The sequence below is a fragment of the Aurantimicrobium sp. MWH-Uga1 genome, assembly GCF_003325955.1.
Taxonomy (GTDB): Bacteria; Actinomycetota; Actinomycetes; order Actinomycetales; family Microbacteriaceae; genus Aurantimicrobium.
In genome coordinates, this window is record NZ_CP030929.1 from 1,482,083 (window position 1) to 1,538,457 (window position 56,375).

Below are 56,375 nucleotides of genomic sequence, written 5' to 3' on the forward strand. Positions count from 1 at the left end.
AACAATCTAAGTTCTTCAGGATTCTCTGGAACCGACATCATGTTTGCCCAGATGATGATTCCTCACCACCAGCAGGCCGTGGACATGTCCACCCTCGCTGAGACTCGCACCACCAACCCTGAAATCTTGGCCCTGGCCAAGCAGATCAAGGAAGCCCAAGCACCTGAGATCAAGCAGATGACGGCATGGATTGAGTCCTCAGGATCAAGCATGGACATGGGCCATGACATGGGAATGGGTGGCATGCTCACCGATGAACAGATGACTGCTCTAGAAAATGCCCAAGGCGCTGCGTTCGACAAGCTCTACCTCGAAGGCATGATTGGTCATCACCAAGGTGCTCTCCAGATGGCCAAGATGATCGAGAACTCTGACAATGCCGAAGCGAAAGAACTCGCAGCCAACATTATTAAGAGCCAAAGCGCTGAAATCGACAGGATGAAGCAGATGTTGGCGGGTATGTAATGGCCACGTCATCTTTCACTGCAACGGGCATGACCTGTCAGCACTGTGTTGCCAGCGTCACCAAAGAAGTGAGTGAGCTCGATCACGTCACTTCAGTTACCGTTGACCTTCCCACAGGAAAAGTCACAGTGGAAAGCGACGCCCCCATCCCCGCGGATGAGGTCATCGCTGCCATCGACAAGGCAGGGTACTCATCAGAAGTGAGTAAATAGCGCCGACTGTTTGCTTAGCGTTTGGTGTCAAGTGGCCACACGTTAATCCTCATCGCGAGGATTAACGTGTGGCCACTGCTGTCTATCGACGATATGTTGCCCTCGGTGACTCACTCACTGAGGGTCTCGGCGATGACCGTTTTGAAAAAGACAGATTATTTGCTGGCTGGGCTGATCGGTTTGCAGTATTGCTCAACGAAGATGCCTTGGCTTCTGGTGAAGACTTTCTCTATGCCAACCTCGCTGTGAGAAGCAGGAACTCCGCTGAAATACTTTCTGACCAAGTCAACAAAGCACTGCTCCTTGAGCCCGACCTAGTCACCATTATGGCTGGCGCGAACGACTTATGGCGTCCTCGAAAAAGCTGGGACTTAGTTCGGGCACAATTCACGGATGCTGTTCAAGTACTCAAAGCAGCTGGCATCACTGTTGTGTTAACCAACTGCATCAATCCAGTGCATCACTGGTCTTTTCGTGGCGGTGCACTGCGGGCTAAAGAACTCACCAAACTCATCGAAGAAGTTGCATCCGAACAGAATGTCTTGGTCGTGGATGTCTATCGCAGCCCAACCTTGCGTCGTTTACGAGTCTGGTCAGACGACTGTGTTCATTTCGGTCCACGTGGACACGCGCATGTTGCAAACAAAGCTGCGAAGCTTTTAGGTTTGCCCTATCGAATCGAAACCCCGGTTCTTGAACCACGCCTCAAAGATGGCATGACATTGCTAGAACATGTCAAATGGATTGCCACTCACGTGACCCCGTTTGTCGGTAGAAGATTGCGCGGTATTGCTGCTGGAGACGGAATTAACCCCAAGCGACCAGTGTTGTCTCGCGTACACGATCACCCCTGGACAGTGCGACGTTCAAAGTCTTCACCACTCGTTCACTCGCCATTTCCCCCCACGTCGGTTCTCACCAAATAAGCCTTTGTAACTTAGGGGCATGAGCATGCGGGTTGCAATCGTGACAGAGTCATTTCTCCCCACACTTAACGGAGTAACCAACTCAGTACTTCGAGTAGTTGACACACTCAAAGAAGCTGGCCATGAGGTCATCATCATTGCCCCCACTGCACCAACTAAGAGGTATTTGGGATTCAACGTAGTCCGAACTTTAGCTTTGCCCTTTATGCAATTCCAAGTGGGTCTTCCACCTTTGGCTCTTCAAGCAACTCTTGAAGAATTCAAGCCAGACGTGATCCACGTTGCTTCCCCGTTCTTCTTGGGAGGTCAAGCAATTGCAATCGCCAACAAGCTCGGCATTCCTACCGTCGCGATTTACCAGACCGACATTGCTGGATATCTGCAGCGCTATGGCATGCAGTTTGCTAAGCCTGTGGTTGATCGATTCGTTGCTGCTATTCACGGCCCCGCCACCATGAACTTGGCACCTACTCCCGAATCTGCCGCCTACCTGCTCAAGCTTGGCGTGCAGCGTGTTGGCGTATGGGGTCGAGGAGTAGATCTGGAACTCTTTCACCCTCGCAACAAAGACGACGCCGCGACTGTCGCATTCCGCTCTCTCCACGCGCGAGGAAAGAAAAACCTCATCGGTTTTGTAGGGCGCCTGGCGCCCGAGAAGCAAGTACACCGCATGCTCGAGTTGGCTGACCTTCCAGACACTGCGCTGGTCATTGTGGGGGACGGCCCTGAACGAAAGAACCTGGAAGCCCTCTTCTCGGGCAAATCAGTGAGCTTTACTGGTGCATTGCAAGGCCAGGAACTCTCATCTGCCTACGCAGCCCTCGATGCTTTTGTTCACTACGGCACAGAAGAAACCTTCGGCCAGACCATTCAAGAAGCTCAGGCTTCTGGAATACCAGTGGTTGCTCCCGCTGTAGGAGGCCCACGTTTCCTCATTTCTGATGGCGAAAATGGTCGTTTGATCGAGCCGGAAAACAAAACCGGCTTCATTGATGCCGTGACCGAAATCTTGTCTGTCCCTCGACTTGCGGCCCGCATGGGGGAAGCAGGTCGGCGTTCGGTCTTGAAGAAGTCATGGAAAGCAAACAATGAAAACCTGCTGAAGACCTACCGCGCAGCGGCGGCCTTCACCGGGACTGAGCTGGAGTCCAGTCCTGAACTGGTTTGATGCCCAAGGAATCATTGAGGCTCTCGGGGCTCTCGCCGTCCTGGGAGTAGCGGCGCTGATTTTTACAGAAACAGCCACGATTCTGGGTTCGTTCCTCCCAGGAGACTCATTGCTCTTTCTGCTCGGGCTGACCCTGTCGACGGTGTTGACCACCATCCCTTTGATTCCCGCAATAGCGCTTGTCCTCTTTGCCGCTGTGGCAGGTTCAGAGGTTGGTTACTGGCTGGGGCACAAGTTGGGTCCACGAGTGTTCAACCGAGATGACACCTGGTTCTTCAACAAGAAAGTCGTGGAGAAAACAAAAGAGTTTTATCACCACTACGGAGCGCGTGCAATTATCTTGGCCCGGTTTATCCCGGTGCTTCGAGCACTGGTGCCACTGACTGTGGGGATGTCTAACTTCGGTTGGCGTCGCTATTTGGTTTACAACATCGCAGGCGCCATCGCGTGGGTGGCTGGTCTGATGACAGCAGGCTATTTCTTAGGAACAATCCCCTGGGTTCGACACAATATCGAATTAGTGGTGATCAGCTTCGTCATTATTTCTTCGTTGCCACTTCCCATTGAAATCATCCGAAACAGACTCAAGAATCGCTCATCGTGATCACGTCAATTACAAAAGCAGTCATTCCTGCAGCGGGTATGGGAACGCGATTCCTCCCCGCTACCAAGGCCATGCCCAAAGAAATGCTCCCCGTCATTGACAAGCCTGCAATTCAATATGTCGTTGAAGAAGCTATCGGAAGCGGACTCAATCACCTTCTCCTCATCACAGGGAGAAACAAACAAGCTCTGGAAAACCACTTTGATCGCAACGTGGAGTTAGAGAACATACTCACTGCTCGAAATGATGTGGCAAAACTAGAACAGATCACCACCATCACCGAGGATGTTGATCTCCACTACGTCAGACAGGGCAACCCTCTAGGTCTGGGTCATGCCGTGCTCAAGGCAGAAACCTTTGTTGCAGGAGAGCCTTTCGCGTTGCTCCTAGGCGATGACATCATCGAACACGGCGATGACCTCCTCTCCGAGATGATGTGGATTGCTCACACAGAACGAGCTTCAGTCATTGCTCTCATGGAAGTTCCACAATCACATCTGTCCCGTTATGGTGTTGCCGATGTGGTCACCACTGAAAGTGAACACATCTTTGGGATCAAAGGGTTCGTTGAAAAACCGGAAGTGGAGTCAGCACCGTCTCGGCTCGTTGCCATCGGCCGGTACGTTTTGCAGCCAGGTGTATTTGATGTCCTCAAGAGACTCAAGCCAGGTTTTGGCGGCGAAATACAACTATCTGATGCGCTAGACCGAATGGCACAGGACACCTCAATAGCCGGGCCAGTGTTTGGACTAGTTCACGAATACCGCCGCTTCGATACCGGTGACAAACTCTCTTATCTCAAAGCCATCGTTCAACTCGCCGGAGAACGTGAAGACCTCGGTCCCGCCTTCAATAAGTGGCTGAGGAAATACGCCAAGGGACTTAAGTAAGCAGAGGCGCCGGTTTCCCGACGCCCCTATTTAATGAATCAGTCTTACTTTCCTGACGCCTTGATCTTGGCCAGGAGAGCCGCCTTGGTCAGCCCGGTGTAACCGGAAATTCCATTCGTGCGGGCGTAGTCACGAAGTGCAACAACGGTCCAGCTAGCTGAAGGCGTTGCTGTGCGTGCAGCTGGCTTTGCAGCAGGCTTTGGTGCCGCCTTTTTAGCCGCTGGCTTAGAAACAGGTTTCTGAACCGCAGGAGTTGAAGCAGCTTTCACCGCTGGCTTCGCTGCAACCTTTGCTGCAGGCTTCGCTGCTGCCTTAGTTGCCTTCTTTGCCTTTTCAACCTTTGCAGTGGCCTTGACGACAACCTTCTTTGCGGACTTGGTTGCCTTCTTGAGGTCCTTCTTGGCGAGGGATTCTGCCTCGTCAGCTGCCTTCTTGATTGACTTCTTTGCCTTGGTCTCGAGCTTCTTTGCGAGGCCGCGAGCTTCAGTCAGTCTTTTTGAGAGCTTCTTTTTGAGCTCTTTCTTGTCTTTAGCATTTGCCATGAGAATTCCTTCAGGGGTTTCGTTTCTCTTGCTTGCGAGAAAAAGCTATGGGGCGAAGGTTAACAAACCGCCTACTTTGTGCCGTGTCGGCAACTTGTTCATTTAGCGTTCACTGGCACACGCAATAATGTGCCCCATGCCCGAAAACCTTTCTCAGAGCCGTGAAGCACAGTCGGTGCTCTCTCGTCTGAGTAGTGCCCCGGCCCCACGGACACTCATCGACATCTTCCGCGAGGTCACCAATTCCAACGCTGACGAAACAGCTTTGGACGACGGTACTACTCGTCTGAGCTATCGAGACTTAACAGAACAGGCTCTGGCCGTGGCCCACCAACTCCATTCCTATGGGGTGCAGCGGGGCAATCGTGTGGGCATTCGAATTGAGTCGGGCAGTGTTGATTTATACATCGCCATCTTGGGAATTCTGCATGCGGGTGCTGCCTACGTTCCTGTCGATGCCGATGATCCTGATGAACGCGCACGAGTTGTGTTTTCAGAAGCAGAAGTCAACGGAGTTATCGCCACCGGCGGTAAGTTCCTGCAGTCAGAGATACCCGGCGGGGAACTCAGACAAGTAGGTCAGATTGATTTTGACTACCGCGAGACCGTCTTTCCTGAAGAGTTTGCTCCCCTCGAGACCGACGACGCATGGATTATTTTTACCTCTGGCTCAACGGGGAAGCCCAAGGGCGTCGCCGTCTCCCACCGCTCTGCAGCTGCCTTTGTCGATGCAGAGTCTCGGATGTTTTTGCAAGCCGAACCAATCAATGCCCAAGACCGAGTGCTTGCAGGCCTCTCCGTTGCGTTTGATGCATCGTGTGAAGAGATGTGGCTTGCCTGGGGCCACGGTGGTTGTCTCGTTCCTGCCCCTCGTTCTTTGGTCAGATCGGGTTCAGACCTAGGACCATGGCTGATGGCCAATGGCATCACCATTGTCTCGACTGTGCCCACCTTGGCAGCGATGTGGCCCGAGGATGCCCTTGAAAACATTCGTCTGTTGATTTTCGGTGGTGAAGCATTCCCACTCGAGCTGGCAGAAAAACTGGCTTCATCCGGCCGTGAGGTCTGGAACACCTATGGCCCCACCGAGGCAACGGTCGTTGCCTGTGGAGCGCAAACCACCGGTAGCGGACCCATGAGAATTGGGCTCCCCCTGGACGGGTGGGACCTCGCTGTGGTCAACTCCGAAGGGCATCGTGTTGCAGAAGGTGAAACCGGCGAGCTGATCATTGGTGGCGTGGGACTTGCGAGATATCTGGATACGGAGAAAGACTCCCAGGTTTATGCCCCCTTCCCCACATTGGGCTGGGATCGTGCTTACCGCAGCGGCGACATGGTTCGCTATGAAGCAGAAGGCCTGATTTTTGTCGGTCGTGTTGATGACCAAGTCAAGGTCGGTGGCCGCCGAATTGAACTGGGTGAAATTGAAAGTGCTCTGAGTGCTCTCCCCGATGTCACCGCAGGGGCTGTGGTTGTGCAAACAACACAGGCAGGCAACAAGGTTCTTGTCGGCTACATCAGTGTCACTGAGGTTGAGACTTTCTCTGTCGCTGATGCACTGGTGACCTTGCGTGATTCCCTCCCCGCGCCTCTCATTCCATTACTGGTTCCTCTTGCTGAGCTTCCGGTTAGAACCTCCGGCAAAGTCGATAAAGCTGCTCTGCCCTGGCCGCTAGCTAACGCTGACCTAGATGAACTCGATTTCACAGAGATCGAACGACGCGTCGCCAGCGAATGGGCTGTAGTTCTCGGTGTTCCCGTGACGGACCTCAACACACACTTCTTTGACACCGGTGGGGGTTCTCTGGCAGCTGCCCAACTAGTTGGAAGGCTCCGTGCCCTGTACCCCAGCATGACGGTGGCAGATATCTATGCCCACCCTCGGTTGGGATCCATGTCTGACTTCATCGATGTCAGCACAGCAGGAGAACTTATTCCCTCCGGGTCCTTCCACAAATCACCAAAAGTTCCCCAATCCCCGCAGCTCATCCAGGCAGTGCTCTCCATTCCCTTGTTTGCGTTGGCGGGACTGAGATGGTTGTTTTATGCCCTGGCCGCATCCACGTTGCTGGGCTTGCTGGGCGTTGTTGACTTCCTGCCGACTGCTCCGCTTGCCATTTTGATTCCGGGCATCTTGTTATTTGGTTCCCCGTGGGGCCGAATGTTGCTCAGCGTTGCGATTTCCAGAACTGTGCTCGCAGGGTTGCGACCCGGAAACTATCTCCGAGGTGGCTCCACCCATTTGCGTTTGTGGTTTGCAGAACAGGCAGCCTCACATATCGGAGCGGTGACGTTGGCTGGAGCACCCTGGGTCACCGCCTATGCACGGGCACTGGGTGCACGAATTGGTCAGGGTGTCACCATGCACACCCTCCCTCCCATCACCGGGATGTTGTGGGTTGGTGCAGGTGCATCGATTGAACCTGAGGTTGATCTCACCGGTTATTGGATCGACGGCGATGTAGTTCGTGTGGGTGAAATCCGCATTGGTGCTCACGCAACCATCGGTGCACGCAGCACTCTCGCCCCGGGAACTCGTATTGGCAAGTTTGCTGAGATTGCTCCCGGCTCGAGCGTGTTTGGAAAAGTTCCTGCAGGACAGCTGTGGAGTGGTTCCCCAGCCAAACGTGAAGGCAAGGTCAAAGCGTGGTGGCCACAGGAACCCGCCACACAATCTCGCGCGTGGGGGGCGCTCTTCGCTTTCTCTTCGGGAGTCTTTGCACTATTCCCTCTGGTGTCTTTATTGTGTGGTGCTGCAGTTGTGTTAGCCGCATTGCAGCAGACGCAGTCGGTCTCTGACGTGCTGAGCATCGTCGCGGTGGGATTTATCCCTGCGACAGTGCTCGCCGGATTTATCTTTACTGTTCTCGTTCTTGCCTCTGTTCGCATCCTCAGCCTCACTATGCGAGAAGGCATCTTCCCGGTTCACAGCTGGGCTGGGTGGCAAGCATGGAGTGTGGAGCGAATCCTCGATTTGGCTCGCACATTCCTCTTTCCTCTCTACTCAAGCCTGTTCACCCCGATCTGGCTGCGCATGCTGGGAGCCAAGGTCGGACACAACGTGGAAGCGTCAACCGTGTTGATGCTTCCCAAGATGTCCACCATTGGTGACGATGTCTTCTTGGCTGATGACACCATGATTGCTCCCTATGCACTCGGTAACGGGTGGATGTTTATTGGGCCGGTAGAGATTGGTAAGCGTGCCTTCATCGGCAACTCTGGCTTGGCACCTGCCGGACGTAAGGTTCCTAAAGATGCCTTGGTGGCCGTCCTATCGAGTGCTCCTCGCAAGGCCAAAGAAGGATCGTCCTGGTTGGGTTCTCCGCCCATGCGCTTGCGCAGACTCATCGCTGAAGGAGACCGTGAGCGCACCTACAAACCATCTCAATGGCTCCGGATTGCCCGTAGTTTGTGGGAGCTGACCAGGTTTGTTCCCGTGCTGGTTACCGCCCTCATTGGCTTTGCCGTGGTGTGTGGCATTTTGCTTGCGGATTCGTTGTGGGGAATGTGGGCTGCAGTGCTGCTCAGTGGCCCCTTGTTGTGGGCGGCAGGAATCATCGCAGCAGCCGTCAGCACCATTGCGAAGTGGGTTCTTGTGGGCAAAATTAAGCCCCAAGAAAAGCCACTGTGGTCTTCCTTTATTTGGCGCAACGAAGTGGCCGACACCTTTGTCGAGATGGTGGCTGCGCCTTGGTTTGCCAACTACATGAATGGCACCCTCGGTCTTGTCTGGTGGCTGCGCAGCCTGGGCGCCAAGATTGGCGGCGGAGTTTGGTGTGAAACGTATTGGCTTCCTGAAGCGGATCTGGTCACCCTCGGTGACGGCGCCACCGTCAACAGAGGCACTGTTCTGCAAACACATCTGTTCCATGACAGAGTGATGAGTATGGACACGGTAACGGTGGAAGCGGGCGGAACTCTCGGCCCCCACAGTGTGATTCTTCCTGCCGCACGCATCGGTGCCCACAGCACCGTCGGTCCGGCATCTCTAGTCATGCGTGGTGAAGCCGTTCCAGAGGGAAGCCGCTGGAGCGGTAACCCTATTGGCCCATGGCGTGAAGTGACTGTGCGGAAATACTTTTCAGACACAGCGTCAGTGAAGACGGTGTGATTGTGGCGGTAGATTCCTACACCCCAGATTCAGGAAGTGCAGATTTCTTCATTGAGCACTACGCACTCAATCTGCATTACAGAATGTCGTCAGGGCATCTCAAGGCAGTTGCCACTCTCACCGTGAGGTTGCTGAGGGCAGTTCGACTCATCTCTTTAGACATCTCTGGCCTTCACGTGGGTAAGGTCTCCGTTGATGGCAAAGCGAATAAAAACTTCAAACAAAGTCCCACCAAGCTCGCTATCAAACTCGGTGAAGAGTTTCCTGCGGGTTCCACCTTCGAACTAGAAGTTCACTACTCCGGCACCCCACGCCCCCGCAGTTCCCGTTGGGGAACAGTCGGATGGGAAGAATTGAACGATGGGATTGTTGTTGCAGCACAACCAACGGGTGCACCCACGTGGTTCCCGTGTAACGACCTTCCCCGCTACAAATCAACTTTTGAGATTTCTCTCACTACCGAACGCAGCTACTCAGTAGCAGCCACAGGAGAGTTGATGAGCACCTCGGAGAAATCTGGGCTCACCACCTGGAACTTCCGTCAAAACATTCCTACGCCCACCTACCTGGCCTCCGTTCAAATTGGGCGCTACCGACAGCGTGAAGAAGAACTTTCAGGCGTCACAGTTCACACGTTCTTCCCGCCTGCAAACCAAGGGAAGGTCACATCTGATCTCTCCAAACTCGAAGATATGCTTTCGTTCTTTAACGAGACGTTCGGCGAATACCCCTTCCAGAGTTACACCGTAGTTGCTACCGAAGATGAGCTCGAGATTCCTCTCGAAGCCCAGGGCATGGCCATCTTTGGGGCCAACCACCTCAACGGAACCAACCCGGAAGAACGACTCGTGGCTCACGAGCTTGCCCACCAATGGTTTGGGAACAGCGTAGGCATTGCCCAGTGGAGTGACATCTGGCTCAACGAAGGTTTTGCGTGTTATGCCGAGTGGCTCTGGTCCGAAAAAGCCGGTGGAATAACCACGCAAGGAATGGCCGAGTCCCACCATGTGTTGTTGCGCCAGCTCGATCAAGACCTTCTTCTAGCCGATCCTGGTCCCGACCTGATGTTTGACGACCGGGTTTACAAACGAGGTGCTCTCACACTGCACGCATTGCGACGTGTAGTCGGAGACAAGACCTTCTTCGCCATCGTGAAGAAGTGGGTTGCTGAACACGCTCACGCATTGGGCACCACTGAGGATTTCATCGCGTTGTGCCAGAACAGCACTTCAGAGAATCTCGGGCCCCTGTTTGAGCGCTGGCTTTTTCAGACAGCTCTCCCAGCCTTGAACTAGCGGCTCACCGCAACAGCAAGTACAAATCTCTCGTGCTGTGTGGCTTTGTGCACGGTGTACTGGGAAGAGATGACCGTTGGGTCTAACTCATCGATACTGACGGTATTTCCAACACCCATAGCTTTCACCACCGCTTCGTATTCACACCAGGAACCAAGGGTGACTGTCTGGGTTCCTGCTTTGCCCGCAACTTCTCGAGAGTCCCCTAGGTTTCCTTGCTCTATGTCGACACCAATATGTTGACCGCGGATACCTGCTGCAACCACTGCTGAGCCGCTCGAAGACAAGCTGATGTGAACATCAGTGCCCTTAAGGGTGATGGCGCCATGATCCATCCCGCATTCACTGCACTGTGCCACCGGGATTACTGAAGTCCATGCCTGGCCCAGAATGTCCCCGCCCAATTTTCTGGCGAGATACCTACCCGAGAGATAACGCTGTGACAGCACATGCCCTAGGGAAGCAGCACGAGCGCGCTCTGAAGGAGTGAGTAATGGATATAACTCATCAGATTCCTGCTCACTCAGGGATATTGCACCCCAGAGCAAAACAAAGGATTCAGACATGAATAGAAACTAGTTCTGCAACGTCACGAAAGCTTGCCACGGAGCAAGCACCTCTGACTTCTCACCGAGAACGGCATCGCCTGAGACTGCCTCAGGTAGTGACACCGTCTCATCAGACAGGTTCGCAACAACCGTCAACACTCGACCGTTCAGCTCGCGTGTGTAAGCGAAGAGTTGCTCGTGTTCAATCCAGAGCATGTCGAACGACCCATCAACCACTACGTCCATGCCGTGACGCATGGAAATAAGTTTTTGGTAATGGTGGAAGACAGAATCAGCATCATCTACAGCAGCTGCTGCGTTGATCTCGGGGTAGTTGGTGTTGACCGAAATCCAGGGTTCACCCGTGGTGAAACCCGCATTGGCTGAGTCATCCCACTGCATGGGTGTGCGGGCATTGTCGCGGCCCTTGTAACCGACGGCTTTGAGGACATAGTCCTCAGAGATTCCCATGCCGGGTGCCTCAGCTGCCCAGTTGAGGGTTTCCAGGTCACGGTATTGGCTCAATTTGGTGAAGTGAGCACTGGTCATACCGAACTCTTCACCCTGATACACATACGGCGTTCCACGCATCAAGTGCAGCACAGTGCCGAAGGCTTTGGCCGAGTTCACCCGGTGTTCTGCTGAGTCATTGCCCCAGCGCGAGACAATACGTGGCTGGTCGTGGTTGTTCCAATAGAGGGAGTTCCAGCCAACCTGCTCGAGACCCTTCTGCCACTTATTGAGGTTCTCTTTGAGCGCCTTGACCGTGAAGGGAACCAAATCCCACTTGCCAAAGCCACCCTCACGGGTGTCAAGGTCCATGTGTTCGAAGGTGAACACCATGTTGAGTTCGTGGCGTTCAGGTGCGGTGTAGAGCTGAGCGAGCTCAACGGTGCAGCCAGGCATCTCACCGACCGTAATCAGCCCCTTATCGCGGAGAACCTCTCGGTTCATTTCCTGGAGGAATTCGTGAATACGCGGACCGTTCATCCAGGGACCAAATAGATCGTCTGCTTCGGAGAAATCTTGGTGCTTGGAAATGAGGTTGATGACGTCCATGCGGAAGCCATCCACGCCCTGCTCGAGCCACCAGTTCATCATTGAATACACAGCTGCACGGACTTCGGGGTTTTCCCAGTTCAGGTCAGGCTGCTTTTTGGAGAAGATGTGCAGGAAGTATTGCTGAGTGTTTTCATTCCACTGCCACACTGAGCCAGAGAAAGCCGCTTGGTGGTCGGTGGGTTCATGGCCGTCGACGGCGTCACGCCAGATATACCAATCACGCTTGGGGTTATCTATCGAAGATGCGCTTTCCACAAACCACGGGTGCTCATCTGAGGTGTGATTGACCACGAGGTCCATCACGAGCTTCATTCCTCGGGCATGAGTCTCATTGATGAGATGACGCATGTCCTCAAGCGTGCCAAAGAGAGGATCGATGTCTTGGTAGTCCGAGATGTCATAGCCGTTGTCATCTTGAGGGGACTTGTAGACAGGAGAAAGCCAGAGAACATCCACGCCCAAGTCAGCCAGGTAGTCGAGCTTGGAAGTTATGCCGGGGATGTCTCCAATTCCGTCGCCGTTTGAGTCAGCGAATGAGCGAGGGTAGATCTGGTACACAACGGCACCCTTCCACCAGTCGTCTTTGCCCAGGGTGATGCTCATGTGTCTCCTTGTTGTCTCAACTAACAACTGTATTGGTGTGTGGGACTACAGAAACTTTTTTCTCACCAGCACTGACGAAGAAACACCTCTTCTAGCTAGGGTGAATGAGTTCCCACAAGGAGGTAGAACCACATGGGCGTCGAAAACAACACCCGCGATATCGAAGAAACCGTCGTTACTGACTTCACCGACCGCATGAGTTATGGCGGTTATCTCGATCTCGACACTCTTCTCTCAGCACAGAAACCCTTGAGTGATCATCATGATGAACTGCTGTTCATCATTCAGCACCAGACCACGGAACTCTGGATGAAGTTAATGGTGCACGAACTTATCGGTGCAGCGAACTATCTGCGCAACGACGATTTGGGTCAAGCTCTCAAATGCATTGCTCGGCTCAAGCACATCCAAAAGACTCTCACCGAGCAGTGGTCTGTCCTGGCCACGTTGACTCCCAGTGAATATGCACAATTTCGTGACCGTTTAGGTAACTCGAGCGGTTTTCAATCACACCAATATCGCGCCATCGAATTCATGCTGGGCAATAAGAACGAGAAGATGATCAAAGTCTTTGACGCTGATCCTGAAGCTCAAGCTCTTCTCGTAACTGCATTGAATGCCCCCACCATCTATGACGAATTCCTGCGATACCTCTCTCGCCGCGGATATGACATCCCTGATGACGTACTCAACCGCGACGTCACCAAAGCTTGGGTGTTCTCCGAGGATTTACTGTCGGTGTTTATCTCGATCTATAACGAGCACGAAGAACACTGGGAAGCATACGAAACCTGCGAAGAACTTGTGGACTTAGAAGAAAACTTCCAGTTCTGGCGCTTCCGTCACCTGCGCACGGTGCAACGCATCATCGGAATGAAGATGGGTACGGGTGGAAGCTCTGGTGCTCCTTTCTTACAAAAAGCTCTCGAACTGACGTTCTTCCCTGAACTCTTTGCCGTGCGCACTGAGATTGGAAAGTAGTCAGCCAAAGTGTCTTCAGCGCGCTCAGGAGAACACACCAACCCTTACGGGGTTGGTGTTCCAGCGCGCCTATCATCGGGCGAGCGCGGAACCGTGTTCCCTCTTTTTGGCGATTCCCATGTTCACCTTGGCTTGGTAGACCCGACTGGCCTACCTGGGGCAGGTATTGGGCGAGTGCTAGATACGGGCTGGTCGCTTCCTGCCCAACACGAGTGGGCGGCAGGGAGTATTCCTGGTCTGGATGTTGACTTCGCTGGTAACTTCTTGGCTGCCCCCGGAGGTTACCCTTCTGACCGCTCATGGGCTCCTGCTGATGCCACAATCTTTGTCTTTGATCCTGAGCAAGCTGTTGCCAACCAGGTTGCTGCAGGCGCACGTGCAATCAAGATCACGCTCAATGCTGACGCCGGTCCTGTGCACTCTGATGAGGTGCTTGCTCAACTTGTCATCGCCGCACAACAACATGGGCTGGCTCCTGTGATTCACGCTGAAGGAGCAGGAAAAGCACAGCGTGCCATCAGCTCTGGCAGGGTGGTGCTTGCTCACACGCCGTTTACGGAAATTCTCTCTGACGAGCTGATCGGCTTCGCCGCAGAAAACAATATGGGCTGGATGAGCACGCTAGATATTCATGGTTACGGCAGCTATACCGAAACCTTCGATATTGCATGTGCCAATCTGCGTCGTTTTATTGCCGCAGGTGGAACAGTGTTTTATGGCACAGACCTGGGTAATGGGCCTTTGCCTTTAGGCATCAACGTCCGAGAACTCACCGCTTTGGAAGCCTGTGGCATGAAACCCAAACAGATCAGTGAGTCATTGACCTCCTGGTGGGAAACGAAAAACGATCTGACTCCCTCCACACGTGTGAGCTTCATCTCCGATATATCAGACGGCAGCTCCGCAGATTTCTGCACATGGCTTACTTCTGCGCGTATCGTCGAAACCACCGAAGTGGAGTACCTATGACCAGTTTTGAAACACTCGCAGCTCAGCTAGATCAATCCGATCCGCTAGCTGTTCATCGTGCCAAGTTTTATGGAACAGACGAAGCAACCCGCACCTCCACACCCGGGATGCCTCTGGCGTACTTCGATGGCAACTCGTTGGGCCGCCCCATGCAGGCCAGCTTTGACCGCATTGAAGCTTTCTTACGTCACGACTGGGGAACACGCCTCATTCGAAGCTGGGACGAGCAGTGGCTCAACTTGCCGCTCGAACTCGGGAACAAAATTGGTAGTGCAGCTCTTGGTGCTGCACCTGGACAAACTTTCGTTGGGGACTCCACCAGCGTGCTGTTATACAAGATGGCGCGGGCTGCCATTGCCGCTCGACCAGGTCGGACCGAGATTGTTCTCGACACAGACAACTTCCCCACCGACCGCTACCTGCTTGAAGGTATCGCTGACGAACTGAGCATGACGTTGGTGTGGATTGAGGTTGACGCCTCTGCAGGTGTTACGCCTGAACAGGTCGCTGCTGTTGTGAACTCCAACACCGCACTGGTTTTGCTGAGCCACGTTGCCTACCGCTCAGGCTTTATGGCTGATGCTCCTGCAATCACGAAAATCACCCACGACGCTGGCGCATTGATTGTGTGGGACCTCAGTCACTCGGTTGGCTCTGTCGTAGTCGAGTTAGATAATTGGAACGTCGACATTGCCGTGGGATGCTCCTATAAGTACCTCTGCGGTGGCCCCGGTGCTCCTGCCTGGGCGTATGTGCGCAGAGACTTACAGACCCAGATTGAACAACCCATCCAAGGCTGGTGGGGAACTAAGAATATGTTCCTGATGGGTCCTGGCTATGACCCTGAGAATGACCTGCGCCGCTTCATTACTGGCACCACGCCCGTTGTGGGAATGCAGGCCATGATTGACCCTGTTGAGCTCATCGGAGAAGTCAGTATTGAAGCCATCCGTGCCAAGTCCCTGCTGCTGACACAGTTCGTGATCGACTACACAGACGAAGTGTTAGCACCACTGGACGTGACCGTGGCAACGCCACGCGACCCCGCCCAGCGTGGTGGCCATGTCACGTTGAACCACCCTCACATGCGTGAAGTAAATGCGTTGCTGTGGAAAGAAGACATCATTCCCGACTACCGCGATCCCCACGGATTACGCATCGGATTATCGCCACTGACAACTTCTTTCCAGGAAGTCTTTCTTGGCATGGAGAGAGTCAAGGAGACACTGCTCTCCCTCCGATAGGATTGAGGTATTCCCTTACTCGCGAAATCGCTGGAGTCGCCCCCATGCCCACCATCGTTGTCGAGGTAATGCCCAAGGCTGAAATTCTTGACCCACAGGGCAAGGCAGTCGCTGGCGCTCTTACCCGCCTAGGTCATAACCAATTCACCGGTGTTCGCATCGGCAAGCGCTTCGAGCTCACCGTTGACGGCCCTGTCACTGCTGAAACCCTGGAAGCCGTCAAGACCATCGCGGAGGACATCCTCTCGAACTCGGTCATCGAAGATGTCGTCAGCATCTCCGAGGCCAAGTAATGCGCGTCGGAGTCATCACCTTCCCCGGCTCACTTGATGAGCGTGACGCGCAGCGTGCGGTCAAGCTAGCTGGTGGAACTCCCGTTGCCCTCTGGCACGGTGCGCACAATCTCGAAGGCGTGGAAGCAATCATTCTTCCCGGTGGATTTAGCTACGGCGACTACCTGCGTGCAGGCTCTATTGCCAGCCACGCCCCCATCATGGCTGAGGTCATTGACGCAGCTCACAAGGGTATGCCTGTCCTCGGTATTTGTAACGGATTCCAGATGCTGGCAGAGGCACGCCTGGTTCCCGGTGCTCACACTCGCAATGACTGCCAGACTTTTGTTCGTCGCGATCAGAAGCTCGTCGTGGAGAACAACAACACGGCGTGGACGAAAGACTTTGCCCAGGGTGAAGAAATCATTATTCCCCTCAAGAACGCAGATGGCCGCTTCGTCGCTGATGCAGACACCATCAAACGGATTGAAGACAACGGTCAAGTCACCTTCCGCTATGTCGGCGTGAACCCCAACGGTTCACTCGATGACATTGCCGGTGTGTCGAACGAAGCCGGAAACGTGGTTGGTTTGATGCCTCACCCCGAGCACGCAGTGGAGCCAGGCTTTGGCCCCGACACTGCGGTAGCAATGCGCTCAGGTCTTGATGGGCTCAAATTCTTTACTTCCGTCATCCAAAGCACGATCCTGTCCAAGGCATAGGCTTCGTGAACGCAGCAAACACAGCACACGCCCCGGGCTTCACTCCCCGCAAGCTCTATTTTGTTCTCGCCATTGCGGAAGCATGCACCTGGACACTGTTGATCACTGGCTTGATCTTGCGAGCTACCACCGGCATTGACCAAACCTTATTCACCACCATCGGTGGACTACACGGTTTCGTATTTATTGCCTATGGCGCAACCTCCATCCTCATCGCCTTCAACCAGCGCTGGGGATTCTGGATGGGTTTGCTTGCCGTCATCACGGCAATCCTGCCCTATGCCACCATTCCTTTCGAACTTGTTCAAGCCAAGCGCGGAGCACTCGAAGGACCCTGGCGCCGTGAGGCAACGGATGATCCACGTGATGCCCGTCCGTTAGACCGACTTTTCCGCTGGTTCTTGAACCACCCGATTTTGTTGATACTGGTCATTGTTCTGGCGATTGTCGCCGTCTTCACAACTTTGCTCATCCTCGGTCCTCCCGGGGGACGCTAAAGATAATGAGCACTCTCACTTTTCCCACCCACATGAAGGGACTTCACGCGTGAGCAACCACGTCGCCGACACCGTAGAGAACGCCATCGCAACCCCCGACAAGGTTCAGCCCTACGGCGCCCTTGGCCTCAAGGATGACGAGTACGCCAAGATTCGTGAAATCCTCGGTCGCCGCCCCACCTCCGGTGAGCTGGCGATGTATTCGGTGATGTGGAGTGAGCACTGCTCCTACAAGTCTTCGAAGATTTACCTTCGTCAGTTTGGCCAGAAGGTCAGCGAGAAGATGAAAGAAAAGCTGATGGTCGGCATGGGCGAGAATGCCGGTGTTGTCGATGTCGGCGAAGGCTGGGCTGTCACCTTTAAGGTGGAGAGCCACAACCACCCCAGCTACATCGAGCCTTTCCAGGGTGCTGCCACCGGTGTGGGTGGAATCGTCCGTGACATCATCTCGATGGGTGCACGACCCGTAGCTGTGATGGACCAGCTTCGCTTTGGTGCCATTGACCACCCTGACACTCCTCGTGTACTCCACGGTGTTGTCGGCGGTATTAGCTTCTATGGCAACTGCCTGGGGCTACCCAACATTGGTGGCGAGACCTACTTCGACTCTTGCTACCAGGGCAACCCACTCGTGAACGCGCTTTCTGTTGGTGTGCTGCGTCACGAAGACCTTCACCTGGCAAACGCTTCTGGTGTTGGCAACAAGATTGTTCTCTTCGGTGCTCGCACCGGTGGTGATGGTATCGGTGGCGCTTCGATTCTTGCCTCTGACTCGTTCGATTCCACCGGACCCACCAAGCGTCCTGCTGTTCAGGTAGGAGACCCCTTCGCTGAGAAGGTGCTCATCGAGTGCTGCCTGGAGCTCTACCGAGAAGGCCTCGTTGAAGGTATTCAAGACCTTGGTGCTGCAGGTATTTCTTGTGCAACAAGTGAGCTCGCCTCCAACGGTGACGGTGGCATGTTTGTTGAACTCGACAATGTTCTGCTGCGCGACCCCACCCTCACAGCTGAAGAAATTCTCATGTCAGAGAGCCAAGAACGCATGATGGCTGTAGTCAAGCCTGAACTGCTCGATCAGTTCATGGCTGTGGTGAACAAGTGGGATGTGGAAACCAGTGTTCTCGGTGAAGTGACCGACACCGGTCGTCTCGTGATCCACCACGGTGGCGAAGAAATCGTGAACGTGGACCCTCGCACCGTCGCAATCGACGGTCCTGTTTATGAGCGTCCCGTTGCATACCCCACATGGATTGATGCTCTCAACGCAGACTCTGCTGACAAGCTCGCTCGCCCACAGAGTGGTGCAGAGCTCAAGGATCAGTTCTTGAAGCTTGTTGCAAGCCCGAACTTGGCAGACAAGTCCCTGATCACCACCCAGTATGACTACTTCGTGATGGGAAACACCGCGCTCAGTTTCCCTGACGACGCCGGCATGATTCGCGTCGACGAAGAATCCGGTCTCGGCTTTGCTATCGCCACCGATGCCAACGGTCGCTACTGCCAGCTTGACCCCTATAACGGTGCTCGTTTGGCTCTTGCAGAGGCATACCGCAACGTTGCCGTCTCAGGTGCTGTTCCTGCAGCGGTTACTGACTGCCTCAACTTCGGTTCTCCCGAGAACCCCGAAGTAATGTGGCAGTTCAAGCAAGCTGTTGCTGGTTTGGCCGATGGTTGCTTGGAGCTCGAGATTCCCGTCACGGGTGGAAACGTCTCCTTCTATAACCAGACCGGTGATGCACCTATTCACCCCACTCCTGTGGTGGGCGTGCTCGGTGTGATTGATGACGTTGCTCGCCGTATTCCTTCCGCATGGCAGGACGAAGGAAACAACATCTACCTCCTCGGCTACACTCGCACCGAGCTTGATGGTTCGGCATGGGCTGGCACAATCCACAACCACCTCGGTGGTGTTCCACCCGTTGTTGATCTGGCTCAAGAAAAAGAGTTAGCAGATCTTCTCCAGGGCGCTGCTATTGAAAGCTTGATCCTTTCTGCCCATGACCTCAGCGACGGTGGTCTGGGACAGGCGCTTGCTGAGTCCGTCATGCGCTTCGGCGTTGGCGCACGCGTCTGGCTCGATGAAATCATCGAGCGCGATGGTGTGGACGCCGCTACTGCGCTGTTCTCTGAATCAACAGGTCGTGTGATCGTCTCTGTTCCACGCGAAGATGATGTTCGCTTTATCGGTCTGTGTGAAGCACGAAACTATCCCGTCTTACGTATCGGTGTGACCGATCAAGGCGGAGCAGACGCCAAGCTTGATGTTCAGGGCCTGTTCGAGGTTTCTGTCGCTGAGATTCGCCAGCGCAGCAACGAAACGTTGCCCAAGTATTTCGGTTAGTTTCATCTCTGGAGGCATCATGACTTTACCTGTTGGCGGCCCTCGACTAGAGATGAATGACGGATTGGTCATTCCTCAAATTGGCTATGGCGTATACAAGGTCGATGATGAGGTTGCTGAAGAGACCGTAGTGACAGCGCTGGGTTCCGGCTACCGCCACATTGATACTGCGTCTCTCTATGAGAACGAGAGAGGTGTCGGGGCAGCTGTCGCCGCATCAGGTATCCCACGTGAAGAAATCTTCATCACAACCAAACTCTGGAACACTGACCAAGCTCCAGAGGATGCTTGGAAAGCAATCCACAAAAGCCTTGATCTTCTCGGCATGGACTACGTGGATTTGTATTTGATTCATTGGCCGTCTCCCTGGAGAGGCAACTTCCTTTCTGCCTGGGAAACCCTCATTGAGATGCGCGATAAAGGTCTGGTGAAGTCAATCGGTGTCTCCAACTTCGAAGAAGAACACCTCACTGAGATCATTTCGGCAACCGGGGTTGTTCCTGCGGTCAACCAGATTGAACTTCATCCCTATCTCCAACAGGATGCTCTTTCGCAAGTCGACTCACAGCTGGGAATACTCACCGAAGCGTGGTCTCCACTAGGTCGTGGAGCAGCTTTAGAAGATGCTGTTTTGAGCTCTATTGCTCTCAAGCACAACGTCAGCATTGCCCAGGTCATTATTCGCTGGCACATTCAATCCAGACGAGTTGTCATCCCTAAGTCAGTGATGACCTCTCGAATTCAATCCAACTTTGATGTGTTCGGTTTCGAGCTTGATCAGGATGATCTTGCAGCAATCAAGACTCTGAACACAGACAGTCGTATCGGTCCAGATCCCAAGACTGCTGACTTTTAAGTGGCTGGGGGAATTGTGGACTTTGTATTACCAATACTCATTACTGCTTTTTGGGGTGCAATTGCGGTAGGGATGTTGATCCGATTTACGCGAGCAAAGAAGGGTAAACGAATCAGAACTGCCGCAGAACCTCTCGTAGCAGCAGCCGAGTCGTACCAGGAGAATCTCATTGGTAAAACAGGCATGCAAAATCTCAACGAAGCTTCGGATTTGGATCAATCCAAGTAGTAACTGCTCTTACAGAGTTTTGATTGCCAGACTGTTGAGTTCCTGACCAACCTGATATTGCTCACCGAGTACTAGCCGTCCTTCAATGGTGAGGCTGGTGCGATATTCATTGCTGTCGCCGATGCGTTCAAGCTTCACTAACGGCACAAATGTTTCTGGGGTGAGGATTCCCCCTTGCGCGATGAGGAGAGTTCCCGCTCCATTCTGCAGTTCGATGAGTGGGTTCTTGAGCACGATGTTCATCATGCCCCAATGGCCACTAAGCTTGGCAGTTCCTTGGAACTGTAATGTTCCAGTTGCGGTTTCAGCATCAAAGTTCGAGGCAGCGCTGTCTTCACTAAATGTGAATAGATTGCCTTCAAACGCAGCAGGAAAGTCTGCTTCGATAAGGCCATCTTCAATGCCGCGCAAATAACCCAATAATGAATCTTTGATGCCCCACTGGAGCTGGTATTGATTCATGTTTAGCCTCGCGCTTGCACGTGGTGATGAATAACTTCTTCCACAACAAAGTGGAACCACTTCTCGGCAAAGGTGGGATCCAAGTTGGCCTCCTCTGCCAGTGCACGCAGTCTGGCAACCTGGCGAGCTTCACGCTCGGGGTCTGAGGGTGGAAGGTTGTTGGCAGCTTTGAGGGTTCCGACCTTTTGAGTGAACTTAAATCGTTCAGCAAGCATGTGAATGAGAGCAGCATCGATGTTATCGATGCTCTCGCGAATGCCTGCAAGCTCTGCTGCGACCTCAGGGGTCATCTCGTTCTGCGCCATAGATTCAGGGTAGCGCAGGAGTGATTACTTCTGAGCTTGCCTGCGCATGATGAGCACACCAGCAATGACGATGGCGCCACCGACTGGTTCATACCAGTGCAGACTTTCGCCGAGAAAGACAACACCAAGCATGATTCCAACAATCGGCATCACATAGGTCACCGAGGATGCGCGAGTGGGGCCCCAGGAATCAAGAACATCGTTGAACCACAAATAAGCGAGGCCTGTTCCACCAAAGCCGATGATCGAAATAGCAACAATGCTCGTCCAATCAATCGTGAGTGGACCGGTTGCTAAGAATGGTGTGAGCAACAGCATGAAGAAAGCTGCCGCTCCCACTTCGATAATCGAGATGGCCTTGGCTGAAACGCCACGGGGGAAGACAAACTTCTTCAGATAAGTTCCTGAGAATCCATACATCACAGCTGCGCTCAGTGCGGCAATCTGGCCCCAGAAGCCACCGCCTAAGTCTGTAATTGTCCAGGGTGCGATAACCACGACAAGTCCTGCCAGACCAACCAGCACACCAACTGCCTGGTTGCGATTGAAGTTCTCAACCCGCAACACATATACAGCAATGATGGCGGTCATGATGGGCGTCAGGCCGTTGTAAATGGTGGCAACGGCAGAGGTGATGTATTGCTCAGCCCAGGGGAAAAAGATGAAGGGGATACCAATACCGATGATTCCGGCGACCGCGATGTGGCCCCAGAGCTTGAGGTCTTTGGGTAGTTGTTCTCGGCTAATCAGCCAGAACACCAACATGAACACACCACCGGCAACCACGCGTGACCATGCTATTTGCCCCCAGCTCAGGGTGTCCAGAGCAATCTTGATAAAGAAGAAACTCGAACCCCACAACAACGCCAACGCCACAAACTTGAAAACAATAATTGCCGGAGATTGGCCACGTTTAGTCGTAGCAGCTGGGGAAGTCATAGCTATCTCAGCCTAGACCCGTGTGTACTCGTTCGGGTGTAAACGACCAAAGAATTATGCCCGATTGGTCAGACAGGGACTATTTATTCAGATCTGCTTCAGCGCGTTGGCGCCAGATATCAAGAGTGTTGTCATTGATAGCTTGCTGAGCAGTTGCCACTTCAGCAGGAGTAACAAGGCCACTTTCCACAGCACTGGAAATATCTGCCGTCGAGAGAAGAACTGCCGCGAGTAAAACTCCTTTAGCACTGACATCTGCTGGAAGTATTTTCGTCAGAATGTCGTTCGTTGCTGACGGGGTAACGGCGGGCTTAGCTTCTGCGGCGCAGGCAGATAGACCAGCTACAGCAACTGTAATCAATCCAATAACTGCGACCGCGCGCAACCAAGATTTTCTGTTCACGTATTGCTCACGTTAGCGGTTATTTTTATTTGAGTTACCCTGTCCCTGGCCACCAGGGTTGGCAGGCTTTCCAGCATTTCCGGATTTACCCGGAGCTTGCTCGACACTGATGCCTGGACCTTGCTGAGTTGACGACTCTGGCGAGACAACGTCTTGCTGTCCTGGAGTTTGAGGCACAACAGTGTTGCTAGATCCATTCTTGTTTTGTTGTGCTTGTTCTGGCAAAGCAGGTGCCTGAGCACGCCCACGAACTTCGCCTACGACAGCGTTCAGTCGAGCTTGAACCTCTGGTGTTGCTCCCGCAACTCCAGAGGAAACAGCGGCTTCAAGTTTTGCCGTTGCACGGACGAGGTGAGCCTCAAGTTCTGCGCGCTGAGCCTCTAGTTCTGCTAGGGCAGAAGCTTGTTCTTCTTCAGGAAGAGTCGCAACTGCAGCAATAGCTTCATCCAGTGTGGCAAGTTCTGCTTGTGCGTGGGCTATTTGAAGCTGGAAACCAAGTGTGCGTGCACATGAGGAAGTGGATTGTCCATCAGTCCGACAGAGTTCAAAATCTGCACGAATTGCTTCAAAAGCTGCGGCCCAAGCTGGCTCCTCTTCAGTCCATGCATCGCTTTCTTCAGCCAAGTTTTCATCTATGAGATCGGCGAGCTCTGTATCGGTTGGGGCCGTAGTTTCCTCAGGTGACGGAGTTGAGGTTGGATCTGTGACTGTTTCTTCGACGACCTGCACAATTGCAGGATCAATAATTCCTACCTCGATCGCTTCTGATACATCCTGCTGAAGCTCTGCCAAGAGCACTGGATCAGTAACCGTGGTGTCTAACCCGCTGAGAGAGGTCTGTATCAGCGTTTCAGTGACTGCATCACTCGTTTCGGCATACGCTGCATTGACTCCAAGACCAAAGACGAGGGCAGGAACAGTTGCACAAACAGTAAGTGCGGAAACGATTAAGCGATGTGTCATTCTTGTAGTATTCCAAACTAATCTGTTTATTACCTGTGCGTGGTGATTAGCCGACGAGATCGTGCTGCACGATGATGGCATCACGTGCAGGGCCAACGCCGATCGCGGAGAAGCGGGCGCCGCTCATGGCTTCCAAAGCAGTGACATAGTCCTGAGCGTTCTTGGGAAGATCGCTGAACTTTCGTGCACCGGTGATGTCTTCGCTCCAGCCGGGGAAGTATTCCAAGATGGGCTTAGCGTGGTGGAAGTCTGTCTGGTTAACAGGAACCTCATCATGGCGAACACCATCAACGTCGTACGCAACACACACAGGAATCTTCTCTAGACCAGTGAGAACATCCAGCTTGGTCAACACAAAGTCGGTCACACCGTTGATACGCGCGGTGTATCGAGCAATGGGTGCGTCATACCAACCACAACGGCGAGGACGTCCGGTAGTGGTGCCAAACTCGAAGCCCTTTGCGCGCAGGAATTCACCATCAGCATCAAAGAGCTCGGTGGGGAAGGGACCAGCACCGACTCGTGTTGTGTAGGCCTTGATGACAGCAATCACACGCTCGAACTTGTTGGGCCCAATACCGGAACCGGTCGAAGCGCCACCTGCTGTGGCGTTAGAAGAGGTAACGAAGGGGTAGGTTCCATGATCGATGTCCAGCATGGTTGCCTGGCCACCTTCAAAGAGGACAACCTTGTCAGCTTCGAGAGCCTGGTTGAGCTCCAGCGCGGTGTCAGCGACCATGGGCGCTAAGCGCTCACGGTAGGAAAGAAGTTCTTCAATAACAGCGTCGGCAGATATGGCCCGACGGTTATAAATCTTGGCAAGAAGGTGGTTCTTGATATCCAATGCTGCTTCAACTTTTTGACGCAGAATTCCTTCGTCAAAAATGTCTTGGATGCGAATACCCACCCGGTTGATCTTGTCGGCGTAGGTGGGGCCAATGCCACGGCCCGTAGTACCAATCTGGCGCTTGCCTAGGAAGCGCTCGGTGACCTTGTCCAAGGTGCGGTGGTAGTCGGTGATGACGTGGGCGTTAGCGCTCACGCGCAGCTTCGAGGTGTCGATGCCACGAGAGTTCAGGGCGTCCAACTCAGCAAAGAGCACAGAAATGTCAATGACTACACCGTTCGCAATCACGGGAGTAACACCAGGAGTGAGAATGCCGGAAGGAAGAAGGTGGAGGGCATACTTCTCGTCACCAATAACTACGGTGTGACCGGCATTGTTTCCACCGTTGAACTTGACCACGTAGTCGATGCGCTCAGCGAGAAGGTCGGTAGCTTTACCCTTACCTTCATCGCCCCACTGGGCACCAATCAACACGATTGCTGGCATGACGATATCCCCTCGTCCCTTGTTCGGCGAGCGCGACTGCGACCTGCCAGTAATTCATTCTACCGGCTGGGCAATGTCTATTTCTTGCAGTTCCTTATGCGGCAGCAGTGGCCAAGAGAATAACATCGATCGCCTTGCGCTCCTGTCCGCCAGAGTCAAAGAAACGATCTCTCATCGTCACAGTGTGTACCTTCAATCCGAGTGCGTCACAGGCTGCACGAAGCTCATCCTGGGTTGGGTTGAGCTCTGGGCTTGGTGGTCCGCCAAAGCCCTGTTCGAGGTTTTCTCGGGCATGCCACACACCAAACAATGTGCCACCTGGGCGCAGACTCTTCGCTGCCGTGGAAATGGCGGCGGCGAGGTCTGCTGCAGGAATCTGGAGGTATGCCACAACTGCAAGGTCTACTGGTTTGGTGACGCAGGATTCAGGTTGAGTCGCATCCACTGTTGTTCCTGTGCACAGTTCTAAGAGACCCTCACGTTCAGCACGTTGCAGAAATTTTTCTACGGCGACTGGTGAGAAGTCAGAATTCTCAACATGCCAGCCGCGGCCGGCAAACCACAGGGCATTGCGCCCTTCTCCGCCACCCAGATCGAGCATCTTTCCTGTGGGGAGTCCAGAGAGATACTCAACAACAAACTGATTGGGTTCTAAAGACCAGACCATCTCAGATTCTGCATACCGCTGATCCCAAGCTTCAGGAGAGTTCCGTGTCGTCATCTCTGCAAGCCTATCTTCTGCGAATTCTCATCATTCTCAGAATTACTCCGCATACCAGGACAGTTCCTGCCACAATGAGCGAAGTCGGAGGTAGCGTCACGACGAGAAGAGCACACACTAACGCTCCTGCTATGGCAGTAAATCGAGGATATAGGCGGTGAGTTTTGTCCTGTTTCAGAGCAGAAAGATTCGTGACGAAGTAGTAGAAGAGAACTCCGGCGGAAGAAAATCCGATAGCACCTCGAATATCAGCGCTTGACACAACAACAATGACAATGATTCCAACAAGCAATTCTGCGCGGTGTGGAACGTGGAATCTCGGGTGTACTTCTGCAAGCCACTGAGGAACATCCTTGTTGCGACCCATTGCGAACAAAGTCCGGCTTATTCCGGCAATGAGTGCCAAAAGTGAACCTGCGCATGCCAACGCCGCTCCCATCACGATGGCGGTGCTCCATGAGCTCAGTCCAGCGACCTCGAGCGCATCGAGTAGGGGTCGAGTGCTCGATGCGAGCTTCTGTGGACCAAGCAATTCAAGCAGGCTCCACCCCACGCCCATATAGATAAGGAACGCGATAACAAGTGAAATCATGATTGCGCGCGGAATAGTTTTTATCGGCTGCACTACTTCTTCGCCCAAAGTTGCTAAACGGGCATATCCAGCAAACGCAAAGAACAGAAGCCCCGCCGCTTGCGTTATTCCATAAATGTCAGCGGGTGCAGCAGCGGTGGATTGAATAGAACGATCAAGAATGCCGAAGCTAATGAAAGCCAGCAGAACCATAACAACGGGAATCATGAGCGCAACAGCCATCACAATGGTGCGCGTGATGCCTCTCATATTTACCAGAGTCAGTGTCGCGACTGCGAGGATAGCTCCAGGTCGCTGCCATTCTTCCGGAAGCAGATAGGCAGCCAGGGTCAAAGCGATAGCTGCTGAGCTCGCCAGTTTTCCGATGACGAAAGACCACCCAGCAAGATACCCCCACCAGGGGCCCAACATTTCGCGACCAAAGGCGTAAGTTCCACCTGAAGTGGGAAATTGTGCTGCCAGCTGCGCCGACGAGGAAGCATTGAGCCAAGCCGCTAAGGCAGCAAGACATAAAGACAGAAGCAACCACACTCCTGCCGATTGTGCCGCTGGCGCAAATGCCGAAAAGACCCCCGCACCAATCATTGAGCCCAGCCCTAAGGCAACGGCACCGGGCAGTCGGATTGCCCTGCGCAGTTCTATCATGAGCGAGATATTAGCTGGTCAAGGAATCTGAAAAGTTAACGTGCTGCATGATCCACGAGTGCATAGTGACCGCTGCCGCTGCGCTGGCATTGATCGAACGCGTGGAACCAAACTGTGTGATTTCGATGACTGCTTCTGCCGCATTAATTGCCTCAGCAGAAAGACCTGGTCCTTCTTGACCGAAGAGAAACAGGCAGCGCTCGGGGAGTGAATAGGTCTCAATCTTGACGCAGCCCGGGACATTATCAATTGCCAATATGGGAAGGTCGTGTTCTGAGGTCCAGGCCACGAGATCTGCAACGGTGTCGTGATGAAGAACGTGTTGATAGCGGTCTGTGACCATGGCTCCGCGCTTGTTCCAACGCTTACGCCCCACGATGTGGACGGTGTCGGCACCAAAGGCGTTAGCCGATCGAACAATGGAACCGATGTTCATATCGTGTTGCCAGTTCTCAATAGCAACGTGGAAGGGATGACGTTTTTCGTCGAGGTCAGCGACGATTGCTTCCATCTTCCAATAGCGATAACGGTCAATGACGTTACGGGTATCGCCCTTTTCGAGAAGCTCAGGGTCATACCAAGGCTCTACAGGAAGTTCACCAATCCAAGGCCCCACACCCGAGGTGCTGAGCTCGTGTGTGGGTGAGTCAGGAAGTTCAGTCACAGTTACTGAGGCTCAAGCCCAAGGTCTTCAAGACCGATGGCATAGAAGTAGGGGTAGCCGGCCGTTTCAATACGTTGACGAGCATCTGTTGCACGGTCGACAACCACGGCAACACCAGCAACCTCGGCACCGACCTTCTCGAGTGCTTCAATGGCTTTCAGGGGTGAACCACCGGTGGTGGAGGTGTCCTCAAGGACGACTACTCGCTTGCCTGTGAGATCAGGGCCTTCAACCTGGCGGCCACGTCCGTGGTCTTTGGGTTCTTTGCGGACAACAAATGCGTCATAGGGTAGTCCGCGAGCTGCGCCCTGGTGCAAGACCGCTGTCGCAATGGGGTCTGCACCCATGGTGAGACCACCCACGGCGTCAACATCTGGAATCTGTGCAAGGACGTCCAACATAACCTGCCCAATAAGTGGGGCAACGCGGTGATCGAGCGAGATCTTGCGCATGTCTACGTAATAGGTTGCCTTCTTGCCGCTGGTCAGCGTGAAGTCACCGTGGAATACGGCTTCTTCTTTGATGAAGTTGATGAGTTGTTCGCGTGCAGAAGTCATGCTCACAGTTTATCGGCCACTACTTGGCCACTTTGCCTAGTGAGGAAGGGGCTCGAGTGGAACGATGTCTTCGTCATCATCCTCACTAGGTGTTCCAGCAATGTGTTCTTTTTTGCCTTTAGTTGGCCATTCGACGATCACCATAGCGGCAACCATGAAAGCTCCACCAATGATTGTTTTCAGCGCGAGAACTTCCTGACCCACAGCAACGGAGACCACCGCGGTGAACACCACTTCTAGGGTGAGAATGATGGCCACACGCGCAGGTTCCATTTGTGCTTGAGCCCAGGTCTGAACAAAGAAGCCGATGACGGTGGCAAAGATGGCCGTGAAGAGGACAGCCATCCAGACATCAACAGTGGGTGGTCCTTGGTAGCCATCTGGAAGTGCACCAATCCAACACACCACTGCCACAAACAACAGCTGAACAAAGGTGAGCGCGTAGGAATCAAGGCCTGAACTGAATTTACCCAGACCAACGATGTGTAGGGCGTAGAGAACTGCGCAGACAATGCCCCAGATCTGGCCAACCTCAATGGTTACACCAGTGATAGAAATCAGCCCTAAACCAATCAGTGCCAACACGGCACCAACGGCCACCTTGATTCCGACTTTGCGGCGGAAAATAATCCAACCCAAAACTGGAGTGAGAACCACATAGGTTCCGGTGAGGAAGCCTGTGATGGCAGCAGTGGTCATCTCTAAGGCAAGGGTTTGAGTGATGTAAGCAAGCCCTAAGACCACTCCGAGGCCAGCACCGACGGCAAGCATTTTGCCCTGGAGGGCCAGCACAACCTTGGGTTTGATAGCCAGCATGATTCCAGCGGCAATGGTGAATCTGATCGCCAGAAAGTCAAAGAACGGTTGCTGCTCGATAGCAGGTTTCATCACCACAAAGGCGATACCCCACATCGCTGCCACTGAGACCAGTGACCACACAGCAAGGCGGGAGGTTTTCATCCCTCCAGCCTAGCTAGGAGGCAGCCGGTCTAAGAATTTGAACGACGGCGACGAATCGGTGAATCATCATCACCATCGTCATCGATAACCAAGGTGTCAAAGACAGGCTCTGTTGATGAGGCAGTTGGTGCGGGTGTTCCTGCCTTTGCCTGCTTCTTTTCAGCACGCTTTGCCTTGCGCTTTTCACGACCACCCTCAACCAGGTTGTAGATGGTGGGAAGGACAATCAAGGTCAGCGCTGTTGAAGAAATCAAACCACCAATCACCACGATGGCCAGCGGCTGAGAGATGAAACCACCGGAGCCGGTGATACCCACAGCCATCGGAATCAAAGCAAAGATGGTGGCCAACGCCGTCATCAAGATGGGGCGCAAACGACGAGTCGCACCCTCGGTGAGAGCCTCGCGAACAGGCAGACCCTTAGCTCGGTACTGGTTGACCAAGTCGATCAGCACGATGGCATTTGTCACCACAATTCCGACCAGCATCAACAAACCGATGAAGGAAGGAACACCCAGTGGAACACCGGTGATGACCTGCAGACCAATGGCACCGGTTGCTGCGAAGGGAACTGAGATAAGCAGCAACAGTGGCTGAAGCAGTGATCCAAATGTGGCCACCATGATGATGTAAACCACGAGGATGGCGACCAGGAGTGCAATACCCAGCGAGCTAAACGCGGAAGCTTGGTCGGCGCTCACGCCACCAATCTTCGCTGAGGCACCAGCTGGAAGATTGAGATCAGTGAGAGCTCTGTTGACAGCTGCAGTTGCAGTGCCGAGGTCTTCACTGTTGGGTGTGATGGTGACGGTGGCGCTGCGTTGACCCTTCACCGTGGTCACAGTGGCAGGACCGTCCTTGACCTCTATGGTGGCCAAGGTGTCTAAAGGAACTGGTCCCTGAGCTGTAGGAATAATCAGTGCCGCAAGTTCTGCTTCCGTTGCAGGAGGATCTTCCGAGGCAATGTAGATGTCCAGAGTTGTTCCCTCAATCACCACTGTTCCAATGGTGGTGGGACGCATGGCCTGAGCAACATAGCCTGCGAGTGCAACCTCAGAGAAACCAGCCTCCGCTGCTTCAGTGCGATTCACCGTGACAGCAATGTAGGGGCGAGCTTCAGTGAGGTTACTGGTGACCTGCTTCGCTTCAGGCAAAGCAGCCATAGTCTTTTGAACTTCAGCAGCAGCCTTCTCTAGGTCAGCCTGGTTGGGGGCAGTGATGTTGATTTCAATATCGCTGCTAGCACCAAAACCGCCCGAAGAACCAATCGTGATGGTGTCCTTGTCAGCTACCTTCTCGACAGCGATACGAGCATCTTCTTGAATCTTCTGCTGGTCGCCGCCTTCAACGGTGGTAACCGAGTAAGTAATTGCAGTGTCACCACCGCCAACAAAGGCGTCACGTAGTGCGTTCCCTGAAGAACCGATAGAGACCTGGACAATTTCAACACCCGTGGTGTCGAGCAATGCACCTTCAACATCAGCAGCCATGGCATCCTGTGCTTCCAGGCTAGTTCCCGGCTTAATGGCTTCGGTCACCGTGAATGTGTTCTGTCCTGAAGATCCCAGGAAGTTGGTCTTCATCAAAGGCAGGATTGCACCGGTGCCAACAAGCACGAGCACGGCAAGAATAATCGTGACAACGCTGTGCTTGAGTGTCCAGTTGATAATCGGCAGGTAGCCCTTTTGCAGCCAGCCAGGCTTTTCTTCTCCGGCGAGCTCAGCTTCTTTAGCTTTCTGTGCACGCTTTCCAGTTTCAGAGGGTGCACGAAGGAACCAGTAGGCCAGCACGGGAACGATCGTCAATGAAACGAGCAGTGACGCAACCAGCGCGATGGTGACCGTCAGAGCGAAGGGGCGGAACAGTTCACCGGTGATATCTCCCACGAAAGCGAGAGGCAAGAATACGGCAACAGTAGTTGCAGTAGAGGCCGTGATAGCCCCAGCAACTTCACGTACGGCATCCACGATGGTTTCAGCGCGGTCCACACCTGGAACAAGTCGACGCTTAATGTTTTCAATGACCACGATGGAGTCATCAACAACTCGACCAATGGCAATCGTCAGCGCACCCAGGGTGAGGATGTTGAGTGTGTAGTTTGACGCCTGCAGACCAATGAAGGTGATGAGGACCGAGGTGGGGATCGAGATTGCCGTCACGATGGTCGATCGAATCGACAGCAGGAAGACCAGGATTACCAGAACAGCAAAGAGCAGACCCAGCAAACCTTCGGTAGTTAGAGACTCGATAGATTTTTCGATATAGGGAGCCTGGTCAAAGACAACAGTAAATGTCGCATTGTTTCCCAAGCTCGCCTGAAGTTCAGGAATAACGGCATTGACTGCGTGAGAGACATCTACCGTGTTCGCACCAGGAAGCTTGGTCACAGCAATGGTCAATGCGGGCTGTCCGTTGACGCGAGAAATTGTGGTGACGGGAGCATTGGTGAGTTCAACGGTGGAAACATCACCGATGGTGACCACACCTGGACCCTTGGCCCCCACCAGCGGAAGGTTAGCAATCTCTTCTGTTGAGGTAATGCGCTCACCAATTTGGACAGAAAGAGTCTGGTCGTTCTCTGTGATTTCGCCGGCTGGAATCAGAAGGCCATTGGCGTCCAGGGTGTCTTTGATTGCTGCTGTAGTTAGCCCTTGCGCTTGGAGAGCACCAAAATCTGGAGTGATGGTGACGCGCTTTTCAGGAGCACCCAATAGTGCTGCGTCACGAACCCCCTCAACGTCTTTAATTTCACCGAGCGTAGAGGCACGAAGAAGGTCGGCTAGCTCCAGAGTGCTGACATCACTCGAGACTGCAATCTGCATAACGGGAAAGTCGCTAAAGCTTCCAGTGATTACTTGGGGGTCAACATCGGTCGGAAGTTGAGATTTGATGCGGTTGATTGCCTGATTGATTTTCTGTTCAGAAATAATCAGATCTGTGCCGTAGGTAAAGGAGACAGAAATCAGGCTCAGGTTGGTACTTGAGGTCGCTGTGGTGTTTTCGATACCCGGAACACCCTGAATAGCTGTTTCAATCGGGTTCGAGACATCTTGGTTGACCACTTCCGGTGCAGCACCGGGGTAAACTGTCAGCACAGCCAGCTGTGGGAACTGAACGCTCGGCGCCAATTCTTGCTTGAGATTGGTCAGTGCAAGGCCACCAAAAATGGCAACAACGACCGTGACCAGCGCAATGAGTGCGCGGTTTTTCATACTGGCTTTAGCTAAAAGAAACACAAGACCCAGTCTGGCACTACTTTGTAACAAACAAATGTGAGTTCTCTGAGGGAAGAATCGGCGTAAAGTAGCCTTTCGTGAGTCCTGAAGAAACACCCACAGGTTCTATTCCAGAATCTAAGTCACCTAAACGCTGGATTATTGGCGATCCGCTCCCCACTGCGATGCTCGAGGGCGAGCTTCTCAAGAAACGCATTGCCCTTCCGATATTTGCCAGTGACCCACTTTCTTCGGTGGCATACGCCCCTCAAGAATTGTTGATGATTCTGCTTATCGGTGGTCTTGCCTTCCTCAGCTTTGCACCTTGGATTGCCGCCTGTGTCATCTTGCTCATGATTGTGGTGATTGCCAGCTACCGCCAACTCATCAAGGCTTACCCCTCTGGTGGTGGGGACTACGAGGTTGCTCACAAGAACCTGGGTGAAAAAGCCGGTGTTGTTGTAGCGTCTGCTCTGCTCGTTGACTACGTCATGACCGTAGCGGTGTCGGTTGCCTCTGGTGTAGACAACATCATTTCGGCAATTCCCGAATTGGCACCAGAACGTGTCCTGCTTGCATTTGTCTTTGTCATCATCCTTGCCGCCATCAACCTACGTGGTGTTCGCGAATCAGGTAAAGCTTTTGCTTTCCCGACCTACTTCTTCGTAGCCAGCGTCTTTTTCATGATTGTTGTGGGCCTTGTGCGAACAATCATGGGCGACCCCCCCGTGGCTGAATCTTCAGAGTATTTTGTGCAAGGCGAGAACGTAGCCCAAGCAGCCCTGGTCCTCTTGCTCTTGCGTTCATTTGCTAGTGGTTGCGCTGCGCTCACCGGTGTTGAGGCAATTTCTAATGGAGTTCCTGCGTTTCGCGTTCCCAAGATTAAGAACGCCCAGACCACCCTGGTGATTATGGGAGCCATTGCCATCACGCTGTTTGCAGGTCTCATTATCATGGCTTTCATCTCAGGTGTTCGTTATGCCGAAGATGCTTGCCACCTCATCGGCTTTGCCAATTGTGAGACTGTACCTCAACGATCCCTGATGGCACAGATTGCCGCCGCCACCTTCGGCAACAACACCTTCTTGTTTTATGCGATTCAGGCAGGAACCGCCCTAGTGCTATTGCTTGCGGCAAATACTGCCTTCAACGGATTCCCACTCTTGGGTTCCGTTTTGGCACGTGACGGATACGCGCCAAAGTCGTTGGAAACACGTGGTGACCGTCTGATCTACTCCAACGGAGTTATCTCCTTGGGCTTGGCTGCAATTGTGATTTTGGTTGTATTCCAAGCAAACCTCACACAACTCATTCAGCTCTACATCATCGGTGTTTTCGTGTCCTTCACGCTAGGCCAATCCGGCATGGTCGTGCACTGGACCAAACTTCTCAAGACAAAGCCTGAGAATCCTGGAAGCATTAAGCGCTCACGCCTTATCAACATCACAGGTGCAACCTTCACTGCCACAGTTCTCATCATCGTCACCGTGACAAAGTTCACCCACGGTGCCTGGATTGTCTTCTTGGCTATGCCTATTCTCTTCACACTCATGATTGGTGTGAACCGCTACTACCGCGACGTTGAAGCAGAGGTGGCTGTTGACGCTGTCACCACCTTCGGGGCGAAGGGTGACCACGCAATCGTGCTGGTTGGCAAGATGCAAAAGCCCATCCTCAAAGCCATCGACTACGCCATTGCTGCCCGTCACGACTCCATCGAAGCCGTTCACGTCTCAATCAACGAAGTGGCCACCGCTCGACTTGAGTTGGACTGGATACGCCAAAATATTCACCTGCCGCTGCGAATTATTAGCTCGCCCTATCGCGACCTCAGCTGGCCACTGATTCAGCACATCCGTGAACACCGCGCACAACACGGTTCAGAGATTGTGACTGTGTACCTACCCCAATACATCGTGGGCCACTGGTGGGAGCATGCACTGCACAACCACAAGGCACGTCGCCTGAAGATGAAACTTATGCTCGAGCACGGTGTTGCCATCGCCCTGGTGCCCTGGCTACTGGACTCCACAGATCTCATTTATGGTCGTCGTTCACGCCCAGTGCCCGGACAATCACGTCGTGGTGAACCCATACGTCCTCCTGCACGTAAGCCGATGACTCCGGCTAAGCGCGAAAAGACTGACACTGAGTGAAAGATCTGAAAAAAGATCTCTTACCCGTGATCATTGGTGGTGCACTGGGTACAGCATTGCGCATCCTGTTGGACATCATTCTCAGTCTCGTCTTTGCAACTTTCTCCCTCGGTAGCACGATGCTCATCAACGCTGTGGGCTCCTTCGTCTTAGGTTTCTTGGTTGCAGGTCTGTGGGCCAAACCGAAAACTCCACGCTGGTTCAAGGTGGGCATTGGCCCGGGCGTTCTGGGCGGTTTCACCACATTCTCAGGTGTCATGTTGCAGGCACTGCTGATACAGAATCCGATGATGACGGCAGCATTCCTCGCACTCTCTATTGCGACAAGCCTCTTTGCGGCAGTGCTCGGAATCTGGTTGGGAACTCCCCGCAAGAAAGGAGCCCGGCGATGAACGCACTGTCCTTTATTCTCGCCATCGTTGCCGGTGGCCTCGGAGCCGGGCTGCGCTATGGTGCAACCGTTGCGTTGCCTCCCAAGAAGGAAGGCTTCCCGCTGGCAATTTTTATTGTCAACGTGGTGGGCTCATTCCTCATCGGTGTCTTCACTGCACTGTTGATCAACACCGTACTCTCAACCGAGTTGGGCTTCATTCTGGTGGCTGGCTTCTGCGGAGGTTTCACCACCATGAGCACCTTTACGGTGGAGTCAGTGGAACGAATGCAAGCAGGAAAATGGTTCATCACGGGGCTGAACATCGTTGGGTCAACTGCTGCTGGTTTATTGGCTGTTGGAGCTGGCTATGTGATTGCCGGTGGCCCGCTCAGCTCATGAGTGCCGTGCTCATGTTAGACTCGGCCTAGATTTTTTCATTGGTGTCCGGTGATTTTTTCCCGGTGAGCAAGGTAAGGGTTCTCGCATGGGGCGTGGCCGTCAAAAAGCGAAGCACACTAAAGTTGCGCGTGAGCTGAAATACTTCAGCCCTGCTACTGACCTTTCTGCACTCGAGAAAGAGATTGGCCACGCTTCCGACAGTGACGAATACGTGGACAAGTGGGCAGACCTGTACCCAGACGACGAAGACGAGGAAAGTGAAGCTACGGCTTCTGCCTAATTCTTTTTCTGGGCCCGCATTCTGCGATATGCGCTCTGCAGTGCAACAAACAACAGCAACAAGCCAAACAGCTGAGTAGATAGTCGCTCCGGCAAGATAAACGCGAGCGCTACCCCACCAAATGATGCAGCCACAGCGGCAGCTCCTACAATCAAGCCCTCTTTGAGCACGACTAATCCTGCGCGCAGATTAGGTATTGTTCCGGCGATAGCAGTGGGAACCATGGCAAGCAAAGATGTTCCTTTAGCCAGCAGTGCGCTCAGGCCAAAGAACGACATAAATACCGGAACAGCAATAACTCCTCCGCCAATACCGAGCATTCCCGAGGCGACACCCATCAACAGTCCAAGACCAATCAAAGCGAAAGCATTGCCTACACTCATCGTGAACGTGCCGCCTGTCTGTTCAGCCACAAACAAGAGACGCCCGGCTTCGATGAGCATCATGGCGACGAAGGTCCAGTGGATCACAGCTATGGGTAGCACGCGCAAAAGTTTTGAACCGAGCGGTGCCCCGACGATTGCTCCCAGTGCCACCAAACCGGCGACTGCAAAATCTACCTGCTGGTTAATCCCATAGGTGAAGGCGCCCACGATGGAGGTAGGAACGATTGCCAGAAGAGATGTTGCAGAGGCACGGCGTTGATCAAGTTTTGCCCACAGCATGAGCAGGGGAACCATGATGATTCCACCGCCAACTCCGAAGAAGCCAGAAAGAAATCCACCCACTGCTCCAGTGATAAGGAGGGGCAGAATCATGGAGATGCTTAGTTGCTGTAGCTGCCGACGAGACGAACAGCACCACCGTTGACACCTTTGGCACCCTGTTCAAATCCAGTGAAGTCACGCTCGGAGGTGGACACCATTCCCACTACCCAGGCAGGAATACCCAGCTCGGAGAGTTTCTGAGTCACAGCGGATGCTGCGCCGGAGGAAACAACGGCAAACATTCCAATGCCTAAATTCCAGGTTCCCTCGGTGCTTTCCAGGCTTTCACCAGAAAGCGAGGTGAGGACACGGAACACATTTCCAGGTGACCAAGTGGAACGATCCACCTCAACCCAGGAGCCAACAGGAAGTACCCGTGCCAAGTTCGCAGCAATACCTCCGCCGGTGACGTGGCTCAGGGCGTGGATACTTCCAGCCAAGGCGGGGTCGCCGAGAACTTCGACGAGTGGTCCGGTGTACAAACGAGTGGGCTCGAGAAGAACCTCACCCACAACGCCGCCAAAGTCTACTGAGGTGCTGTCGTAGCTCAGCTTGTTTTCGGCCAGGATGTGCCGCACGAGAGAGTAGCCATTAGAGTGCAGGCCTGAGGATTCCATGGCGATCACAACATCGCCGTTGAGAACACGCTCAGCGCCCAAAGCATCAGCAGCTTCGACAACACCAACAGCGGCACCGGCAACGTCGTAGTCGTCAACGCCGAGAAGTCCTGGGTGCTCCGCTGTTTCTCCACCAACCAAAGCAGTGCCTGTTGCCAAGCAAGCATCTGCGATGCCCTTCACGATGGCAGCGATGCGCTCAGGGTAAACCTTGCCACAGGCAATGTAATCGGTCATGAACAGTGGGCGAGCACCGCAGACAATGATGTCGTCGACGACCATGCCGACCAAGTCTTGGCCTATGGTGTCGTGCTTATCCAGCGCCTGAGCGATGGCGACTTTGGTTCCTACGCCATCGGTGCTTGTTGCAAGCAACGGGCGATCAAAATTTTTCAGAAAAGAAACATCGAAAAGGCCGGCAAAGCCGCCTACTCCGCCAAGAATTTCAGCACCGTGGGTGGCCTTAACGCTGGCCTTCATGAGTTCGACTGCAAGATCACCGGCTGCGGTATCAACACCTGCACGTGCGTAGGAAGAATTCTGGCTCACATGCTCAAGTCTATCCTCAGGAAAGATGTGCCAGACTTGTCTAGGAACTCACGAGAGCTCCTCAACGCACCTCAAATTTCAGGAGCTACCACCGCACATGTGTGGCATCGTCGGAATCGTCTCTACTGAGCCAGTCAACCAACAAATCTATGACGCTCTGTTGCTTCTGCAACACCGTGGTCAAGACTCCACTGGTATCGCAACCGCAGATGGTTCACGCCTGCACATGCACAAGACCAAGGGTCAGGTACGCGAGGGTTTCCGTACTCGTGACATGCGCACTCTGGTGGGAAACGTGGGCCTTGGTCACGTGCGATATGCCACAGCTGGTGCCGCCTCTAACGAAGAAGAAGCTCAACCGTTTTATGTGAATGCCCCCTACGGCATCATCTTGGTTCACAACGGTAATCTCACCAACACTCGTGAACTGACCAAAGACTTATTCAACATTGACCGCCGACACGTCAACACATCCAGTGACACTGAACTACTGCTCAATGTTCTTGCCACTGAACTACAAAGCACCATCTCAGGCTCCGACTTGAGCCCAGAGAACATATTCCATGCAGTTGCAAACCTGCATAAGCGCGTGGAAGGTTCCTACGCCGCTATCGCGATTATTTCCGGTCACGGTTTGCTCGCCTTCCGCGATCCTTTCGGTATTCGCCCACTGATCCTGGGTAAACGAGAAATGGACAATGGCAAGACTGACTACATCGTTGCTTCAGAGTCACTCGTTCTCGAAAGTGGCGGTTACGAAATCGTGCGCGACGTGGAACCAGGTGAGGCCGTTTTCATTACCCAAGATGGAACCCTCTACACCCACCAGTGTGCAGAGAACCCCATTCTTCGACCATGCTCCTTTGAGTACGTCTACCTCGCTCGTCCTGACTCAGTGATGAACGGCATCTCTGTTTACGAAACGCGTCTGCGCATGGGTGATCGTTTGGCAGCCACCATTGCACAACATGCTCCGCTTGGCGACATTGATGTTGTGATGCCCATTCCTGACTCTTCTCGCCCCTCAGCGATGCAGGTTGCCCGCACACTGGGTGTGGAATACCGCGAAGGCTTCTTCAAGAACCGTTACGTCGGTCGCACCTTCATCATGCCCGGCCAGGCTCAGCGCAAGCGTTCTGTCCGCCAAAAACTCAATGCCATGTCCACTGAGTTCAAAGGCAAGAATGTCCTCATCGTGGACGATTCAATTGTGCGTGGAACAACCTCTCGTGAAATCGTTGAGATGGCTCGTGCCGCTGGAGCAAACAAGGTGACCTTTACCTCAGCTGCTCCTCCCGTGCGCTACCCCCACGTGTACGGCATCAACATGCCTTCACGTCAGGAACTCATCGCACACGGCCGGAAAATTCCAGAAATTGCTCAAGAGCTTGGTGCAGACCACCTGATTTATCAAGAAGTAGCTGATATGGAAGCGGCCATCATGGAAGGTTCCAACCTCACAGGTCTTGACTTGAGCTGCTTCACAGGCGAATACGTCACCGGAACGATTACTCCGGAATACCTCGACTGGGTCGAGCGCAACCAGTTGAGCTAATTACTCTGAGGTTACTTCGGTCTTTTGAGCTGTAACTGTCGTGACGTGGCGCGAGTAATAGCGGTCAACAATGAGGGCAAAGATAAGCCCGAGTGTTCCACCGATGGTTCCTGTGATGAGCATCATGAAGCCAAAAATCTGGGTCAAGGTGAACTCACTGTTGTTGGGGAACGCAAAGGTCAGAATTAATGCGGCAATGATGCCGAAGATGATTCCTACGACCATAAAGGTTAAAAACTTGGGAGAACGTCGAACAACGACCTGCTCAGTGGTGACTGTTTCTTTTTCGCTCATGTCACCATTGTGCCAGTGGAAAGAGGTAGCTCACATCACTGCGAACACCTGATGCACTGATCTTGCCCTGGTCATAGGCTTCACTCCAGGTTTGTTGACCCGTCGCTATCGCAATCCAGGTCGCAGGATCCATCTCCACTACATTCGGGGGTGTTCCCCGAGTATGTTCCGGCCCTTCCACGCACTGGATGGCTCCGAAGGGCGGTACGCGTAGCTCAACGGTATGGCCAGGTGCACAGTCGGTGACCAACTGAAGCAGATATCTCACTGCAGTAGCAACATCGTTGCGCTCAGAGGAACCTTCCATAACGGCATGAACGGCCTGTTGACCGTCAGCCGCATCAACTCGAGGTTTAGCCATGACGGTTAGGCAGAGCGAGAAACGACGTGCTCAGCAAAAGCAGAGAGAGCTGTTTTCACCGGACCTGCAGGTAGTGGCTCGAGAGCAGCAACAGCTTCGTGTGCCCAACGCCGGGCTTCTTCACGGGTGGCTTGGGTAACCGGGTGCGCATAGAGCTCAGTGATGGCGAGCTGCAGGTCAGCGTCCGCCTCAACAGATTCTTCATCGGCATCAGCGCGAATGCGAGCCAACAATGCAGCTGCTGCAGGGTCCGTGTGTCCCTGCTTTTCAAGCAGCAATGTGGGCAGAGTGGGAACGCCTGCGCGCAGATCAGTTCCCGCTTGTTTACCCGTGGCAGCTGATTCGGGAGAAAGATCAAGTACGTCATCGGCGAGCTGGAAAGCGACACCAATCTTTTCACCAAACTCCACCATAGGTTCCTCGAATTCGCGAGGTGCACCAGAGTAAACAATGCCACAACGTGCTGCAGCAGAAATCAGAGATCCCGTCTTATCTGCCAAAACCTGGATGTAATGAGAGACAGGGTCTTCATCTGGACGTGGGCCCACAGTTTCATGGAGCTGACCCAGGCACAACCGTTCAAAGGTTTCTGCTTGTAGCAGCATTGCTTTCTCACCGAGACGTGTCATCAGCGTGCTGGCTCTGGAGAAGAGAAGATCTCCGGTGAGGATAGCTACCGAGTTTCCCCACACCTCATGTGCACTGGGAACACCGCGACGAAGCGGAGCTTCGTCCATAACGTCATCGTGATACAACGAAGCCAAATGAGTGATTTCGATTGCTTGCGATGCCGTAACAACTTCAGGTGTTGCACCATTGCCCAGCTGCGCAGTGAGCAGCGTCAGCATGGGGCGAACGCGCTTGCCTCCGGCCCCGTAAAGGTAACGGCCTGACACATCGGCGAGCGCATCTGCGAAATGAAGTTCTGTGCTGAGACCTTCTTCGATTAAGGCCAAACCAGCGTCGATGGTGTCCGCGAGCTGTTTAGTTTCTGGACTGGCGAAAAGTCGTTGACGCAGGGAAAGACGTCCTGCTACACCACTCACGCTCGTACTCACCCGTTCAGCCTAGTCCTCACTATGAAACAGGTTTGATTCCGCGGTGAAGCGCCACAACTCCAGCTGTGAGATTGCGGTATGCCACTTTCTCAAAACCTGCCTCACGAATCCAGCTGGCAAGAGTGGATTGGTTTGGCCAATCCTCGATGGAGTCTGCCAAGTAGGTGTAGGCCTCCGTGTTTGAGCTGGAAACTTTTGCTACCAGTGGCATGACCTTACGCAGGTAGAAGTTGTAACTCGCACGAATGGGCGCAGCTGGTGGAGTGGAGAACTCACAAATGACAATGCGTCCACCAGGTTTGGTCACTCGGTAGAGCTCAGCAAGAGCTTTCTTCGGCTGAACAACATTCCGAAGACCGAAAGACATTGTCACGGCATCAAAGCTGTTGTCCTCAAACGGAAGAGCGGTTGCATCTGCTTGAACGAACTCGATGAGTGGATTCTTGCCATGCTTCTTGCGGCCGACCTCAATCATCCCGGGAGAGAAATCAGCAGCCACCACATGCGCACCAGACTTGGCCAACGCTGCTGAACTTGTGCCCGTTCCAGCTGCGAGGTCCAGTACCCGCTCAGATGGCTGTGGGTTGACAGCACGGGTCGTGGAGATTCGCCACAGGGTTGCATTACCTGCCGAAAGCAGGCTGTTTGTGACGTCGTAGCCTGCGGCTACGTCGTCAAACATGGCAGAGACGTCCTCGGGCTTTTTCGATAGGTCAGCAGTAGTCACAAGAGAAGTCTACGGCGCAGGCGTAGGCTGTCTCGAGTGAGTGTGAATACACAAGTTGGTCTCGTTGTCGAAACGGTGCCATTGGAGCAGATTCCAGAGTTGCTGGATCTGCTTGCGCCGTCGTCTCCTCTGCTGTGGTGGAGGCGCAATGAGGGAATGGTTGGCCACGACCCGCTCATCACACGTGTGTTCCGTGGCAAGGATCGTTTTAGGGAAGCAGCCGCTGACTGGCAAGAAATTGTTTCCTCCGCTGAGATCAGAGATCAGGTAAAGCTTCCTGGCACGGGCTTGATGGCTTTTGGCACTTTTGGATTCCGATACACATCTGCCGTTTCCAGCGTTCTCATCATTCCTCGACTGATTGTTGGTCGCCGCGGTGGAACCTCATGGCTTACTCGTATTCACCCAGCGTCAGAATCGGTTTTACCACTGAGTCTGGAGGAAGCACAGAACATTCTTGAGGAACTGATTTCGACATCAGGAAAAACTGGAACTACTCCTCATGTCACTCTGAGAGAGGGTGCCCAGACAGAGGCAAGCTTCCTTTCTTCTGTCAGTCGTGCTGTGGAACGCATCAACACGGGTGAGGTCGACAAGGTTGTTCTCTCACGCGATCTCCAGGGAAGTCTTTCCGAGAACTCAGATCTTCGCTTTCCTCTAAAACGCTTAGCTGAAAGCTATCCCGACTGTTGGACGTTCAGTGTCGACGGATTGTTTGGTTCGAGTCCGGAAACCTTGGTCGGTGTGCACGGAAACAAAGTTCAGGCTCGAGTATTGGCGGGAACAGCACGTAGAGGAAGTGACACAAACTCTGATCTTGAAAGCGCTGCCGCTCTTGCATCGAGCCACAAAGATCTCGACGAACATGGCTTTGCGACCCGTTCTGTTTTAGATGCTCTTGCACCCTTCACGGGAGCACTCACGGTCAGCGATTCACCCTTCACCTTGAAGCTGCCTAATGTCTGGCATTTGGCAACGGATATTGCGGGAACTCTCTCGACCGGATCCTCATCTTTGGATTTGGTGGATGCCCTGCACCCAACCGCAGCAGTCGCAGGAACTCCCACGGCAGTAGCAGTCACTGTGATTGATGACTTAGAACCATTCGATCGAGGAAGATATGCCGGTCCAGTGGGCTGGGTCGGTGCAAATGGCGACGGCGAATGGGCAATCGCACTGCGATGTGCCCAAGTTTCCGGGGGTACCATCACGGCATATGCCGGATGTGGAATAGTTTCTGATTCCATTCCAGAAAAGGAATTAGTCGAGACGGAAATGAAATTCCGACCGATTATTGACGCCTTTAGCTAACGAGTCAGCACAACTTCAATAATCTCTGGCCCTTCGCCTGCAGCAGTTAGAGCGCGTTCAAACTCACTCACTGTAGCCACTCTCGTGAATCTCCAGCCATATGCGGTAGCTAGTGCGTGGAAATCAACTTCTTGCGGAGTGAGGAAGACACGATCCATGCTTTCACGTGGAGCGGTCTGTCCTACCTCAAGAGCATCAAAGATTGTTCCACCGCCATCGTTTCCGATGATGACCTGAACACGTGGTCGGGTCTCTTGCTCACCAAAAAGAAGGGCTCCCGCATCATGTAGTGCTGCGAGGTCGCCGACCACAATCCTTGTCAACGCAGCCTCTGCCGCTAAAGCAATTCCTACGCCCGTTGCGATGTTGCCATCGATGCCGGCAAGACCTCGGTTAGCGTGAACGGCAATCTTCTTACCGCCAACAAATTTGTCGGCGACACGAATCAATCGTGAAGCGCCAAAGACTAAACGGTCGTGAGGCCACGTTGCACGCCAGACTGCATCTACAAGAAGTTCTCTGTTGAGGGGAACTCGTGATGCTGCGACTTCAGCTTTGAGGAATGCTTTCTTATCCTCAATGCTCTCCGAGCGTGACGCAGAAATGTTGGGTGCGGTTGCCAGTGCTGCATCAATGCTGTTCGTTTCAATTTCAGTAAAGACTTCCCGGCCGGTGTGAATCCATAGGCTGAGCCATTTCTGATCAACCTCACCAGGTTCAACCTCTACCTCGTTGACGAATGCTGCAACGTTGAGACCAGGGTTATACCCTTCTGGGGCTTGACTCCTCACAACAATCGTTTCAATTCCTGTCGTTGAGTCAGCAATGACTGCCGGAACTTCACGACTGAGCGTGGGGTGACCAAATACAATAATGCGTTCAATCTGGGAAGTGAGTTCAGGCATCGATAAGAGTTGGCGATAAGCAGGAACAAGATTCCTGCCATATCGAGCCCCACTTGTTACCTCCGCAATCAGCGGCCACCCACCCTCATGGGCAACTTCTTCAGCCCGAGGGCCAGCATCAGCTCCCGCAATAACAATGGTGCGAGGACCTCGGTCCAGTTGAACTGTGATTGCTGGCTCAGAATTTATCTGCGCATTGGTTGTTTGCTGACTTAGCTGGCGAAGATCAATGGGGGAGGACAGTGGCTCACGAAAAGCAAGATTGAGATGCACAGGGCCTGGCGCATAAGGATCTGTTGCTACTCGCCACGCCTGTTCAGCAAGTTCATGTGCGCGCCGAACAACGGTTCCTCCAGGAACTGGAGCAGGCTCGTCAATGCTGAAGCGAACTGCAGGGCCAAAAATGTCATGTTGATGTGTTGTTTGGTTACTACCGATTTCACGAAGCTCTTCTGGACGGTCAGCTGTGACAACAATCATGGGAACACCAGCATGGTGAGCTTCAAGAACAGCAGGATGCAGATTTGCTACTGCTGAGCCCGAGGTCGTGATTACTACTGCTGGGGTTGAAGTTTCGACAGCCATACCCAGTGCAACGAACCCAGCGATACGTTCATCGATGCGTACGTGTAATTTCACATCGCCACGACGCTCAAGTTCTGCAGCTACAAGAGCAAGTGCTTGAGAACGTGAACCCGGAGCTAGAACTATGTGTTCGACACCCAGCTCAATCAGAGAGGGAAGAAACTCAGCAGCAAAAACTGAGGAAGGTGCCGCCTTGGTCACGATGAGCCGCCGGGTGGATCTTTTGGTGGGAAATTCAGGCCACGGAGAAAGTCTGGATCATCATCAGGAGCAATAGTTCCGCGAGGGCCTTTGCCTTTGGGCCCGCGACCAACGGTGAACCACAGGATAGGTCCCACGACAGGTATCACAATGACAACCACTATCCACAAGCCCTTGGGAACTCCGCGAACACGGAATCGGTCCATGAATATCACATCCACCAAAGCAAAGACGGTGAGTGCGATAGCAATAGCGATACCGATGATGAATAACCGAGTCATGATGTATCTAAGTTTAGGCAGGCTCTGAGCTAGCACACAGCCTGTGACATTTAGACTGAATACGTGAAAAAGACTCAATGGCTCTGGTTCAGCCTCATTCGCTTGGCTGCTTTTGCTGTTCCACTGGTTATCACGCTCTTGTTGGGAATTACTCCCTGGCTTGCAGCTCTGCTATCAGCGATTATCGGTTTCTGCATTTCTTATATCTTCTTTGCGAACCGTCGCAATGCCCTCTCAACAACACTGTATGAAAAGCGCGCAGCCAAAGCAGCTGAAAAAGCAGACAAAGACGCTGAAGCCGAAGATGCTGAGGTAGAGAATCTGCTAGCTGAAGAAGGCAAAGGCCAGGCCTAAGCCATACAACAAACCAGTCAAGCTCGAAAGTTTGAGGGCGAGGACATATTCCTGTGCCGACTTAGATGTAATGGTGATTAGGCATGCGGGTAGCGCTGCCAAGAGCGCGAAATAGGTCAACTGCACTACAGGGTAGAACAAACCTAAATACGTAGCGATTCCGAAGGGAAGAAGAATAAGCACGCAGAACAAGACTGATGAAGCTCGCGCACCCATTCGAACGGCAAGTGTCTTTTTGCCAGCTTGAGTGTCGGTGGGAATATCACGGATGTTGTTGACGACGAGAACCGCACAAGAAATGAGGCCGATTCCCACTGCACCGAAAATGCTCTCGTCATTGACGAGCCCCGCCTGAACATAGGTTGTTCCCATCGTTGCAACCAAACCAAAGAAGATAAACACCATGACTTCACCTAAGCCGGCATATCCATATGGTCGCTTGCCGCCGGTGTAGAACCAGGCAGCTGCAAGAGCAAGAACACCGATTGCCGTAATCCACCACAGCTGGGTCATGATCTCAATAGCCAAGCCGGCCGCTGCGGCAATAGCGAAGAAAGCGAGGGCTACTGCAAGTACCCGCTTGGGTGCAACAGCTCCAGATCCTGTGAGTCGAGGGGGCCCCACACGAAAGTCATCAGTGCCACGAATGCCATCTGAATAGTCATTGGAGTAGTTGACTCCAATCTGCAACGAAAGCGCAACGACAAGGCACAGCAAAGCTAATGGTGCATTGAACTTGTCGACAATAGACGCTGCGCCTGACCCGATGAGAACAGGGGCAACGGCGAGAGGAAGTGTGCGAATGCGAGCACCAGAAATCCAATCGCCCACTGTTGCCGGTTTGGGCTTGTGCGACTGGTTCTTCTTCTTGGAAGTGCTCATACCTCGAGCCTACTTCTGTGCTGAGGCATATTCGGAAAGTGCAACCATGTCAGGTTTGCCTGAACTCAGCCGAGGAATCTCTGGGATGAAACAGACAACTTTGGGTGCTGCGACGCGTCCAAGTTCCGCAACGATAGCGTCATAAACCGTTGCAGAAATCTCGCCAGCATCAGGCTCGCCAGGGATAACCACTGCGGGACGAAGTCCCCATTCCGAATCTGGAATATGAACGACAACCCCGGAATTGCAGCCCTGGATGCCTGTAACAACAGCCTCGACAGCATCAAGATCGATCTTCAAACCTCCAGAAGTAATGATCCTATCGAGTCGTCCGAGCACCATCAGAACCCCATTAACAAAAGTCCCGGCATCTCCAGTCCTGTACCATCTCATTCCATTCCGATTAAGGAATACATCTGCACTTCTGATTGGATCACCCACATACTCGGTTGCCAACTGCGGTGCTGCAATGAGAATTTCGCCCGTGTCCGGATCAATCTCAATGGTCACCCCTGGAAGTGGAACACCGTCGTAGACACAGCCACCTGCGGTTTCACTGGAACCATAGGTAGTCACAATATTGAGACCTGCTTCTTCTGCTCTTTCGCGCAGTTCGCGCTCAAGTGCCTGGCCGCCAATCAAGATGGCAGACAATGACTGTGCGGTCTCTGCCCGCTCTGGGTGTTCCTCAATTTCATCGAGAACCCGAGCTAGTTGAACAGGAACAAGAGCTGTGTAGCGACGCTGTCCTGTCATCTGTTCAATGGCATCCAGAAACATCTGCGCATCGAAAGGTCCTGCTGACATAAAAACAGGATCAGTGTCCGAATAGAGAGAACGAACAAGTACAGAAACTCCCGCGATATAGGTCAGCGGTAACGCCAGTAGCCATTGCCCTGGTCCACCCAAGCGTTCGTGTGCTGCATTCGCACTTGCTTGAAGTGCAGCTGCGCTGAGAGCAACCGCCTTGGGGCGTCCAGAAGTACCCGAGGTTTGGATTAGCAGCGCAGTGCCATCAGGAGCCTGTGTAATTGTCTCTTCGTTGGCAGCCACAAGTCTGGATGCCCGAGGGTCTCTAACTAAGACGGCCGGTCCCTTGCCAGCGAGTGCACGCGCTAAATGTTCTTGCACCTGTTCAGGTGCAGTGGCATCACAGAGAACAATCTCGGTCATCTTTAGTAGTGCCAGGGAAAAGCAGACCAGTCAGGCTCGCGCTTTTCCAGGAAAGAGTCTCTGCCTTCGACTGCCTCATCTGTGCCATAAGCCAAGCGGGTCGCCTCCCCGGCAAAAACCTGTTGCCCCATGATGCCGTCATCAACCGCGTTGAAGGCGAACTTCAACATGCGAATAGCTGTAGGAGATTTCGTCATAATTGTGCGTGCCCAGGCAAGTGCTTCAGTCTCGAGATCGGCATGATCAACAACCTTGTTAACGGCACCCATTTCGTAGGCACGTTGTGCACTGTATTCCTCTGCAAGGAAGAACACCTCTCGCGCAAACTTCTGTCCAACCTGTCTGGCAAAATATGCGCTGCCGTATCCAGCATCAAAAGAGCCAACGTCGGCATCTGTTTGCTTGAAGTGAGCATGCTGCCGGCTGGCAATAGTCAGATCACACACAACATGCAGTGAGTGCCCGCCCCCGGCTGCCCATCCAGGAACTACTGCGATAACGACCTTGGGCATGGTTCTGATCAGACGTTGAACTTCCAGGATGTGCAAGCGGCCTGTGCCAGTGGAGCCATCTGCATATTCGTATCCAGCTTTTCCGCGAATTCGCTGATCCCCACCCGAGCAAAAAGCCCAACCGCCGTCCTTTGGGCTGGGGCCGTTGCCGGTGATGAGTACGACACCAACCTTGCTGTTCTGCCTAGCATCATCGAGAGCTCGATAAAGCTCATCTACTGTTTGGGGTCGAAATGCATTCCGCACCTCAGGACGATTAAAGGCAATACGAGCAACCTGCCCCATTACGTCGAGGTGGTAGGTAATATCCGTGAACCCTTCAGAACCGGGTGCGAGAACCCACTCAGTGGGGTCAAAAATCTCAGAAACCTCAGATGCCATAACACCAGCCTACGCAAGCTCAGGCGATGAGTGGGAGACTAGGCATGTGGAACCAACCCTCAACGAGCTCAGAAAGAGCGCACATGTGCTCTCTCTCCCGCTTGCTGTGAAATTTCGTGGTATCTGGTCACGAGAAATCATGCTCTTCAAAGGTCCCCGAGGGTGGACTGAATTTAGCCCCTTTGTTGAATACAACGATGATGAGGCGGTGAACTGGCTCAAGGCAGCGATTGAATTCGGCTGGACTGCCGCAGCGCCACTGGTTCGGGATTCAGTGATGGTCAATGCAACGATTCCCGCCGTGGATGCCGAGCAAGTCCGTGAAGTTTTAGCTCACTTCGATGGCTGCAGAACAGCCAAGGTCAAGGTGTGTGAATCAGGCCAGTCACTGGCAGAAGACATTGCCCGAGTGAGGGCTGTCCGTGCAGTCATGGGGCCTGAAGGACGTATTCGTCTAGACGCCAACGGTGGATGGAATGTTGATGAGGCAGAGCATGCTTTCCATGCTTTAGCCGAATTTGACCTCGAATATGTTGAACAACCCTGCTCCTCTCTCGAGGAACTGGCTGAACTACGCGAGCGCACCCACTACATGGACATCCCCATCGCTGCAGATGAGAGCATCCGCAAAGCCGACGATCCTCTTGCCGTTGCCCAGGCTGTCGCAGCAGACATTCTGGTGCTCAAAGCTCAGCCGTTAGGTGGTATTTCATCCATCCTTGAGATAGCTCAGCAAGTTTCTCTTCCCATCGTGATCTCGAGTGCGCTGGAATCTTCTGTGGGCATCTCGATGGGTTTGCATGCGGCAGCTGCTCTTCCGCATTTGGAGTATGACTGTGGTTTAGGAACTGCCTCGTTGTTGGCTGCTGATGTCACCAAGAGGCCTTTAGCCGCCCAAGCAGGTTCAATCCCCGTCCAGAGAGTTGATGTGGACGAAGAAATGCTGAGCAGCTTGGCCGCTCCTCCAGACACCATTTCGTGGTGGCAGGAGCGACTAGAACGCTGCTATGCCCTGCTATAAACCTGAGTAGGCGTGCAAGCCCTTGAAGAAGATGTTAACTACTGTGAAGTTGAAAATCACGGCAGCGAAACCAACAATGGCAAGCCACGCAGAGCGTGTTCCACGCCAGCCACGTGTCGACCGGGCGTGAATGTAGCCGGCGTAGACGGTCCAAATGATGAAGGTCCACACTTCTTTGGTGTCCCAGCCCCAGTAACGTCCCCACGCCTTTTCAGCCCAGATTGCGCCGGCGATAAGAGTGAAGGTCCACAACACAAAGCCGATGATGATGAGCCGGTAGGCGTAATTCTCAAGTTGAACAGAGTCTGGTAATCGGGTGAGGAATCCCAAACGGGTCTTTTCGTTGGCGGCGACTGCATTCTCTCGTTTCGTCTGAAGGAGTTGCATCAGAGAAAGCGCAAAGCCCAAGGCAAAGAACCCTGTTGCCAGTGTCGCCACAAAGACGTGAATAACCAACCAGTAGGACTGCAATGCTGGTGGAAGCGGAACAACTTCGACGTAGTAACGAGTTGCAGCCAGTCCCAGTAGCAACAGCACCAAACCGGTAATGAAGGCACCAAGGAACTTCATATCCCATTTGAGATTGACTATAAGGAACACGGCAACAATGACCAGAGTTCCTGTCATAGCGAACTCATACATGTTCGCCCAGGGAACTCGTGAGGCAGCAAATCCTCGCATCATGGTTGCAGCAAATTGGAGAATGAATCCCAACACCGTCAGCGACATCGCAATGCGAGCAAGCTTGCGACGTTCAGGAACGACCACGACAGTGCTGGCTTCGCCCACAGGTGCAGAGTCACTACTGGCACCCTTGGCTAGATCTAATGTGAACAGCACAAAGGCAATGGCGTAAATCGCCATCGAAGAGTAGAGGGCAAGGACGGAATACTGCGAAAGAGTGTCTGTCACGAATTCAATCCTAGAGCTCGGTGAATCTTCTCTTTGAGGGTATTGACAGCACTTTCCAAGCTTGGGTCATCACCACGAGCCAGACCAGCACATTCCGCTGTAACCGAACCATCAGAATTTTCTGTGACCGAAACCCACATGCGTCGACGTGGGATAAACAATGACACCAACAAGCCTGCGAGCGCAGCCATGGAGAAGAACAGCACCCAGCCTTGTGTTGGATCTCGGTGAATATCGAGCGAGACAAACTTCTTTACCCCGTCAAACGTGACCGTTCCCAAACCTTGTGGCAACTCGACAGTTTCACCAATTTTCATCTCGAGGGATTTCTGCGGAGCCTTGCGTCCAGCAAGCTTGGTCATGTCTTCGGTATCGAGTGCATAAACCGAACGCGGAATACCGTCATCAAGACCAAGGTCACCAGAGTAGACATCGAGAGTAAGTCGAGGATCAACAAGGTCTGGGTACATCGAGAAGAATGCTCCGCTGTGTCCCTCGCTGACCGTGGGGTAGAAGAACCCGATCAAGCCAACTTGTTCCTTCAGGCCATCTGGAAGTTTGATCACACCCAGTGAGGTCAGGTTTTTATCCTGTGGCAAGAAGTTCACCGAGTCGGTGAATATGACGTTGCCCTCAGGGTCACGAACAGTGACAGTAGGGGCGTAGCCATTACCCAGGAGGTAAACGTCAGTGCCCTCGATGCGCAAAGGCTCGTTAACTTTGATGACTTGCTTCTGGGGTTCTTGCCCCTTGACCTGGGTAGTCACCTCAGCGGTGTAGTCAACCGGCTGCCCGATAGCGTTCGTGTTTTGTTCCTCATAAACAGTCGTGAATTTGTCCAAGGTAATTGTGTAAGGCGGTAACGAAGAGGAGTTGAAGAATCGTCCTGGGTTGAACGAGTCGAAGGCAATCAAACTGTTCGTGAATGCTTGGCCCTCATAAATTGCGCGCTGGCCCGCAAAGCCAAAGCCACCGCCGAAACCAACCGCAATGAGAACACCCACGAGCGCAAAGTGGAAAACAAGGTTTCCTGTTTCCCGCATATAGCCACGCTCTGCCGAAACTGTAATGGCTGCCGGACTGACGAGCTTCCCCGTGCCTGTTGCAGGCCGGTCATAGCGTGCAACGCGGTAACGGTCTGCTTTGAGCACAGCTTTGGATGCCTCGAGCACCTCTTCAGCACTCTTGCCCGATACGGTGAGTTCTGCATGAGCAGGAAGGCGTCCCAGGTTTGCCGGAGTTGCCGGGGGCTGTGCACGCAATGCCTCAAAGTGGTGCTTCGTGCGAGGAAGAACACAGCCAATCAGAGAAATAAAGAGAAGCAAATATATAGCTGAGAACCAGGCTGACGAATAGACATCGAAGAGCTGGAACTGATCCAAGATAGGTGCCACGTCTTTGTGGTCAACAAAGTATTGGCTGACACCGTTGGGATCGGAGCTGCGCTGGGGAACCAGTGATCCAGGAACAGCAGCAATGGCGAGCAGAAGAAGCAACAGCAATGCAGTACGCATACTGGTGAGTTGACGCCAGAACCAACGCAACCAGCCAACAACTCCTAATTGAGGGTTAACGATTTTTGCGTCAGCAGCGGAGTCGTAGTGATCAGATGGTCGGGACAAAGTTACTGATCACCGCCTGCAGTTGATAAATCCATTGAGTCCACAATCCTGTCACCATGAGTACACCCAACACGATGAGCAAAATGCCGCCAAAGATGTTGATGGCGCGGATGTGACGCTTCAAGAATGCCACGGAACCGATTGCCCAGCTCAATCCGAAGGCAAGCAGGATGAAGGGGATACCCAGACCGACGCAGTAGGCAAAGCCCAAGAGTGCGCCCCGCCATGGCGAGGCAGTATCAATACTCAAAGACAAGATGGCGGTGAGGGTCGGGCCAATACAGGGAGTCCATCCCAAACCGAAAACGACACCAAGAAGTGGTGCGCCGGCAAGGCCTGTTGCTGGAGAAATGTTGAGCTTTGCTGTGCGTTGGAAGAAACCAAACTGGCCGATGAAAATCAAACCCATCGCAATAACCACAGTGCCAAGAATGACGGTAATAAGTTCCTGCCATTGAAGAAGCCAAGCTCCCACCGCCCCAAAAGCTGCACCATAAGCAATGAAGACCGCTGAGAATCCCGCGATGAACAGCGACACCCCAGCTACCATGCGCCACATGTTGGCGCGACGGGTTTTGGCATCACGTGCCGGCGCGCTCACACCACTGACATAGGCGAGGTATCCCGGTACCAGCGGAAGCACACACGGTGACGCAAAGGAAATAAGACCGGCAAGGATTGCCAAAGGGATGGCGATAAGAAGCTGCCCGCTGTAAACCAGTTCGCCCACGTTCTGCATTAACCCGTGCTCTTTTCTGCAGCAACGTCGTTAATCAACGTGGTCAAAATAGATGGGCTTTGCAGCTGCCCAAGAATTCGAGCTGCAACACGTCCTTGAGCATCCAACACCAATGTGGTGGGAACTGCGTTGGGAGGAACTTGTGAGGCAAAAGAAAGTTGAGCTTGCCCGTTTTGATCCATGATGCTGGGGTAGGTCACACCAAATCGCTCATTGAAAGAGATTGCTGTCGCTGCTTGGTCACGGACATTGACACCTAAGAAATTGACGCCGGACGGGGAGGTCTCCTGATACACCTGCTCGAGATCAGCTGCTTCAGCGCGGCAGGGAGCACATCCCGCGTACCAGAAATTCACCACGAGAACATTGCCGAGATACTGCTCAGAGGTAACAGTTTCACCATTTTCAGTGGTGCCCGTAAATGTGATGGGCTCACCACGGTTCTCCAGCAGAATCTCGGTGACTGAACCGTCTCCAGCAATGTAGTTCTTGTTTGAACCTTCTCGATACTGTTCAGCAAGAGGGTCTGATGAACAACCGGTTAGCGACAGTGCAATGACAGCTACGCCAACAACTAAAGTGCGCGTCATTCGTGAACTCATACAGCTCCCACATCCAATGCTGCGGCTGTGAGCTCTGCGGCAGGTTCAACATAACCAACCTCGACAAAACCTAATTCAGGCTTAAGCGGGTCTATCAATTCGAGAGTCGTAATGCTCGAGAGCGTGCACCGGCGAGAGCGGGGGTCATGAAACAACTTTTTCCCATTGACATCCCGGTGAACCATCCAGATGGGTAATTGGTGGCTGACAATGACAACATCACCTTCAGTACCAGAAACAGCTGCGTCCATCATTGCTTCTCTCATCCGTGAAGCAATGGATTGGTAAGGCTCACCCCAACTGGGCTTGAAGGGATTAATGAGGTATTTCCAATTACCAGGATCTTTCAATGCAGATTCTGGTCCACGCATTTTTTTACCTTCAAATGCGTTGGTCGGTTCAATCACACGCTCGTCGAGTTTCACTGGCAAGTTCAGTGCCTTAGAAACGGGTGCCGCAGACTCTTGTGTCCGCTGAAGTGGGGAGGCAATGAGCTGAGAAAATGTGCGCCCACGGCTTGCTAAATCCTCCGCGGCGAGTGCCGCCATCTGGTGTCCTGCCGCAGAGAGTCCGTATTCAGGTAGGCGTCCGTAGAGCACCCTATTCGGGTTGTAGACCTCGCCGTGTCGGACAAGGTGCAACTGCGTGGCGACCATACTTCTAAGTCTACGGAAGCCTTTCCGGTGAATTCGCCGAGAGTCGGCCGGCTAAACTTGGGTCTCGTGACTGAACGCATCGTAATTAAAAACCTGGCAACTATTCCCGAGGGCCCCGTGACGGTGGCTGGTTGGGTAGATAAGGTCCGTGACCAGAAGAAAGTACAGTTCGTTGTGCTCCGAGATGAGAGTGGCGCAGCACAGCTGGTACACCCCCGTGCCGAAGAATCTGATCCTCTCGCTGACATCATTTCTGGTTTAGCTACCGGTTCTTTCATCCGTGTCACAGGTGAACTCAAGCTTGATGAGCGTGTGAAGCTCGGTGGCCTAGAAATCAAAGTCTCTGACATCGAAGTCGTCAGCGCAGCTAACCCTGAAACTCCTATCGCTGCCGACAGTGGCATTGATAAGCGTTTAGATTGGCGCTTCCTCGACCTTCGTGAAGCGCGCAACAACCTCATCTTCCGCGTCGAGACCACTCTCGAGCACGCAATGCGCTGCTACTGGATTGAGCGTGACTTTATTGAGATTCACACTCCCAAGCTCATGGCCAGTGCCAGCGAATCTAACGCTGAGCTGTTTGAGGTTGACTACTTCGAGGGGAAGGCATATTTGGCCCAGTCCCCACAGTTCTTCAAGCAGATGGCCCAGTCAGCTGGCTTTGGCAAGATTTTTGAAATCGGCCCCGTTTTCCGCGCTGACCCTTCATTTACTTCGCGTCACGCAACCGAGTTCATCTCGGTTGATGCCGAGATGAGCTGGATTGACAGCCATGAAGACGTGATGAAAATGCAGGAAGAGCTTCTTGTTGCTGCATTGACTGCCGTGAAGGAAAAGCACGGCGAGGAAATCAAGGAACTCTTCGACGTTGACGTTGTCGTCCCAACTATTCCTTTCCCCCGTATTCCTCTAGCTGAAGCCAAGAAGATTGTTGCCAAGCGCGGCTATGAAGTTCCTCGTAACGATGACGACATGGACCCCGAAGGCGAGCGCCAGATTGCAGCTTACGTTGCAGAAAAGTATGGTCACGAGTTTGTCTTCCTCACCGACTACGCAACGAGCATTCGCCCGTTCTATCACATGCGTAATGCTGAAGATCAGACCATCACTAACAGCTACGACCTGATTTGGCGTGGAACAGAAATCACTACCGGTGCTCAGCGTGAACACCGCATCGACATTCTCGAAGCCCAAGCTCGGGAAAAGGGTCTGGATCCGAAGGAACTCGAGTTCTACCTCGACTTCTTCCGATACGGCGTTCCTCCCCACGGTGGTTTCGGTATGGGTCTTTCACGAGTGTTGATGCTGCTTCTGCACCAGCCCAACCTGCGCGAGGTTACCTACCTGTTCCGCGGTCCAAACCGGCTGACTCCGTAAGTTCAGTGACTTAACGAACAAACGCCTCCCGTTAGGGAGGCGTTTGTCTTTCACACTTGAGTTAGATTGCTCCGAGCTCGGTGAGCTTGGCGTGAAGTTCGCTATCGCTGGGCTCACACTGCACAGCGCCATCTGGGAAAGCGATGACCGGGATGTTCTTTCGTCCCGCAAGGCCGGCTGCGACATCAGCTGCTTCTGGTACTTCCTCGAGATCAACGTAGTCGTAATCAACATTGAGGGTGTCGAGGAGAGATTTGGAGCGGCGGCAGTCGCCACACCACATTGCGCCGTATAAGGTGATTTTCCCTGTGGATTCAGTCATAAATAACAGACTAACCCCCTAGAATCAGTGCTTGGGGAAAATTTCCCACGCTAGTTAATCCTTTTGTGATTGCTGGCACTCCTGAAAGGTTTACACATGCAGTTCACTGACTTCCTCTGGACATTCCTGTTCGCGTTCCTTCTGATCGCGTACATCATGATCTTCTTCTCCATCATCACTGACCTCTTCCGCGACCACACCATTGGTGGCGGCGCCAAGGCTCTGTGGGTAATCTTCCTGATTCTTCTCCCATTCGTTGCAGCGCTGGTTTACCTCATCGCTCGCGGTAACGGTATGGCTCAGCGCCAGCAGGCTGCAATGGCTGCTGCAAAGAAGGAAACTGACGACTACATCAAGCAGGTCGCTGGTACCTCTCACGCAGACGAGATTGCTAAAGCACAGGCTCTCAAGGACTCTGGTGCAATCACCGCAGCTGAGTTCGCAACCCTGAAGAAGAACATTCTCGCAGGTAAGTAATTTCACTCACAAAGGGCCCGGGAGTAATCCCGGGCCCTTTGTCATTAAGTCTTGAGCTTTAGAACTCGTAGTCAACAGCGGTGCGCTCGACTGCGTATTTCTTGATGACCTGTGCTGCTTCTTCATGAGCTGGGTGAGATGCATAGGCGGCAAGACCTTCTGCATCATCAAACGTTGAATCGAGGACTACATCAAAGTTTGCTCCCACGAATAAAGCATTGGGTCGGACTGTCAGCGAACGCAGGCTGGGAACGACACCGTTGAGGCCTTCGAGAGCCACGCGCATCTCTTCAGCTTGTGCGAGCTTCTCTTGCGCAGAGTCGGCTCCTAACTTCCACATCACAATGTGACGAATACTCATGAGCGCTCCTTCAAAGCATGGCGAAGGCGATCCGGATCGATGCGCCAATAGTTGTGAACTTTGCCGTCAATTAACAGCACGGGGATTTGATCCCAATAGGAATCGTAAAGATTTTGATCGTCTTCAATTGATTGATGTTCCAGAACAACCTGATTTGTTTCGAAATCAGCAAGAACACCTGTGATAGCCGCCTCAGCGTCTTCGCAAAGGTGGCAACCAGGTTTGCCAATCAAGGTGAGGGTTATCGCAGACACCACTCCAGACTAGGACACTGTCCAAGCGTGCAAAAAGCGCCAGACCTGATGGTCTGACGCCTTTGTGCTGACAAGA

61 protein-coding genes (1 of these 61 cut by a window edge) are annotated in these 56,375 nt (G+C 53.3%); 27 read left to right on the forward strand and 34 right to left on the reverse strand.

Annotated features, from left to right (window positions below; translation table 11 throughout):
* The 6 genes from AURUGA1_RS07320 to AURUGA1_RS07345 all read left to right on the forward strand — a co-directional run.
* On the forward strand, positions 1-465 hold the 3' portion of the coding sequence (locus AURUGA1_RS07320) for a DUF305 domain-containing protein (protein ID WP_162784094.1). 132 nt of this gene lie to the left of the window's left edge; 465 of the gene's 597 nt are visible here — the last part of the coding sequence; its start codon lies off the left edge, out of view; its stop codon occupies positions 463-465.
* Complete coding sequence (locus AURUGA1_RS07325) at positions 465-677, forward strand: heavy-metal-associated domain-containing protein (protein WP_114129538.1); 213 nt, start codon at positions 465-467, stop codon at positions 675-677. Before AURUGA1_RS07320 ends, AURUGA1_RS07325 begins: the two co-directional genes overlap by 1 nt.
* Before the next feature lie 68 nt (positions 678-745).
* On the forward strand, positions 746-1,603 hold the full coding sequence (locus AURUGA1_RS07330) for an SGNH/GDSL hydrolase family protein (RefSeq protein WP_114129539.1): 858 nt from the start codon (positions 746-748) through the stop codon (positions 1,601-1,603).
* 19 nt (positions 1,604-1,622) lie between these two features.
* On the forward strand, positions 1,623-2,771 hold the full coding sequence (locus AURUGA1_RS07335) for a glycosyltransferase family 1 protein (protein ID WP_114129540.1): 1,149 nt from the start codon (positions 1,623-1,625) through the stop codon (positions 2,769-2,771).
* Positions 2,772-2,853: 82 nt separating this feature from the next.
* Entirely contained in the window at positions 2,854-3,375 is a 522-nt protein-coding gene (locus AURUGA1_RS07340; RefSeq protein ID WP_256372995.1) for a DedA family protein, read from the forward strand.
* Complete coding sequence (locus AURUGA1_RS07345; protein ID WP_114129542.1) at positions 3,372-4,265, forward strand: UTP--glucose-1-phosphate uridylyltransferase; 894 nt, start codon at positions 3,372-3,374, stop codon at positions 4,263-4,265. Before AURUGA1_RS07340 ends, AURUGA1_RS07345 begins: the two co-directional genes overlap by 4 nt.
* Before the next feature lie 44 nt (positions 4,266-4,309).
* Here AURUGA1_RS07345 and AURUGA1_RS08120 read toward each other — a convergent pair whose 3' ends face one another.
* Positions 4,310-4,807, reverse strand: a complete 498-nt coding sequence (locus tag AURUGA1_RS08120; RefSeq protein ID WP_205214644.1) for a hypothetical protein — start codon at positions 4,805-4,807, stop codon at positions 4,310-4,312.
* 136 nt (positions 4,808-4,943) lie between these two features.
* Here AURUGA1_RS08120 and AURUGA1_RS07355 point away from each other — a divergent pair, with 136 nt between their 5' ends.
* A complete protein-coding gene (locus tag AURUGA1_RS07355; protein WP_114129543.1) occupies positions 4,944-8,918 on the forward strand; it encodes a Pls/PosA family non-ribosomal peptide synthetase in 3,975 nt (1,324 codons plus the stop codon).
* A gap of 2 nt (positions 8,919-8,920) precedes the next feature.
* A complete protein-coding gene (locus tag AURUGA1_RS07360) occupies positions 8,921-10,213 on the forward strand; it encodes a M1 family metallopeptidase (RefSeq protein WP_240187360.1) in 1,293 nt (430 codons plus the stop codon).
* On the opposite strand, the gene AURUGA1_RS08085 is transcribed toward AURUGA1_RS07360, so the two are convergent.
* Positions 10,210-10,779 (reverse strand): 4'-phosphopantetheinyl transferase superfamily protein, encoded by a 570-nt coding sequence (locus tag AURUGA1_RS08085; RefSeq protein ID WP_162784096.1) that lies wholly within the window; start codon positions 10,777-10,779, stop codon positions 10,210-10,212. The genes AURUGA1_RS07360 and AURUGA1_RS08085 overlap by 4 nt on opposite strands.
* Before the next feature lie 9 nt (positions 10,780-10,788).
* Positions 10,789-12,426 (reverse strand): alpha-glucosidase, encoded by a 1,638-nt coding sequence (locus AURUGA1_RS07370; protein WP_114129545.1) that lies wholly within the window; start codon positions 12,424-12,426, stop codon positions 10,789-10,791.
* Positions 12,427-12,558: 132 nt separating this feature from the next.
* On the opposite strand from AURUGA1_RS07370, the gene kynA reads away from it, so the two are divergent.
* The 9 genes from kynA to AURUGA1_RS07415 are packed head-to-tail and all read left to right on the forward strand — an operon-like array spanning position 12,559 to position 20,536.
* The gene (gene kynA / locus AURUGA1_RS07375; RefSeq protein WP_114129546.1) at positions 12,559-13,407 is read left to right on the forward strand and encodes a tryptophan 2,3-dioxygenase; all 849 of its coding nucleotides are present in this window, start codon (positions 12,559-12,561) and stop codon (positions 13,405-13,407) included.
* 9 nt (positions 13,408-13,416) lie between these two features.
* On the forward strand, positions 13,417-14,376 hold the full coding sequence (locus tag AURUGA1_RS07380; protein WP_114129547.1) for an amidohydrolase: 960 nt from the start codon (positions 13,417-13,419) through the stop codon (positions 14,374-14,376).
* Positions 14,373-15,620, forward strand: a complete 1,248-nt coding sequence (locus tag AURUGA1_RS07385) for a kynureninase (protein ID WP_114129548.1) — start codon at positions 14,373-14,375, stop codon at positions 15,618-15,620. The genes AURUGA1_RS07380 and AURUGA1_RS07385 overlap by 4 nt, the downstream gene beginning before the upstream one ends.
* A 44-nt stretch (positions 15,621-15,664) precedes the next feature.
* The gene (gene purS / locus AURUGA1_RS07390; protein WP_096383182.1) at positions 15,665-15,913 is read left to right on the forward strand and encodes a phosphoribosylformylglycinamidine synthase subunit PurS; all 249 of its coding nucleotides are present in this window, start codon (positions 15,665-15,667) and stop codon (positions 15,911-15,913) included.
* Positions 15,913-16,614 carry a phosphoribosylformylglycinamidine synthase subunit PurQ gene (purQ, locus tag AURUGA1_RS07395; protein ID WP_114129549.1) on the forward strand — a complete coding sequence of 234 codons (702 nt, stop codon included), beginning with the start codon at positions 15,913-15,915 and terminating at the stop codon, positions 16,612-16,614. Before purS ends, purQ begins: the two co-directional genes overlap by 1 nt.
* Before the next feature lie 5 nt (positions 16,615-16,619).
* Positions 16,620-17,111 (forward strand): DUF3817 domain-containing protein, encoded by a 492-nt coding sequence (locus tag AURUGA1_RS07400; RefSeq protein WP_114129550.1) that lies wholly within the window; start codon positions 16,620-16,622, stop codon positions 17,109-17,111.
* A 49-nt stretch (positions 17,112-17,160) separates the two neighbouring features.
* Positions 17,161-19,452, forward strand: coding sequence for a phosphoribosylformylglycinamidine synthase subunit PurL (gene purL, locus AURUGA1_RS07405; protein ID WP_114129551.1), 2,292 nt, complete (start codon positions 17,161-17,163; stop codon positions 19,450-19,452).
* Positions 19,453-19,471: 19 nt separating this feature from the next.
* The gene (locus tag AURUGA1_RS07410) at positions 19,472-20,308 is read left to right on the forward strand and encodes an aldo/keto reductase (RefSeq protein WP_114129552.1); all 837 of its coding nucleotides are present in this window, start codon (positions 19,472-19,474) and stop codon (positions 20,306-20,308) included.
* Positions 20,309-20,536: a hypothetical protein gene (locus AURUGA1_RS07415; protein ID WP_114129553.1), complete on the forward strand. Its 228-nt coding sequence runs from the start codon at positions 20,309-20,311 to the stop codon at positions 20,534-20,536. It abuts the gene before it with no gap.
* A 9-nt stretch (positions 20,537-20,545) separates the two neighbouring features.
* Here AURUGA1_RS07415 and AURUGA1_RS07420 read toward each other — a convergent pair whose 3' ends face one another.
* The 12 genes from AURUGA1_RS07420 to AURUGA1_RS07475 all read right to left on the reverse strand — a co-directional run bounded on the left by AURUGA1_RS07420 (position 20,546) and on the right by AURUGA1_RS07475 (position 32,316).
* Complete coding sequence (locus tag AURUGA1_RS07420; protein ID WP_114129554.1) at positions 20,546-20,998, reverse strand: HtaA domain-containing protein; 453 nt, start codon at positions 20,996-20,998, stop codon at positions 20,546-20,548.
* 2 nt (positions 20,999-21,000) lie between these two features.
* Complete coding sequence (locus AURUGA1_RS07425) at positions 21,001-21,303, reverse strand: chorismate mutase (RefSeq protein ID WP_205214645.1); 303 nt, start codon at positions 21,301-21,303, stop codon at positions 21,001-21,003.
* 24 nt (positions 21,304-21,327) lie between these two features.
* Entirely contained in the window at positions 21,328-22,242 is a 915-nt protein-coding gene (locus AURUGA1_RS07430) for a DMT family transporter (RefSeq protein WP_114129555.1), read from the reverse strand.
* A 79-nt stretch (positions 22,243-22,321) separates the two neighbouring features.
* A complete protein-coding gene (locus AURUGA1_RS07435) occupies positions 22,322-22,645 on the reverse strand; it encodes a hypothetical protein (protein ID WP_114129556.1) in 324 nt (107 codons plus the stop codon).
* A 12-nt stretch (positions 22,646-22,657) separates the two neighbouring features.
* The gene (locus tag AURUGA1_RS07440) at positions 22,658-23,608 is read right to left on the reverse strand and encodes a hypothetical protein (protein ID WP_114129557.1); all 951 of its coding nucleotides are present in this window, start codon (positions 23,606-23,608) and stop codon (positions 22,658-22,660) included.
* A 46-nt stretch (positions 23,609-23,654) separates the two neighbouring features.
* Positions 23,655-24,941, reverse strand: a complete 1,287-nt coding sequence (locus tag AURUGA1_RS07445; protein ID WP_114129558.1) for an adenylosuccinate synthase — start codon at positions 24,939-24,941, stop codon at positions 23,655-23,657.
* A 94-nt stretch (positions 24,942-25,035) separates the two neighbouring features.
* On the reverse strand, positions 25,036-25,662 hold the full coding sequence (locus tag AURUGA1_RS07450) for a bifunctional 2-polyprenyl-6-hydroxyphenol methylase/3-demethylubiquinol 3-O-methyltransferase UbiG (RefSeq protein ID WP_114129559.1): 627 nt from the start codon (positions 25,660-25,662) through the stop codon (positions 25,036-25,038).
* A 10-nt stretch (positions 25,663-25,672) separates the two neighbouring features.
* Positions 25,673-26,899: an APC family permease gene (locus AURUGA1_RS07455; RefSeq protein ID WP_114129560.1), complete on the reverse strand. Its 1,227-nt coding sequence runs from the start codon at positions 26,897-26,899 to the stop codon at positions 25,673-25,675.
* Positions 26,900-26,909: 10 nt separating this feature from the next.
* Entirely contained in the window at positions 26,910-27,563 is a 654-nt protein-coding gene (locus AURUGA1_RS07460) for an RNA methyltransferase (protein WP_114129561.1), read from the reverse strand.
* 2 nt (positions 27,564-27,565) lie between these two features.
* A complete protein-coding gene (gene pyrE, locus AURUGA1_RS07465; RefSeq protein ID WP_114129562.1) occupies positions 27,566-28,120 on the reverse strand; it encodes an orotate phosphoribosyltransferase in 555 nt (184 codons plus the stop codon).
* Positions 28,121-28,156: 36 nt separating this feature from the next.
* On the reverse strand, positions 28,157-29,080 hold the full coding sequence (locus tag AURUGA1_RS07470; RefSeq protein ID WP_114129563.1) for a DMT family transporter: 924 nt from the start codon (positions 29,078-29,080) through the stop codon (positions 28,157-28,159).
* A 29-nt stretch (positions 29,081-29,109) separates the two neighbouring features.
* The gene (locus AURUGA1_RS07475) at positions 29,110-32,316 is read right to left on the reverse strand and encodes an efflux RND transporter permease subunit (RefSeq protein ID WP_371412356.1); all 3,207 of its coding nucleotides are present in this window, start codon (positions 32,314-32,316) and stop codon (positions 29,110-29,112) included.
* A 164-nt stretch (positions 32,317-32,480) separates the two neighbouring features.
* Here AURUGA1_RS07475 and AURUGA1_RS07480 point away from each other — a divergent pair, with 164 nt between their 5' ends.
* The 4 genes from AURUGA1_RS07480 to AURUGA1_RS07495 all read left to right on the forward strand — a co-directional run bounded on the left by AURUGA1_RS07480 (position 32,481) and on the right by AURUGA1_RS07495 (position 35,503).
* Complete coding sequence (locus AURUGA1_RS07480; RefSeq protein ID WP_114129760.1) at positions 32,481-34,451, forward strand: APC family permease; 1,971 nt, start codon at positions 32,481-32,483, stop codon at positions 34,449-34,451.
* Positions 34,448-34,843, forward strand: a complete 396-nt coding sequence (locus tag AURUGA1_RS07485; protein WP_114129565.1) for a CrcB family protein — start codon at positions 34,448-34,450, stop codon at positions 34,841-34,843. The genes AURUGA1_RS07480 and AURUGA1_RS07485 overlap by 4 nt, the downstream gene beginning before the upstream one ends.
* Positions 34,840-35,223 (forward strand): CrcB family protein, encoded by a 384-nt coding sequence (locus AURUGA1_RS07490; protein WP_114129566.1) that lies wholly within the window; start codon positions 34,840-34,842, stop codon positions 35,221-35,223. The genes AURUGA1_RS07485 and AURUGA1_RS07490 overlap by 4 nt, the downstream gene beginning before the upstream one ends.
* Positions 35,224-35,308: 85 nt before the next feature.
* On the forward strand, positions 35,309-35,503 hold the full coding sequence (locus AURUGA1_RS07495) for a DUF3073 domain-containing protein (protein ID WP_114129567.1): 195 nt from the start codon (positions 35,309-35,311) through the stop codon (positions 35,501-35,503).
* On the opposite strand, the gene AURUGA1_RS07500 is transcribed toward AURUGA1_RS07495, so the two are convergent.
* Positions 35,500-36,261 (reverse strand): sulfite exporter TauE/SafE family protein, encoded by a 762-nt coding sequence (locus tag AURUGA1_RS07500; protein ID WP_114129568.1) that lies wholly within the window; start codon positions 36,259-36,261, stop codon positions 35,500-35,502. The genes AURUGA1_RS07495 and AURUGA1_RS07500 overlap by 4 nt on opposite strands.
* An 8-nt stretch (positions 36,262-36,269) precedes the next feature.
* Positions 36,270-37,376 carry a phosphoribosylformylglycinamidine cyclo-ligase gene (purM, locus tag AURUGA1_RS07505; protein ID WP_114129569.1) on the reverse strand — a complete coding sequence of 369 codons (1,107 nt, stop codon included), beginning with the start codon at positions 37,374-37,376 and terminating at the stop codon, positions 36,270-36,272.
* A gap of 97 nt (positions 37,377-37,473) precedes the next feature.
* Between purM and purF the strand changes: the two genes are divergently transcribed.
* On the forward strand, positions 37,474-38,931 hold the full coding sequence (gene purF, locus AURUGA1_RS07510; RefSeq protein ID WP_114129570.1) for an amidophosphoribosyltransferase: 1,458 nt from the start codon (positions 37,474-37,476) through the stop codon (positions 38,929-38,931).
* On the opposite strand, the gene AURUGA1_RS07515 is transcribed toward purF, so the two are convergent.
* Genes AURUGA1_RS07515 through ubiE form a run of 4 tightly spaced genes read right to left on the reverse strand, consistent with a single transcriptional unit; the run spans position 38,932 to position 41,371 of the window.
* Positions 38,932-39,225: a hypothetical protein gene (locus AURUGA1_RS07515; protein ID WP_114129571.1), complete on the reverse strand. Its 294-nt coding sequence runs from the start codon at positions 39,223-39,225 to the stop codon at positions 38,932-38,934.
* 1 nt (position 39,226) lies between these two features.
* Entirely contained in the window at positions 39,227-39,586 is a 360-nt protein-coding gene (locus tag AURUGA1_RS07520) for a sterol carrier family protein (protein ID WP_114129572.1), read from the reverse strand.
* Between the two features lie 5 nt (positions 39,587-39,591).
* Positions 39,592-40,644, reverse strand: coding sequence for a polyprenyl synthetase family protein (locus tag AURUGA1_RS07525; protein WP_114129573.1), 1,053 nt, complete (start codon positions 40,642-40,644; stop codon positions 39,592-39,594).
* Positions 40,645-40,663: 19 nt separating this feature from the next.
* Positions 40,664-41,371 carry a bifunctional demethylmenaquinone methyltransferase/2-methoxy-6-polyprenyl-1,4-benzoquinol methylase UbiE gene (gene ubiE / locus AURUGA1_RS07530; protein WP_096383127.1) on the reverse strand — a complete coding sequence of 236 codons (708 nt, stop codon included), beginning with the start codon at positions 41,369-41,371 and terminating at the stop codon, positions 40,664-40,666.
* Between the two features lie 36 nt (positions 41,372-41,407).
* On the opposite strand from ubiE, the gene AURUGA1_RS07535 reads away from it, so the two are divergent.
* On the forward strand, positions 41,408-42,682 hold the full coding sequence (locus AURUGA1_RS07535; protein WP_371412357.1) for an isochorismate synthase MenF: 1,275 nt from the start codon (positions 41,408-41,410) through the stop codon (positions 42,680-42,682).
* Here the strand turns inward: AURUGA1_RS07535 and menD are convergent.
* Both menD and AURUGA1_RS07545 read right to left on the reverse strand, forming a co-directional pair.
* Entirely contained in the window at positions 42,679-44,373 is a 1,695-nt protein-coding gene (menD, locus tag AURUGA1_RS07540; RefSeq protein WP_240187361.1) for a 2-succinyl-5-enolpyruvyl-6-hydroxy-3-cyclohexene-1-carboxylic-acid synthase, read from the reverse strand. The genes AURUGA1_RS07535 and menD overlap by 4 nt on opposite strands.
* The gene (locus AURUGA1_RS07545; RefSeq protein ID WP_114129575.1) at positions 44,370-44,654 is read right to left on the reverse strand and encodes a PLDc N-terminal domain-containing protein; all 285 of its coding nucleotides are present in this window, start codon (positions 44,652-44,654) and stop codon (positions 44,370-44,372) included. Before AURUGA1_RS07545 ends, menD begins: the two co-directional genes overlap by 4 nt.
* A 63-nt stretch (positions 44,655-44,717) precedes the next feature.
* Between AURUGA1_RS07545 and AURUGA1_RS07550 the strand changes: the two genes are divergently transcribed.
* Positions 44,718-45,008, forward strand: coding sequence for a DUF4229 domain-containing protein (locus tag AURUGA1_RS07550; RefSeq protein WP_114129576.1), 291 nt, complete (start codon positions 44,718-44,720; stop codon positions 45,006-45,008).
* On the opposite strand, the gene AURUGA1_RS07555 is transcribed toward AURUGA1_RS07550, so the two are convergent.
* The 3 genes from AURUGA1_RS07555 to AURUGA1_RS07565 are packed head-to-tail and all read right to left on the reverse strand — an operon-like array spanning position 44,979 to position 47,956.
* Positions 44,979-45,890 carry a 1,4-dihydroxy-2-naphthoate polyprenyltransferase gene (locus AURUGA1_RS07555; protein WP_114129577.1) on the reverse strand — a complete coding sequence of 304 codons (912 nt, stop codon included), beginning with the start codon at positions 45,888-45,890 and terminating at the stop codon, positions 44,979-44,981. The genes AURUGA1_RS07550 and AURUGA1_RS07555 overlap by 30 nt on opposite strands.
* 9 nt (positions 45,891-45,899) lie before the next feature.
* A complete protein-coding gene (locus AURUGA1_RS07560; RefSeq protein WP_114129578.1) occupies positions 45,900-47,063 on the reverse strand; it encodes an AMP-binding protein in 1,164 nt (387 codons plus the stop codon).
* Positions 47,064-47,065: 2 nt separating this feature from the next.
* Positions 47,066-47,956: a 1,4-dihydroxy-2-naphthoyl-CoA synthase gene (locus tag AURUGA1_RS07565; protein ID WP_114129579.1), complete on the reverse strand. Its 891-nt coding sequence runs from the start codon at positions 47,954-47,956 to the stop codon at positions 47,066-47,068.
* Between the two features lie 46 nt (positions 47,957-48,002).
* Here AURUGA1_RS07565 and AURUGA1_RS07570 point away from each other — a divergent pair, with 46 nt between their 5' ends.
* Entirely contained in the window at positions 48,003-48,977 is a 975-nt protein-coding gene (locus AURUGA1_RS07570; protein WP_114129580.1) for an o-succinylbenzoate synthase, read from the forward strand.
* Here AURUGA1_RS07570 and ccsB read toward each other — a convergent pair.
* Genes ccsB through AURUGA1_RS07595 form a run of 5 tightly spaced genes read right to left on the reverse strand, consistent with a single transcriptional unit; the run spans position 48,972 to position 53,508 of the window.
* Positions 48,972-49,841 carry a c-type cytochrome biogenesis protein CcsB gene (gene ccsB / locus AURUGA1_RS07575; protein ID WP_114129762.1) on the reverse strand — a complete coding sequence of 290 codons (870 nt, stop codon included), beginning with the start codon at positions 49,839-49,841 and terminating at the stop codon, positions 48,972-48,974. The two genes, AURUGA1_RS07570 and ccsB, sit on opposite strands and share 6 nt — an antisense overlap.
* A gap of 44 nt (positions 49,842-49,885) precedes the next feature.
* Positions 49,886-51,511, reverse strand: coding sequence for a cytochrome c biogenesis protein ResB (locus tag AURUGA1_RS07580; protein ID WP_114129581.1), 1,626 nt, complete (start codon positions 51,509-51,511; stop codon positions 49,886-49,888).
* Positions 51,495-52,250 (reverse strand): cytochrome c biogenesis CcdA family protein, encoded by a 756-nt coding sequence (locus AURUGA1_RS07585; protein ID WP_114129582.1) that lies wholly within the window; start codon positions 52,248-52,250, stop codon positions 51,495-51,497. Before AURUGA1_RS07585 ends, AURUGA1_RS07580 begins: the two co-directional genes overlap by 17 nt.
* On the reverse strand, positions 52,250-52,840 hold the full coding sequence (locus AURUGA1_RS07590; protein ID WP_240187362.1) for a TlpA disulfide reductase family protein: 591 nt from the start codon (positions 52,838-52,840) through the stop codon (positions 52,250-52,252). The genes AURUGA1_RS07585 and AURUGA1_RS07590 overlap by 1 nt, the downstream gene beginning before the upstream one ends.
* Positions 52,841-52,848: 8 nt before the next feature.
* Positions 52,849-53,508: a histidine phosphatase family protein gene (locus AURUGA1_RS07595; RefSeq protein WP_114129584.1), complete on the reverse strand. Its 660-nt coding sequence runs from the start codon at positions 53,506-53,508 to the stop codon at positions 52,849-52,851.
* A gap of 66 nt (positions 53,509-53,574) precedes the next feature.
* Here AURUGA1_RS07595 and aspS point away from each other — a divergent pair, with 66 nt between their 5' ends.
* A complete protein-coding gene (gene aspS / locus AURUGA1_RS07600) occupies positions 53,575-54,885 on the forward strand; it encodes an aspartate--tRNA(Asn) ligase (RefSeq protein WP_114129585.1) in 1,311 nt (436 codons plus the stop codon).
* Between the two features lie 61 nt (positions 54,886-54,946).
* Here aspS and AURUGA1_RS07605 read toward each other — a convergent pair whose 3' ends face one another.
* Positions 54,947-55,207, reverse strand: coding sequence for a glutaredoxin domain-containing protein (locus tag AURUGA1_RS07605; protein ID WP_114129586.1), 261 nt, complete (start codon positions 55,205-55,207; stop codon positions 54,947-54,949).
* Positions 55,208-55,303: 96 nt separating this feature from the next.
* Between AURUGA1_RS07605 and AURUGA1_RS07610 the strand changes: the two genes are divergently transcribed.
* Positions 55,304-55,684, forward strand: a complete 381-nt coding sequence (locus tag AURUGA1_RS07610) for an SHOCT domain-containing protein (protein ID WP_114129587.1) — start codon at positions 55,304-55,306, stop codon at positions 55,682-55,684.
* Between the two features lie 58 nt (positions 55,685-55,742).
* Here AURUGA1_RS07610 and AURUGA1_RS07615 read toward each other — a convergent pair whose 3' ends face one another.
* Positions 55,743-56,045: a Dabb family protein gene (locus tag AURUGA1_RS07615; protein WP_114129588.1), complete on the reverse strand. Its 303-nt coding sequence runs from the start codon at positions 56,043-56,045 to the stop codon at positions 55,743-55,745.
* Positions 56,042-56,299, reverse strand: a complete 258-nt coding sequence (locus AURUGA1_RS07620; protein WP_114129589.1) for a glutaredoxin family protein — start codon at positions 56,297-56,299, stop codon at positions 56,042-56,044. Before AURUGA1_RS07620 ends, AURUGA1_RS07615 begins: the two co-directional genes overlap by 4 nt.
* Positions 56,300-56,375 lie beyond the last annotated feature (76 nt).

What these genes read in the sequence shown, in the direction of transcription:
- AURUGA1_RS07495 (WP_114129567.1), top strand. Translation starts at nt 35,309, where the DNA reads ATGGGGCGTGGCCGTCAAAAAGCGAAGCACACTAAAGTTGCGCGTGAG.
- AURUGA1_RS07520 (WP_114129572.1), bottom strand. Translation starts at nt 39,586, where the DNA reads ATGGCTAAACCTCGAGTTGATGCGGCTGACGGTCAACAGGCCGTTCAT.
- AURUGA1_RS07470 (WP_114129563.1), bottom strand. Translation starts at nt 29,080, where the DNA reads ATGAAAACCTCCCGCCTTGCTGTGTGGTCACTGGTCTCAGTGGCAGCG.
- AURUGA1_RS07410 (WP_114129552.1), top strand. Translation starts at nt 19,472, where the DNA reads ATGACTTTACCTGTTGGCGGCCCTCGACTAGAGATGAATGACGGATTG.
- AURUGA1_RS07385 (WP_114129548.1), top strand. Translation starts at nt 14,373, where the DNA reads ATGACCAGTTTTGAAACACTCGCAGCTCAGCTAGATCAATCCGATCCG.
- AURUGA1_RS07515 (WP_114129571.1), bottom strand. Translation starts at nt 39,225, where the DNA reads ATGAGCGAAAAAGAAACAGTCACCACTGAGCAGGTCGTTGTTCGACGT.
- AURUGA1_RS07455 (WP_114129560.1), bottom strand. Translation starts at nt 26,899, where the DNA reads ATGATAGAACTGCGCAGGGCAATCCGACTGCCCGGTGCCGTTGCCTTA.
- purF (WP_114129570.1), top strand. Translation starts at nt 37,474, where the DNA reads ATGTGTGGCATCGTCGGAATCGTCTCTACTGAGCCAGTCAACCAACAA.
- AURUGA1_RS07355 (WP_114129543.1), top strand. Translation starts at nt 4,944, where the DNA reads ATGCCCGAAAACCTTTCTCAGAGCCGTGAAGCACAGTCGGTGCTCTCT.
- AURUGA1_RS07440 (WP_114129557.1), bottom strand. Translation starts at nt 23,608, where the DNA reads ATGACACATCGCTTAATCGTTTCCGCACTTACTGTTTGTGCAACTGTT.
- AURUGA1_RS08120 (WP_205214644.1), bottom strand. Translation starts at nt 4,807, where the DNA reads ATGGCAAATGCTAAAGACAAGAAAGAGCTCAAAAAGAAGCTCTCAAAA.
- pyrE (WP_114129562.1), bottom strand. Translation starts at nt 28,120, where the DNA reads ATGACTTCTGCACGCGAACAACTCATCAACTTCATCAAAGAAGAAGCC.
- AURUGA1_RS07450 (WP_114129559.1), bottom strand. Translation starts at nt 25,662, where the DNA reads ATGACGACACGGAACTCTCCTGAAGCTTGGGATCAGCGGTATGCAGAA.
- AURUGA1_RS07480 (WP_114129760.1), top strand. Translation starts at nt 32,481, where the DNA reads ATGCTCGAGGGCGAGCTTCTCAAGAAACGCATTGCCCTTCCGATATTT.
- AURUGA1_RS07615 (WP_114129588.1), bottom strand. Translation starts at nt 56,045, where the DNA reads ATGAGTATTCGTCACATTGTGATGTGGAAGTTAGGAGCCGACTCTGCG.
- AURUGA1_RS07590 (WP_240187362.1), bottom strand. Translation starts at nt 52,840, where the DNA reads ATGACGCGCACTTTAGTTGTTGGCGTAGCTGTCATTGCACTGTCGCTA.
- AURUGA1_RS07370 (WP_114129545.1), bottom strand. Translation starts at nt 12,426, where the DNA reads ATGAGCATCACCCTGGGCAAAGACGACTGGTGGAAGGGTGCCGTTGTG.
- AURUGA1_RS07565 (WP_114129579.1), bottom strand. Translation starts at nt 47,956, where the DNA reads ATGGCATCTGAGGTTTCTGAGATTTTTGACCCCACTGAGTGGGTTCTC.
- purQ (WP_114129549.1), top strand. Translation starts at nt 15,913, where the DNA reads ATGCGCGTCGGAGTCATCACCTTCCCCGGCTCACTTGATGAGCGTGAC.
- ccsB (WP_114129762.1), bottom strand. Translation starts at nt 49,841, where the DNA reads ATGGCGATTTACGCCATTGCCTTTGTGCTGTTCACATTAGATCTAGCC.
- AURUGA1_RS07585 (WP_114129582.1), bottom strand. Translation starts at nt 52,250, where the DNA reads ATGCAGAACGTGGGCGAACTGGTTTACAGCGGGCAGCTTCTTATCGCC.
- AURUGA1_RS07605 (WP_114129586.1), bottom strand. Translation starts at nt 55,207, where the DNA reads ATGACTGAATCCACAGGGAAAATCACCTTATACGGCGCAATGTGGTGT.
- AURUGA1_RS07610 (WP_114129587.1), top strand. Translation starts at nt 55,304, where the DNA reads ATGCAGTTCACTGACTTCCTCTGGACATTCCTGTTCGCGTTCCTTCTG.
- AURUGA1_RS07555 (WP_114129577.1), bottom strand. Translation starts at nt 45,890, where the DNA reads ATGAGCACTTCCAAGAAGAAGAACCAGTCGCACAAGCCCAAACCGGCA.
- AURUGA1_RS07425 (WP_205214645.1), bottom strand. Translation starts at nt 21,303, where the DNA reads ATGGCGCAGAACGAGATGACCCCTGAGGTCGCAGCAGAGCTTGCAGGC.
- AURUGA1_RS07335 (WP_114129540.1), top strand. Translation starts at nt 1,623, where the DNA reads ATGAGCATGCGGGTTGCAATCGTGACAGAGTCATTTCTCCCCACACTT.
- purS (WP_096383182.1), top strand. Translation starts at nt 15,665, where the DNA reads ATGCCCACCATCGTTGTCGAGGTAATGCCCAAGGCTGAAATTCTTGAC.
- AURUGA1_RS07595 (WP_114129584.1), bottom strand. Translation starts at nt 53,508, where the DNA reads ATGGTCGCCACGCAGTTGCACCTTGTCCGACACGGCGAGGTCTACAAC.
- AURUGA1_RS07420 (WP_114129554.1), bottom strand. Translation starts at nt 20,998, where the DNA reads ATGAATCAATACCAGCTCCAGTGGGGCATCAAAGATTCATTATTGGGT.
- AURUGA1_RS07445 (WP_114129558.1), bottom strand. Translation starts at nt 24,941, where the DNA reads ATGCCAGCAATCGTGTTGATTGGTGCCCAGTGGGGCGATGAAGGTAAG.
- AURUGA1_RS07325 (WP_114129538.1), top strand. Translation starts at nt 465, where the DNA reads ATGGCCACGTCATCTTTCACTGCAACGGGCATGACCTGTCAGCACTGT.
- AURUGA1_RS07560 (WP_114129578.1), bottom strand. Translation starts at nt 47,063, where the DNA reads ATGACCGAGATTGTTCTCTGTGATGCCACTGCACCTGAACAGGTGCAA.
- kynA (WP_114129546.1), top strand. Translation starts at nt 12,559, where the DNA reads ATGGGCGTCGAAAACAACACCCGCGATATCGAAGAAACCGTCGTTACT.
- AURUGA1_RS07430 (WP_114129555.1), bottom strand. Translation starts at nt 22,242, where the DNA reads ATGACTTCCCCAGCTGCTACGACTAAACGTGGCCAATCTCCGGCAATT.
- AURUGA1_RS07500 (WP_114129568.1), bottom strand. Translation starts at nt 36,261, where the DNA reads ATGATTCTGCCCCTCCTTATCACTGGAGCAGTGGGTGGATTTCTTTCT.
- AURUGA1_RS07545 (WP_114129575.1), bottom strand. Translation starts at nt 44,654, where the DNA reads ATGACTCGGTTATTCATCATCGGTATCGCTATTGCTATCGCACTCACC.
- AURUGA1_RS08085 (WP_162784096.1), bottom strand. Translation starts at nt 10,779, where the DNA reads ATGTCTGAATCCTTTGTTTTGCTCTGGGGTGCAATATCCCTGAGTGAG.
- AURUGA1_RS07490 (WP_114129566.1), top strand. Translation starts at nt 34,840, where the DNA reads ATGAACGCACTGTCCTTTATTCTCGCCATCGTTGCCGGTGGCCTCGGA.